General features: G+C 45.8%; 50 protein-coding genes (2 of these 50 cut by a window edge). 16 read left to right on the top strand and 34 right to left on the bottom strand.

Features of this window, described 5'->3' with window-relative positions; genetic code table 11:
- Window positions 1–1,798, top strand: the 3' portion of a protein-coding gene (locus tag MHI52_RS05180; protein ID WP_405158607.1) for an alpha-amylase family glycosyl hydrolase. 359 nt of this gene lie to the left of the window's left edge; only the last 1,798 of its 2,157 coding nucleotides appear in the window; the start codon falls outside the window, past its left edge; the stop codon is at window positions 1,796–1,798.
- A 155-nt stretch (window positions 1,799–1,953) separates the two neighbouring features.
- Here the strand turns inward: MHI52_RS05180 and MHI52_RS05175 are convergent, their stop codons facing one another.
- The 4 genes from MHI52_RS05175 to MHI52_RS05160 all read right to left on the bottom strand — a co-directional run bounded on the left by MHI52_RS05175 (window position 1,954) and on the right by MHI52_RS05160 (window position 7,111).
- Window positions 1,954–3,240, bottom strand: coding sequence for an MFS transporter (locus MHI52_RS05175; protein WP_405158606.1), 1,287 nt, complete (start codon window positions 3,238–3,240; stop codon window positions 1,954–1,956).
- Window positions 3,241–3,388: 148 nt separating this feature from the next.
- Window positions 3,389–4,225 carry a sugar ABC transporter permease gene (locus tag MHI52_RS05170; protein WP_405158605.1) on the bottom strand — a complete coding sequence of 279 codons (837 nt, stop codon included), beginning with the start codon at window positions 4,223–4,225 and terminating at the stop codon, window positions 3,389–3,391.
- Entirely contained in the window at window positions 4,222–5,577 is a 1,356-nt protein-coding gene (locus MHI52_RS05165; RefSeq protein ID WP_047841752.1) for a sugar ABC transporter permease, read from the bottom strand. Before MHI52_RS05165 ends, MHI52_RS05170 begins: the two co-directional genes overlap by 4 nt.
- A 247-nt stretch (window positions 5,578–5,824) precedes the next feature.
- On the bottom strand, window positions 5,825–7,111 hold the full coding sequence (locus tag MHI52_RS05160; protein ID WP_340902327.1) for a maltose ABC transporter substrate-binding protein: 1,287 nt from the start codon (window positions 7,109–7,111) through the stop codon (window positions 5,825–5,827).
- Between the two features lie 446 nt (window positions 7,112–7,557).
- Here MHI52_RS05160 and MHI52_RS05155 point away from each other — a divergent pair, with 446 nt between their 5' ends.
- The gene (locus tag MHI52_RS05155) at window positions 7,558–8,592 is read left to right on the top strand and encodes a LacI family DNA-binding transcriptional regulator (protein WP_405158604.1); all 1,035 of its coding nucleotides are present in this window, start codon (window positions 7,558–7,560) and stop codon (window positions 8,590–8,592) included.
- Between the two features lie 180 nt (window positions 8,593–8,772).
- On the opposite strand, the gene MHI52_RS05150 is transcribed toward MHI52_RS05155, so the two are convergent.
- Window positions 8,773–9,531, bottom strand: coding sequence for an SDR family oxidoreductase (locus tag MHI52_RS05150; RefSeq protein ID WP_036672609.1), 759 nt, complete (start codon window positions 9,529–9,531; stop codon window positions 8,773–8,775).
- Window positions 9,532–9,723: 192 nt separating this feature from the next.
- Between MHI52_RS05150 and MHI52_RS05145 the strand changes: the two genes are divergently transcribed.
- Entirely contained in the window at window positions 9,724–10,317 is a 594-nt protein-coding gene (locus MHI52_RS05145; RefSeq protein WP_076319362.1) for a TetR/AcrR family transcriptional regulator, read from the top strand.
- A 157-nt stretch (window positions 10,318–10,474) separates the two neighbouring features.
- Complete coding sequence (locus MHI52_RS05140; protein WP_405158603.1) at window positions 10,475–11,014, top strand: hypothetical protein; 540 nt, start codon at window positions 10,475–10,477, stop codon at window positions 11,012–11,014.
- 123 nt (window positions 11,015–11,137) lie between these two features.
- On the opposite strand, the gene MHI52_RS05135 is transcribed toward MHI52_RS05140, so the two are convergent.
- The 3 genes from MHI52_RS05135 to MHI52_RS05125 form a co-directional block, all read right to left on the bottom strand.
- Window positions 11,138–12,277, bottom strand: coding sequence for a toxic anion resistance protein (locus tag MHI52_RS05135; protein ID WP_076329765.1), 1,140 nt, complete (start codon window positions 12,275–12,277; stop codon window positions 11,138–11,140).
- A gap of 198 nt (window positions 12,278–12,475) precedes the next feature.
- A complete protein-coding gene (locus MHI52_RS05130) occupies window positions 12,476–14,164 on the bottom strand; it encodes a VWA domain-containing protein (protein ID WP_405158602.1) in 1,689 nt (562 codons plus the stop codon).
- Window positions 14,165–14,176: 12 nt separating this feature from the next.
- The gene (locus tag MHI52_RS05125) at window positions 14,177–14,908 is read right to left on the bottom strand and encodes a hypothetical protein (protein WP_340936908.1); all 732 of its coding nucleotides are present in this window, start codon (window positions 14,906–14,908) and stop codon (window positions 14,177–14,179) included.
- Window positions 14,909–15,289: 381 nt separating this feature from the next.
- Between MHI52_RS05125 and MHI52_RS05120 the strand changes: the two genes are divergently transcribed.
- Together MHI52_RS05120 and MHI52_RS05115 are read left to right on the top strand one after the other, a co-directional pair.
- Window positions 15,290–15,889: an RNA polymerase sigma factor gene (locus MHI52_RS05120; RefSeq protein ID WP_076213273.1), complete on the top strand. Its 600-nt coding sequence runs from the start codon at window positions 15,290–15,292 to the stop codon at window positions 15,887–15,889.
- Window positions 15,840–16,802 carry a DUF4367 domain-containing protein gene (locus tag MHI52_RS05115; protein ID WP_340983400.1) on the top strand — a complete coding sequence of 321 codons (963 nt, stop codon included), beginning with the start codon at window positions 15,840–15,842 and terminating at the stop codon, window positions 16,800–16,802. The genes MHI52_RS05120 and MHI52_RS05115 overlap by 50 nt, the downstream gene beginning before the upstream one ends.
- A 92-nt stretch (window positions 16,803–16,894) precedes the next feature.
- On the opposite strand, the gene MHI52_RS05110 is transcribed toward MHI52_RS05115, so the two are convergent.
- Window positions 16,895–17,479: a Uma2 family endonuclease gene (locus MHI52_RS05110; protein ID WP_405158601.1), complete on the bottom strand. Its 585-nt coding sequence runs from the start codon at window positions 17,477–17,479 to the stop codon at window positions 16,895–16,897.
- 71 nt (window positions 17,480–17,550) lie between these two features.
- On the bottom strand, window positions 17,551–19,884 hold the full coding sequence (locus MHI52_RS05105) for a beta-L-arabinofuranosidase domain-containing protein (RefSeq protein WP_405158600.1): 2,334 nt from the start codon (window positions 19,882–19,884) through the stop codon (window positions 17,551–17,553).
- A 182-nt stretch (window positions 19,885–20,066) separates the two neighbouring features.
- Between MHI52_RS05105 and MHI52_RS05100 the strand changes: the two genes are divergently transcribed.
- Both MHI52_RS05100 and MHI52_RS05095 read left to right on the top strand, forming a co-directional pair.
- Window positions 20,067–20,831: a helix-turn-helix domain-containing protein gene (locus MHI52_RS05100; protein ID WP_405158599.1), complete on the top strand. Its 765-nt coding sequence runs from the start codon at window positions 20,067–20,069 to the stop codon at window positions 20,829–20,831.
- Between the two features lie 129 nt (window positions 20,832–20,960).
- A complete protein-coding gene (locus MHI52_RS05095) occupies window positions 20,961–21,473 on the top strand; it encodes a GNAT family N-acetyltransferase (RefSeq protein ID WP_405158598.1) in 513 nt (170 codons plus the stop codon).
- A 133-nt stretch (window positions 21,474–21,606) separates the two neighbouring features.
- Here the strand turns inward: MHI52_RS05095 and MHI52_RS05090 are convergent, their stop codons facing one another.
- Entirely contained in the window at window positions 21,607–22,650 is a 1,044-nt protein-coding gene (locus MHI52_RS05090; protein WP_405158597.1) for a 2,3-butanediol dehydrogenase, read from the bottom strand.
- Between the two features lie 116 nt (window positions 22,651–22,766).
- On the opposite strand from MHI52_RS05090, the gene MHI52_RS05085 reads away from it, so the two are divergent.
- Window positions 22,767–23,678 (top strand): LysR family transcriptional regulator, encoded by a 912-nt coding sequence (locus MHI52_RS05085; protein WP_340019325.1) that lies wholly within the window; start codon window positions 22,767–22,769, stop codon window positions 23,676–23,678.
- Window positions 23,679–23,792: 114 nt separating this feature from the next.
- Here MHI52_RS05085 and MHI52_RS05080 read toward each other — a convergent pair whose 3' ends face one another.
- From MHI52_RS05080 to MHI52_RS05055, 6 genes are all read right to left on the bottom strand, one after another.
- Window positions 23,793–25,547, bottom strand: coding sequence for a methyl-accepting chemotaxis protein (locus MHI52_RS05080; protein WP_405158596.1), 1,755 nt, complete (start codon window positions 25,545–25,547; stop codon window positions 23,793–23,795).
- A 180-nt stretch (window positions 25,548–25,727) separates the two neighbouring features.
- On the bottom strand, window positions 25,728–26,006 hold the full coding sequence (locus MHI52_RS05075) for a hypothetical protein (protein WP_405158595.1): 279 nt from the start codon (window positions 26,004–26,006) through the stop codon (window positions 25,728–25,730).
- A 32-nt stretch (window positions 26,007–26,038) separates the two neighbouring features.
- Complete coding sequence (locus MHI52_RS05070) at window positions 26,039–27,427, bottom strand: WXG100 family type VII secretion target (protein WP_405158594.1); 1,389 nt, start codon at window positions 27,425–27,427, stop codon at window positions 26,039–26,041.
- A 289-nt stretch (window positions 27,428–27,716) separates the two neighbouring features.
- Entirely contained in the window at window positions 27,717–29,069 is a 1,353-nt protein-coding gene (locus tag MHI52_RS05065; protein ID WP_076253463.1) for an amino acid permease, read from the bottom strand.
- Window positions 29,070–29,206: 137 nt separating this feature from the next.
- The gene (locus MHI52_RS05060) at window positions 29,207–29,488 is read right to left on the bottom strand and encodes a hypothetical protein (protein ID WP_405158593.1); all 282 of its coding nucleotides are present in this window, start codon (window positions 29,486–29,488) and stop codon (window positions 29,207–29,209) included.
- A gap of 165 nt (window positions 29,489–29,653) precedes the next feature.
- Window positions 29,654–30,109 carry a GNAT family N-acetyltransferase gene (locus MHI52_RS05055; protein WP_405158592.1) on the bottom strand — a complete coding sequence of 152 codons (456 nt, stop codon included), beginning with the start codon at window positions 30,107–30,109 and terminating at the stop codon, window positions 29,654–29,656.
- 255 nt (window positions 30,110–30,364) lie between these two features.
- Between MHI52_RS05055 and MHI52_RS05050 the strand changes: the two genes are divergently transcribed.
- Complete coding sequence (locus MHI52_RS05050) at window positions 30,365–30,940, top strand: GNAT family N-acetyltransferase (RefSeq protein WP_405158591.1); 576 nt, start codon at window positions 30,365–30,367, stop codon at window positions 30,938–30,940.
- Entirely contained in the window at window positions 30,937–31,284 is a 348-nt protein-coding gene (locus MHI52_RS05045) for a DUF1801 domain-containing protein (protein ID WP_047841734.1), read from the top strand. Before MHI52_RS05050 ends, MHI52_RS05045 begins: the two co-directional genes overlap by 4 nt.
- Window positions 31,285–31,863: 579 nt before the next feature.
- Here MHI52_RS05045 and MHI52_RS05040 read toward each other — a convergent pair.
- The 8 genes from MHI52_RS05040 to MHI52_RS05005 all read right to left on the bottom strand — a co-directional run bounded on the left by MHI52_RS05040 (window position 31,864) and on the right by MHI52_RS05005 (window position 41,982).
- On the bottom strand, window positions 31,864–33,168 hold the full coding sequence (locus MHI52_RS05040; RefSeq protein WP_405158590.1) for a DUF1963 domain-containing protein: 1,305 nt from the start codon (window positions 33,166–33,168) through the stop codon (window positions 31,864–31,866).
- 121 nt (window positions 33,169–33,289) lie between these two features.
- Window positions 33,290–34,468: an alanyl-tRNA editing protein gene (locus MHI52_RS05035; RefSeq protein WP_253505808.1), complete on the bottom strand. Its 1,179-nt coding sequence runs from the start codon at window positions 34,466–34,468 to the stop codon at window positions 33,290–33,292.
- Window positions 34,469–34,786: 318 nt separating this feature from the next.
- Window positions 34,787–35,539: an ABC transporter ATP-binding protein gene (locus MHI52_RS05030; protein WP_101314621.1), complete on the bottom strand. Its 753-nt coding sequence runs from the start codon at window positions 35,537–35,539 to the stop codon at window positions 34,787–34,789.
- Entirely contained in the window at window positions 35,536–36,600 is a 1,065-nt protein-coding gene (locus MHI52_RS05025; RefSeq protein WP_405158589.1) for an iron chelate uptake ABC transporter family permease subunit, read from the bottom strand. The genes MHI52_RS05030 and MHI52_RS05025 overlap by 4 nt, the downstream gene beginning before the upstream one ends.
- Window positions 36,597–37,607, bottom strand: coding sequence for an ABC transporter permease (locus MHI52_RS05020; RefSeq protein ID WP_372238406.1), 1,011 nt, complete (start codon window positions 37,605–37,607; stop codon window positions 36,597–36,599). Before MHI52_RS05020 ends, MHI52_RS05025 begins: the two co-directional genes overlap by 4 nt.
- Window positions 37,608–37,638: 31 nt before the next feature.
- Window positions 37,639–38,676, bottom strand: a complete 1,038-nt coding sequence (locus MHI52_RS05015) for a siderophore ABC transporter substrate-binding protein (RefSeq protein ID WP_405158588.1) — start codon at window positions 38,674–38,676, stop codon at window positions 37,639–37,641.
- Window positions 38,677–39,070: 394 nt separating this feature from the next.
- Window positions 39,071–40,840, bottom strand: coding sequence for a dihydroxyacetone kinase subunit DhaK (gene dhaK, locus MHI52_RS05010; protein ID WP_405158587.1), 1,770 nt, complete (start codon window positions 40,838–40,840; stop codon window positions 39,071–39,073).
- Complete coding sequence (locus tag MHI52_RS05005) at window positions 40,840–41,982, bottom strand: glycerol dehydrogenase (protein WP_017690500.1); 1,143 nt, start codon at window positions 41,980–41,982, stop codon at window positions 40,840–40,842. The genes dhaK and MHI52_RS05005 overlap by 1 nt, the downstream gene beginning before the upstream one ends.
- 305 nt (window positions 41,983–42,287) lie before the next feature.
- On the opposite strand from MHI52_RS05005, the gene MHI52_RS05000 reads away from it, so the two are divergent.
- Window positions 42,288–43,322 carry a PocR ligand-binding domain-containing protein gene (locus tag MHI52_RS05000; protein ID WP_405158586.1) on the top strand — a complete coding sequence of 345 codons (1,035 nt, stop codon included), beginning with the start codon at window positions 42,288–42,290 and terminating at the stop codon, window positions 43,320–43,322.
- Window positions 43,323–43,427: 105 nt separating this feature from the next.
- Window positions 43,428–44,417, top strand: a complete 990-nt coding sequence (locus MHI52_RS04995; RefSeq protein ID WP_405158585.1) for an aldo/keto reductase family protein — start codon at window positions 43,428–43,430, stop codon at window positions 44,415–44,417.
- Here MHI52_RS04995 and MHI52_RS04990 read toward each other — a convergent pair.
- From MHI52_RS04990 to MHI52_RS04975, 4 genes are all read right to left on the bottom strand, one after another.
- The gene (locus MHI52_RS04990; RefSeq protein ID WP_405159354.1) at window positions 44,414–45,292 is read right to left on the bottom strand and encodes a LysR family transcriptional regulator; all 879 of its coding nucleotides are present in this window, start codon (window positions 45,290–45,292) and stop codon (window positions 44,414–44,416) included. The genes MHI52_RS04995 and MHI52_RS04990 overlap by 4 nt on opposite strands.
- Before the next feature lie 31 nt (window positions 45,293–45,323).
- The gene (locus MHI52_RS04985; protein WP_127550479.1) at window positions 45,324–45,794 is read right to left on the bottom strand and encodes an SMI1/KNR4 family protein; all 471 of its coding nucleotides are present in this window, start codon (window positions 45,792–45,794) and stop codon (window positions 45,324–45,326) included.
- Window positions 45,795–45,907: 113 nt separating this feature from the next.
- Window positions 45,908–47,008, bottom strand: coding sequence for a threonine aldolase family protein (locus MHI52_RS04980; RefSeq protein ID WP_405158584.1), 1,101 nt, complete (start codon window positions 47,006–47,008; stop codon window positions 45,908–45,910).
- A 53-nt stretch (window positions 47,009–47,061) separates the two neighbouring features.
- Window positions 47,062–47,922, bottom strand: a complete 861-nt coding sequence (locus MHI52_RS04975) for a LysR family transcriptional regulator (RefSeq protein ID WP_405158583.1) — start codon at window positions 47,920–47,922, stop codon at window positions 47,062–47,064.
- A gap of 181 nt (window positions 47,923–48,103) precedes the next feature.
- On the opposite strand from MHI52_RS04975, the gene MHI52_RS04970 reads away from it, so the two are divergent.
- The 3 genes from MHI52_RS04970 (at window position 48,104) to MHI52_RS04960 (ending at window position 50,594) form a co-directional block, all read left to right on the top strand.
- Window positions 48,104–49,093 carry a zinc-binding alcohol dehydrogenase family protein gene (locus MHI52_RS04970; RefSeq protein ID WP_405158582.1) on the top strand — a complete coding sequence of 330 codons (990 nt, stop codon included), beginning with the start codon at window positions 48,104–48,106 and terminating at the stop codon, window positions 49,091–49,093.
- A gap of 392 nt (window positions 49,094–49,485) precedes the next feature.
- Window positions 49,486–49,707, top strand: a complete 222-nt coding sequence (locus tag MHI52_RS04965) for a bacteriocin immunity protein (RefSeq protein WP_405158581.1) — start codon at window positions 49,486–49,488, stop codon at window positions 49,705–49,707.
- Between the two features lie 98 nt (window positions 49,708–49,805).
- Window positions 49,806–50,594, top strand: a complete 789-nt coding sequence (locus MHI52_RS04960) for a formate/nitrite transporter family protein (protein ID WP_017690511.1) — start codon at window positions 49,806–49,808, stop codon at window positions 50,592–50,594.
- A 264-nt stretch (window positions 50,595–50,858) separates the two neighbouring features.
- On the opposite strand, the gene MHI52_RS04955 is transcribed toward MHI52_RS04960, so the two are convergent.
- The 5 genes from MHI52_RS04955 to MHI52_RS04935 form a co-directional block, all read right to left on the bottom strand.
- Window positions 50,859–51,845, bottom strand: coding sequence for a WXG100 family type VII secretion target (locus MHI52_RS04955; protein WP_036606168.1), 987 nt, complete (start codon window positions 51,843–51,845; stop codon window positions 50,859–50,861).
- Between the two features lie 46 nt (window positions 51,846–51,891).
- Window positions 51,892–52,356 carry an acetyltransferase gene (locus MHI52_RS04950; protein WP_047841716.1) on the bottom strand — a complete coding sequence of 155 codons (465 nt, stop codon included), beginning with the start codon at window positions 52,354–52,356 and terminating at the stop codon, window positions 51,892–51,894.
- A 153-nt stretch (window positions 52,357–52,509) separates the two neighbouring features.
- Window positions 52,510–54,081 (bottom strand): glycoside hydrolase family 30 protein, encoded by a 1,572-nt coding sequence (locus MHI52_RS04945; protein WP_405158580.1) that lies wholly within the window; start codon window positions 54,079–54,081, stop codon window positions 52,510–52,512.
- 142 nt (window positions 54,082–54,223) lie between these two features.
- The gene (locus MHI52_RS04940; RefSeq protein ID WP_405158579.1) at window positions 54,224–56,935 is read right to left on the bottom strand and encodes a glycoside hydrolase family 3 C-terminal domain-containing protein; all 2,712 of its coding nucleotides are present in this window, start codon (window positions 56,933–56,935) and stop codon (window positions 54,224–54,226) included.
- Window positions 56,936–57,596: 661 nt separating this feature from the next.
- Window positions 57,597–57,671: the final stretch of a DUF4132 domain-containing protein gene (locus tag MHI52_RS04935; RefSeq protein ID WP_405158578.1), read on the bottom strand. 4,896 nt of this gene lie beyond the right edge of the window; only the last 75 of its 4,971 coding nucleotides appear in the window; its start codon lies beyond the right edge, outside the window; its stop codon occupies window positions 57,597–57,599.

The raw sequence follows: 57,671 nt of genomic DNA, 5'->3' as shown, positions 1-57,671 counted from the left end.
GATCAACTACGGCGGCGTGATCAACACGGCGTATCATGGTTACTGGGCACGTGATTTCAAGAAGACCAATCCTTATTTCGGAACGATGGCTGACTTTCAAAATCTGATTACAACCGCTCATGCCAAAGGTATCAAGATCGTCATTGACTTTGCACCGAACCATACGTCTCCTGCCATGGAAACCGATACATCCTTTGCTGAGAATGGCAAGTTGTACGATAACGGTAATCTTGTTGGCGGATACACAAATGATACAAATGGATATTTCCATCACAACGGCGGCTCCGATTTTTCCTCCCTGGAGAATGGTATCTACAAAAACCTCTATGACCTCGCTGACCTGAATCACAATAACAGTACCATTGATCAATATTTCAAAGATGCAATCAAGCTATGGCTCGATATGGGCGTGGATGGCATTCGTGTTGATGCGGTGAAACATATGCCTCTCGGCTGGCAAAAGAGCTGGATGTCTTCCATCTATGCACATAAACCTGTATTCACCTTTGGTGAATGGTTCCTGGGATCCGCTACATCGGATGCGGATAACACGGAATTTGCCAATGAATCCGGGATGAGCCTGCTCGATTTTCGCTTTAATTCTGCCGTGCGTGACGTCTTCCGGGATAACACATCCAACATGTATGCTCTGGATTCGATGATTACAGGCACAGCGGCAGATTACAATCAGGTGAATGACCAGGTCACGTTCATCGACAACCATGATATGGATCGGTTCAAAACAAGTGCCGTGAACAACCGTCGTCTGGAACAGGCGTTGGCCTTTACGCTGACTTCACGCGGCGTACCTGCCATCTATTATGGTACCGAGCAGTATCTGACTGGAAACGGAGACCCTGATAATCGAGCCAAAATGCCTTCCTTCTCCAAAACAACCACTGCTTTCAACGTGATCAGCAAACTGGCCCCTCTGCGCAAATCCAATCCAGCAATCGCCTATGGCTCCACTCAGCAACGCTGGATCAATAATGATGTGTACGTTTATGAACGCAAATTTGGCAAAAGTGTAGCTGTTGTTGCGGTGAACCGTAATCTCTCCACACCAGCAAGCATTGCGAATCTAAGCACTTCACTGCCAACAGGCAACTACACCGATGTATTGGGCGGTGCACTGAACGGTAATAACATCACTTCTACCAATGGCAACGTCTCTTCCTTCACACTGGCAGCCGGAGCAACAGCGGTATGGCAGTATACAACGAGCGAAACTACACCAACGATCGGGCATGTAGGTCCGGTGATGGGCAAACCGGGTAATGTCGTTACCATTAGTGGACGTGGATTTGGCTCCAACAAAGGTACCGTATACTTCGGTACAACAGCCGTTACCGGTGCTGCGATCACATCGTGGGAAGATACACAGATCAAAGTGACAATCCCAGCTGTTGCCGCAGGCAATTATGCTGTGAAAGTAGCTGCGAACGGCGTTAACAGCAATGCGTATAACAACTTTACCATCCTTACGGGTGATCAGGTCACTGTACGATTTGTCATTAACAATGCGTCCACCACACTGGGTCAGAACATCTATCTGACAGGTAACGTGGCAGAACTGGGCAACTGGAGTACGGGCACAACAGCTATTGGTCCTGCTTTCAATCAGGTCATCCACGCCTACCCAACTTGGTACTATGATGTGAGCGTGCCCGCTGGAAAACAACTGGAGTTCAAATTCTTCAAGAAAAATGGAGCGACCATCACGTGGGAAGGTGGTTCCAACCACACGTTCACCACACCAACCAGCGGTACAGCCACAGTCAATGTAAACTGGCAATAAGATAATCCGTCTATAAGCTAACCCGGAGTTACGCTAACGAGCGTATGCTCCGGGTTTTGCTGTACCTAGCGAGGTTGCTTAGATTGCTACTATCCTCTCTCTGTTGAATGTGTACATGTGGGTTCAATTCATATCAATTTGATGTATCATACATGTCATTGATAGGTTCGGATCGACTTCAATGTTGTAGCGGCCAGAATACCTGTCGCCAGCAGTAATATGCCCACGCTTTGCAGCACAGAAGCTGCCCCCCATTGATCTGCCAATACGGAGACAACCGTCAATCCCAGAATAGGCGCTGTACTGGTGATTGTTCCAACTACACCATAGACCCTTCCTTGCAGCTCGTCCGGAACGGCTGTCCTCAGCATAATCTGGGTGAGCATCGTACAGCACGCGAACATCGCACCTCCGCCCACGATTAACGGCAACGCCATGATTGGAGAAGATACATTCGCCAAAAAAATATAAATCGGCCCTAATACAATCAGACCGATAAATACCCATCTCCCTCTTCGCTTCAATCGTTTTCCCGAAGCAATCAACAATGCAGAGCCAATCATATATCCGAGTGGAATACAGGTTTCAATTAATCCAAACTGCACCGGATTAGCCTCCCATACCTTGACCGCCATCACTTGAACCAGCATCATAGCTGACATGAAAAACAAAATCAGCACCGGATTGAGCAATACAATGGATCGGATCAAAGGATTCCGATAGATGTAGCCAAACGAACTACGCCATTCCTGAGCAAACGTGGTCTGCTGACTAACGGATCGCTGTACCTCTGGAAAGCGACCTGCCATCAGTACACAGACTGCGGACAACAGGAAGGTTGCCCCCGTAATTAATATGGCAACGAATCCGCCAAATGCAGCAACAGCAACTCCCGCCGCCGCTAGTCCGCTGATTCGGGCAAGATTATCCACCATATGAATGGTTCCCGTCGCTTGTTGAATATGCTCCCTGCCCACCATACTTGCTACAGAGGCGTGGAATGCAGGGGCCTGAAACAGGCTTGAAAACATGGAGAGTGAGAGCAACAGAAGCACCACCGGAAACGGAGCATGCCAACCGAACAGGCTAATCGCAATCAGCACAGCCATCACACCGCGGAATACATCCGAGGCCAGCATCAGCTTCCTGCGATCCAATCGGTCTGCAACCGTACCCGCCACCGATCCAAACAGAAAACTGACAGCCATATTGCAGATCTGTACAGCTGCCATGCTCTTTGCACTGCCTGTGGTCTGTAACACCCACAGACTGATCGCAATCCCATTGAAGCAATCCCCAAAAACCGAGATGCCATAGCCGTACAATATCCTCCGAAAGGTAACATTACGCCATAGTGTTCGCGGAGCTTTGGTATTATGCAATGCAGCTTGTCCATCTCGGTATCCGATAATCTCGGGCTCACTGGACGGGTTCATGCCCATAAATCACGTTCCTCCCTAATCATGATTCGAGCCCATACAGAACCAGGCACTTCCGCAGCAGTGCCAGTCGACAAAGACATGACATCACGGAAGTGCCTGGTTGGCGTGCCGCAGATATCGCGGCTGACTATGCTGTTATGGCACGGTATTACCCTTTCGAAGCTCCTGCCGTCAGACCCTGAACAAGGAATCGCTGTAGGAAAACGAACAGCAGTGTAATTGGAATGGCAATCAGTACCGCCCCCGCAGCAAACATCGTAAAGTTACTGTCCTGATAACGGTTGACCAGATCCCACATGCCCACCGCAAGCGTCCAGTTCTCCTTTGTCCGCAGCACCAGCCGGGCGAAGATAAAGTCCATCCACGCACCGGTGAAACTGGTCAGCGCCACATAAGTAAGCATCGGCTTGGATAAGGGCAGGATGATGCTGGTGAATACTCGCAGGTGACTCGCACCATCCATGCGCGCCGCTTCGTCTAGGCTGCGCGGGATGGTGTCAAAGAAACCTTTGACGATAAATCCGCCCAGTACCGCTCCTGATGAATAGACCAGGATGAGCGCAGCATGGGTGTCGAGCAATTTAATTTGTAGCAAAATGATATAGATTGCAATCATGCTCATGAAACTCGGGAACATCCCGAGGATCAGCATGGTGGAGAGAATCGTTTTACGTCCACGGAAGCGGAAGCGGGACAATGCATACATCCCAAGTGTCACCATCAACGTGGAGAAGATCATCGTGAAAAAGGCAATTTTCAGCGTATTCATATACCATCTGCCGTACATAAAGGACGGGTTATTGAACAGTTCCCCGTAATGGGTAAGCGTGAATGCTTCTGGCCACAACCGTTCACTGAACAATGCCGCACCAGGTCTCAGAGAAGAGAGAAAGATCCAGAGCACCGGGTAGATGGAGACAACGGCGATGATCAGCAACAGCACATAACTCAGGGCCAAACGCAGCGGATTATTACGTGTATTCATTGAATCATGTCCTCCTCCTTGAATGATTTGGAGCGGCGGAAGTTCCAGATAGAGAATGAAGCGATAATAAGGAAGATGATAATGCCTACCGCTGAAGCCATGTTGAATTTGTTATTGTCGAGTGTGAGCTTGTAGAGCCAGGTTACCAGCAGGTCCGTTGCCCCTGCATACTGGTAGTCTCCCCGCAGTGGATTTCCGTTGGTCAGCAGGAAGATGACATTGAAGTTGTTGAAATTTCCGGCGAACTGCATGATGAGTACCGGAGTTGTGGCAAAAAGAATGAACGGCATCGTAATGATCCTGAATTTCTGAAACGCAGATGCTCCGTCCACTTCGGCAGCCTCGTAGAGATCACGAGGGATGGCCGTCAATACACCAAGAATCAGCACCATACTGACCGGAATACCAATCCACATGTTGACAACAATGACGGTGACTTTGGCCCAGAACGGATCTGTCAGCCAGGGTAATCCCTCCAGCCCAAATGCTCTCATGTACGTATTGATCGGACCAAACTGACCATTGAACAGATTACGCATGAGCAGCAAGGAGATAATCTGCGGGATGGCATAAGGCAGAATGAAGATGGTCCGCCACAGCTTTTTGAAACGTATGCCCCGCTGTTCAATTAACAGTGCTACTAACACGCCGCCAAAATAGGTGGTGACTGTCGCCAGAATGGCCCAGATGACCGTCCAAGTGAGCACACCGTAGAATGTCTGGCTCCAGGATTTCAATTGAATCAGATCACTGAACGTCTTGAAGCCCACCCAGTCCACGAGTTTGGCTGGCGGAATATGATCCGGGGCTGAATAGTTGGTAAACGCGATCGTGATCGTAAACAGGATGGGCATAACGGTGAAGAAAAGAATACCCAGTGCCGGGATGGACAGGAACAGATACGGAAAGTTTTTGTCCATCATGTTTCGGAGCGATGCCGCTGCGCCCAAGGTCTGCTTGCCTTCTTCCCTCGCAAGTCCCGTGACGTACGCATCCCGGATATTCAGGATGTAGATCAGGATAAACACAAAAAACACCAGCAGTACGATAATGCCATCAAGCAGCAAAAAGATCGAATGGTCTCCCCTTTGAAGTACGGTGGACCCATTCACTTTGACAAAACGCTGTGTATTTTCCCCCAGTGTCCATATGCCCCATACAGCCTGTGACAGGCGAGGAAGCAGGTACGCCAGGCCTGCTCCCTCCAGTAACAGTAGACAAATTCCCTTAATCCATTGTCGATTGTACAGCTGTCCAAGACCTTGCAGTATGATGGAACATATGGCCGCTGTCATCCGATGTTGTCTTTCCCTGTTCGGTCCAACGGGCACCGGGACATGCTGCTGTTGCATTCGCTCTCTCCTCCCCGCCTATTGCTAACCTGTATACATTGAACAAAAGTGTGCTTACACTGACCACTCCGATGACAGAACAAGCTTCCGATCGCTGATAAAGGCGAGCCTATGCTTCCGAAGTAGCTTTCTTTCAGAAAGCTTTTAGCTTCACTTCTTCAGCTTTCTTCTGTCCTCTAAGTTTTTGTGTAAATATGAAGTTCAATTATGCAGCTCTTATGCATATCTTCGCACTCGTCGTTCGTCCTTATTGGACGGTGGCAAGGCTTTCCTGGATCTGTTTCACGGCATTGTCCAGCGATGCCTTCACGTCCTTATCGGTATCCCAGATATCCGTAATGGCCGACGTGATCGGTCCCCATACGCTGTCCATGGCAGGAAGCGAAGGCATTGGGGTCGAGTTGTTGAACTGTTCCAGGAACGCCTTATTGATCGGGTCTTCCTGCAACTTCGGATCAGCAGCTACGTTTTTGTTCGCAGGAAGTGTACCGTTCAGGTCAAAGTTCTCCATCTGAGCTTCTTCATTGGAAAGGAACGCTGCCAAGAGCTTCGACGCATTCGGGTATTGCGTAAATGCATTCACATAATAGGCTTTAACACCTGAGAAGGAGGTCATCGGTTTGCCGTCAATTGCCGGAAGCGGAGCAACGCCAAAATCAATACCTGCATTGCGATAATCGGCAATGGTCCATGGACCGTTAATGTCCATAGCCAGCTTGCCGCTGGAGAATAATCCTTTTTTGATATCATAGTTCACGTCACCCATCTTGAGCGGTAGCACTTCCGACTTCAGCGTCTGTAAGAACTGTCCACCCTTCTGCGCACCTTCGTTATTCAGACCGAGATCCGCGCTATCCATCCCGTTGTCTCCAAAAATATAACCGCCCTGTGAAGCCAGGAATGCATAGTTATAGTAAAATTGCTGCAATTCCCACATCAGCGCATACTGATTGGACTTCACATTATTGAACGTCTTGGCGAAACTGATAATCTCATCAAAGTTTTTCGGAGCTTCTGGATAGAGTGCCTTGTTATAGAAAAGGGCGTAGGTCTCCACGCTGTACGGATAGCCGTACAGGATATCCTTGAACGTCACTGCCTTCAGTGCGTTGTCGCTGGTGTTCTCTGCGGTCTCTGCTTCGAATATGTCATTGGGCAGAATAAGTCCCGCCTCTGAAGCGCTACCAATCTTATCATGTGGGAAAACAACGACATCTGCCGCCAGACCCGCTGGGCCATCAGTCGTCAGCTTGGTTACCTGATCGGTTGGAGGTAATTCCTCCATTTTGACCGTTACCCCATATTTTTCTTCGAATTTTTTGACCCTTTGCTCAATAAAGCTGCTTTGATTTTTATCCTCCCAGATCACCAGAGTTGCCCCTTCTTCCGGTTGAAGGTTCTCGGATGTCAGCTCTACAACTTCCTCCGGATTCTCACCTGCCGTAGTTGGAGATGGACTTCCGCCTCCAGCCCCGCACGCAGCCAGTGTAAAAGCCATCATGACGGACAATGTTGCCCCTTGCCATTTTCTCATGTAAAATGTCCCCTTCCCTCTGCTTGGTCCAACGAAGTTCGCGCTTTTCACCCTTTTGTCTGCGTAAGTTGTCAGGTTTTGCATCCCATCTTCACTTTTGTACAAACGTTTGCTCAAATAGAAGACAAGATGACCTCTATGTTCAATATGTAGGGGGAAACAAGTCAATAAGTATGTAAAATCAATGATGTAAGCGCTACAATAACAATCACATCATACAATACCGAACTTTATTTGCACAAACGTTTGCACAAGCCATATTTGTTCAATTTTATCCATTTTCTTTCTTCTACCTGCAGTAAATTCCTGTTTCCTTGTTCTGACTCTTTCTTCCTTTATTTTACTTCGCGCGAATCCCATATTCGGCAGTTAGCAATTGATTTCTCCTATCCTTTCGATTACCATAGGAGAATATTTATACGATTGTTCAGAAGGGATTTTTTCACATGATTACGATCAAGGATATTGCCAAATTGGCGGGTGTTTCCCCTTCTACAGTGTCACGGGTGATTTCCAACCATCCCAGAATCAGCACCGAGACGTCTCTCAAAGTGAAGCAAATTATGAAAGAATTGAACTACCATCCCAATATCATGGCGAAGAGCCTCGTGTCCAAAACAACACATACCCTGGGGATTATGCTTCCGCGTCCTGCAGAAGAATTATTTCAGAATTACTTTTTCGGGGAACTGCTGCGAGGTATTATTACACATGCCACCCGTATGAATTATGAATTGCTGCTAACAACCGAAACATCATCAGACAATGAATTGCATGCGATATCCCGCCTTGTGCATGGCCGAAGGGTGGATGGTATTTTGCTGCTTGGGTCCAAACGAGATGATCCCATCATTTCATTTTTGGAAGCGGAAAAGTTTCCTTTTGTGTTAATAGGTCGCAGTGAAGCTCATCCAAATGCCCCCATGGTGGATAACGATAATGTGCAGACCGCTTATGATGCGACTCATCATCTGATCGCCCAAGGGCATACACGAATTGGATTTGTCAGCGGGCCACCGGACATTACGTTATCGCATGATCGTATGTTAGGATACCAAAAAGCGCTTGCCCAAGCCGGGCTGGATGCGGATAGTGATTGGATTGTGGAAGGTGAATTTCTGCAGGAAAGTGGATTCAGAGCGATGTCGCTGTTCATGTCCTTGCCGGACAGACCCACAGCAATTGTTGTCATCGATGACAACGTGGCCTTTGGGGTATTGAGAGCTCTTGCCGAGCTTCATTATCTGGTGCCTGAAGATATCAGTGTGGTCAGTTTTAACAATATTGCATTATCGGAACTGGCTTCTCCACCCTTAAGCTCTATCGACATCGGGACTTATCAGCTTGGTTATACAGCCGTTCAGGTATTGTTAAAAATTCTTAGTGGGGAACCACAGCTTCATAATCCGGTCATTATCCCCCATCGTCTGATCGTGCGTGAATCCTCACTCTTTTCCAAACCAAGGCCACCCTCAGATTGATTCATTTCGGGTATCCGTGTAGTAATGCAAACGTTTGTCCTACATGGAATATGATGCTGTTATCCACCGTACGTAGTTGCATAGGTGCATAGGTGCAAAAAAAGAAGCCGCATATACTCTTGCGGCTTCCTTAATTCACACACTATTTCCGTACTCCATGCTTGGCTGCACTTCAATGGATTAATAAGAGCTCCAGCCTGCATCAGCTGTAACGACAGTTCCGTTCACGAAGCTGGACTCGTCAGATCCAAGGAACAAAGCCACTTTGGCAATCTCTTCGCTTGTCCCGATGCGTGGGTTGATTGCCATCCCAAGCTGTTGCCGACCTGCACCGAAATGACTAATACCTGTCATGGATGTGCTGATATTGGTTGCCACAGCGCCTGGAGCGATCGCGTTACAGCGAATGCCTTGCTCAGCATACATGTACCCTGTATTTTTGGTGAAGCCCACGACCGCATGTTTGGACGCCGTATAAGCTGCTCCCGCACGTCCACCGTGCAATCCACCTGCCGAAGCAATGTTCACGATGACACCTTTTTGTTTTTCCAGGAAAATCGGCAATACTTTACGTGTTGTCCGCATCACACTGGTTGTGTTCACAGCAAACAATCTCTCCCACTTCTCATCCGTTATATCAGCTGCAGGCTCCATGCCATCCATAATTCCCGCATTGTTAATTAGAATATCTACTGTACCGTATGTGCTCACCGTCGTATCGATCAGATTTTGCACATCTTCTTCTTTGGCTACATTGGCCAGAACGACAATCGCTTCTCCACCCTGGGCTTTAATATCATTGACTACCGCTTGTGCAGATTCTTCGTTAATATCCGATACGACGACTTTCGCGCCTTCTTGAGCATACAACGTGGCAATTGCTTTCCCCATACCTGAACCAGCACCTGTAACAACTGCAACTTTATCTTGAAGTTTCATTCCATGTATCCTCCTTTGTGTATTCGTTTACAATAAGTTAACAAACAAATGTTCATTAACTCCTATCCTTAGTATAATAAGTCATAGCGTTTCACTTCAATCAGTAAAAGCTTGTCCAGTTGTACGTTAAACAACACTTATAAGCCCGAATGTACTTTAATTAATAAAGTGAACTCGCGAGGAGGAAAATAGATGTCTGAAACCCTAAATTCAATGGACCGAAGAATCAAGAAATCAAAAGCTGCACTGAAGGATGCACTCATCCATTTGATGCAAAAACATCCCTTTAAAGAAATATCGATTACGGATATTGTGCAGCGAGCCGATCTGAATCGGGGAACTTTCTATAGGCATTATCAGTACAAAGAAGACCTGTTCAACGAAATTATCGATGATGTGATTCAGGATCTGGTAACTTCTTTCCGCAAACCTTATCAGGATGAGGAAAAGTTCGAAGTCAATCTGATGCCCTCTTCGGCTATCACTATATTTGAGCATGTACACCAGCACGCACAATTCTACACACTGGTTGTGAAATCTGAGGCCTCCTCCAACTTCCAGCGTATGATCTGTGATGTCCTTCGGGATCTGGCCTTACAGGATCTGAACCATATCTTCCCTCCGCACATCAACCATGAAATATTGGCAAGTTACCAATCTCATGCGATATTTGGCATGATCATGGAGTGGATCAGACAGGATTTCAAGCACAGCCCCGCCTACATGGCCGAGGAGTTGTTCAAGATCATCCATTACAAGCCGGATAATGTCGTGTTAAAAAACTGAGATTTTTTGAATCGTTTTACTTCCCTAGAGTAGGTTGATTGAGAGGAATTTTAAGAAAGCTTTACCACTAAAATTATGTAAATGTATTCCTGTAATTTCTGGTAATAATATGTTAGGTTATCCAATGGAATATAACAAAAGGAGGATGACATTACATTTGAAGAAGTCGTGGATTATATCATTGATTACCAGTTTTGTTTTGCTTGGCGGAGTGCTTCTCTCTCCAGCCGCTTCTGCTGATACAGCCAAAGTAGCAACCTCTACATATTCAGATTCAGATCAGAGTTATGCAGAATTTAAAGAGTACACTAATCAGTTATTTGCTCTTGAAACTTATGAGGCCAAAGCCTTCACAGCTTTGGAAAGCATCGACACCCAGGTAACTTCAACCAATCGCAAGTCCATGTATCTTAAACTTACGAATACGGTGATCCCCAATTATACGAAATTGGTATCCAAGGCAAAACAAATCAAGCCTACCAACCCGCAGATCAAGAAAATTCACGCCACATTTGTTAAGGCAAGTTACACTCAGCTCGAAGGGTACCTGTTGTACCAAAAGGCAGTATCCAAGAACAAAGTGAATTACACGTTACTAAAACAGGGTAATGCCAAAGTAAACACCGCTAGTGTTCTAATGGATCAATGCGAACAACAGTTATACGCCTATGCAAGAAGCTTGGGGTATGACAGTTAGTACCTATCTTCATAGAAACCCAAAAAGCGACCGTTCCTCATGTTTAATGAGGAACGGTCGCTTTTTCTAATTATAGAAATATAAGATAACAATATAATGCGTATTTATTTCTCTCTTTTCTGATCACAGCCCCAGCTTCTGCCCTTTCTCCAACCGCTGAATCTGTTGCTCGCCGGTATCCGCAAGTTCACGGAACTGGTTAATCGTCTCACGCATTCTTGGCAGAGCTTCCTGCTTATAAAGACTAATCGAATCGAGCGCCGACAGCACATCGGTGAACGCCTGTTTCATCGTATCCACGGAGATGCTGGCTTCATACGCCTGCTTCTGAATGGCAATCCCCTGATCCTTGAGCATCTTGGATGTTCCGGCGATCAGATCATTGGTTGTCTGGTTCAGCAACTCAATTTTCTGCAATACAATCTTCTGATTATACAAAGCACTTGCTACTGTAACGGCAATTTTCAATGCCGAGATCGTTACATTCTTCGCACGGTCTACTCCTCGGATCAGTTCCTTGTTGTTGCGAATCACCACTTCAATCGCCATGATACCCTGCTGGTTCACGACCAACATCTGCTGCAGATCCATCACCCGCTGACGGAGTGGGAACAACACTTCTTCCGTAATAAACCGGACTTTTTCAGGGTCTTCATTCCGAACCTTGGCAGCTTCGATCTGCGCATCGATGGACTCATCCATAAGCACGCCAAGCTGAATCTCCTTTTGCAGTCGTTTGGTGAGTTCCCGCAGGTTCTGCTGTTCAATCTCCAGGGTTGTATTATCGTTACGCAGGGTAGATCTGCCTTTATCCAAAGAGGTTACGATGTCAGCGATGACTGCGTCAGCCTTCTGGTATTTCAGGAAATAGGCGCGAAGCGGATTGAACAATTTCCCAAGGAAACCGTTCTTGGCAAAGTCAACCACGCTTGGGTCGAGATCCTTCAGTTGCATATGCAGCTCGGTCAAACCTTTGGCGACCTGACCGCCCTCGTCTCCCGTCTTGGACAGATGTCCAACGGAGACTTGAAGCAAGGCGTTTTTCTCAGAAGAGGATCTCATCGTATTCATGCCAAAGCCGTCAATGGATTGCAGAATTTCTTTACGCTTCTCCAGGGATTCGAGATCCAGTGTCATGATCATCTCTACGTTGGCATTTGCCACTTGTTGAAGCTCCGCGACCTCGGCGGGCACGGGTTTCACCTCTTCCTCAATCACCTTCTGAATTTCCTTCTGGCTCGGTATTTCCATTGAAAATGACATCTACAGTTCCCCCTTTAAATACGTGCTGTAAAATGATTGATATTCCACGCGAGTGACTCCGATTGCAGTACCATCCTCCGATCGCTGTTATCCCCAGATTTCTTCATTTTCCTCATTAATCGGTTGAAATCTGGTGATAAAGGCGACCGCTACGCTTCTTCAGATCGGTTCTGCACTCTACGTCTTCGTGTTATAAATTTACATCTGTACGTTAAACAGGTTTCCAATCTTGTACACGACATCGTCAGTATCGGCATTGATGCTTGCGGCTTCGTTAATGCTGGAGATGCTCTCCAAAGCCTTGATGTCCGCGTTGTACCCAATCGTATAGATTGGCACTTTGTACGTCTCGACCAGATCACGAATATCCTTCAGGGTATGACCTTCGTTGGTCTCGCCATCACTCAGGACAAAGATCAACGGCTTCACGTTTGGATTAGCGGCCATATAATCTTCCAGCATCTTCATCGCCACCACGATCCCGTCAAAGGTCGCCGTACCACCGCCAGCTTGCAGACTATCAACTGTACCGACAAACATGGACTGCTGGTTCGTATCATACTTGGCAATTGGCAGATTCACGGTTACCCCGCTAGAATAAGAAACCAGGCCAATACTATTCTCAGTGCCCAGGTACTTCTGACCTTTGCGTAGGGACTCCTTCAGGCGGTTAAGCGGTTCGCCGTCCATGCTTCCGGATACGTCTGTCACAAACACGGCAGCAATAGGTTTACTGCCATTCTTCTTCTCTTTCCATACTTTCTGTGCAGACAACAACGTGCCGCCATCCACAGTAGCCAGTTCGGATTTGTAATCCTGTAACCCGTTGAAACCGAACTCCTCCGCCGATTGTTGGTACTTTGCTTGGGTTACGAATTCCGCGAATTTCTGGATGATTTCCTGTTTATTCTGCGGCAATTGTCCCAATGCATACAGCGGGCTATCATGTCTCACACCAAACGGTGTAAAGACGTATCCACTCTTCAGATCGGCGGTATTCACATACGTCTGGTATTCGAGTACAAAAGCATCCAGTCTGCCGGACTTGGCAGCTTCCCGCATTTGAATCGTTGTCGAGGCCGTAAACGGTACATTCGTCTGGAATTTTTCGAACCCTTCAATAGCCTTCTCGCCAAGCGGGTTGGCGCTGTCATACGTATTCAGTGCAGTCACCAGGAAATTCAGTCCTGTGGAGCTGGCAAATGGATCGGTATATCCCATCGCGAGTTCATTGTTGGCAATGGCTTCTGTTACGGTCTTCACATTAACGGAGCCGTACGTATCAACCAGTGCATCATATTTGGCTTTGGAGATGACAATACCCGGAACATTCCCAACCAGTCGCTCGGACATCATCTCGGTCTTCACCCCACTGGCCTCAACCATTTCGCCCCACAGTTCGTTAGAAGGTGTGAATGCATCAGGCATATACTTACCAGACTTGATATAATCCGTAGCCGTTCCGGAGGCGATGTTGCGGATTTTGACCGATACCTGTTTGCCACCAACGGTAATATTGGCTTTGTTGAATTCCTCACCCACCTCGGTTAACCAGCCGTCTACCCCGCTGCCCGACTTCTCCGTGGAAGAGAATATTTCGACATAATCATTCGTTGTATTCTCTACAGCAATCGGAAATTTCGAGATATCCGGCAGTGATTCTGCCACATCGACCGGGTCGAGATCAATCTGTCCTTTGACCGGTTCCGCCGTTGCCGGCGCAATGTCCGAGTACAACTTACCAAGTGCTTTACCTGCATTCTCAGTACTCACCTGTGTGGTTGACTTGCCAAAGTTCGATGTTAGTGTAATTCCTGCATAGACCAGACCGAATACAAGTACCAGCATCACAATCGATATGAAAAAAAACTTTCCCTTCTTGGCCATACGAGCAACCCCTCACTGTCTGTATAATTTGGTGTGCTTGATTAACTGATCAATCTCCTGCATACAAGGCATCTGTTCAATATCTCCGGCTTCAAAGCTGTCGAGACGTGAAATCTCCAGTAACAACTGATCGAGCTTGAGCAAAATTTCCTCATTGGTGTGGAGCGAATTCTTCACATAAGACAGATAATCGTTGTATACCTTGGTTTTTTCCTGAAAAAGTTTCTGGGGAAGTGTGGAGGATTTGGACTTCATCATGTTGGCATAGTCAGCTTCATCAAATACATTCAACCGGTTCAGCACACTGCGGATGTTCAGGTACAACAGCTTCTCCACTTCCAGTGTGACCGAAGCAAATTTCTTGTAGCTCAGTTCCCCGGGATCAAACCGTTGATGAAGCACGTTCAGGAGGGTTTCTTTTTTCTTTTTCATTCGACTAAGTTGGGACAGCCCCAGCGTAATATCTTCTTCGAGAACTTTAATGCGTCTATAAAAAGATAGTGCTTCCACATAATCTTCATGTGTTTCAATATGCTTCACGGGCAGGACTACCGGTTGTCTGAACAGCAAGGTGTAACTTCCATATAAGAGTGCCATTGCACTGCCAAACAGAAGGGTAACGGATAGCGCAGTTGTGAATGCACCCTCCTCGAAATTCAGCCCGATAAAGCCAGGTGAGAATGCGAGAACATTCACAGCCACAATACCGAGGATTAATCCCAACAATTTTATGTACTTGATCATGTTCAATCATCCGACCTCCTTTCATGTTATATATTGGTGCTTCATGTCGTAATTTTCCTGTTCAACTTATTCTTATTGTACATGATGTTAACGCTCTCAGGTGGATATGATTGGATATTTGGATACTCATAATATACGTGGTTTGGGCTTATCCCATTTCATATTTTCAGGGACAACGTGGAACCGATTTTGTAACCTCTGGAAATTGATCCTTTTATGTGGAACCATCGGTGGGAGAAAAAGAAAAGTTATCCGGTAATACGTGAAAATTTGGCGGGCGTGTCATTTTTTATACAGCTGTATCTATCTATTTATACTCAACTGTCACATTCGCTGATAGGTGATACGTAGTAAGGAGTGTAAGGGGGTGAAACTAAACCAATGGATTATTCATACATACATCAGATCGTTGTTGAGGTGCTAAAAGGGCGGACAGAGAAATTCGAAATCATTGTGCAACGATATGAAAAACCGATCTTTCGCTACTGTTATCACATGCTGGGACACCGCACAGAGGCTGAGGACAGTGGGCAAGAGGTATTTCTCAAAGCCTATCGCTCACTTGACAAGTTTAAACCCGACCTGTCCCTGGAAGCCTGGCTATACAAAATCGCCTATAACCAGTGCATTGATGTCATACGCAAACGAAAGCTAACAAGATACCTTCCCCTCTTCTACCGCAAAGATCAGGAGAATGCACATGTGGATCTGGCAATTGAAGCGAACTATTTCGATGAATATGTGCTGAAGGCGATGTCGAGATTATCCGCTGAGGAACGCAATCTGTTGATTCTAAGATGTGTGGAGGATAAAAGCTATGAGGAGATTAGTCAGATTCTTCAGCGGAACAGTCCAAGTCTGCGGAAAAAATATGAGCGTACCGCAGCCAAATTCCGTACCTATTACGCACTGGCGAAAGGAGATGATCCCCGTGAAAACGGAGTACAACAACGATCAGGATCTGAGAGAACTTTTTCATAACACACCGAATTTCAAGACGGATCTGACGAGTAGCGTGATGCACAGGCTACAATCTGAATCCAAACCAAAGGAGAGGTTCTACGTGAAATATAAAGTGAGTTTATTGGTGCTGGCTGGCATGCTGCTGACGGTATCGTCTGGTTTTGCAGCAGTGAAGTATCATTCATTAAAGAACAGTCATGGAGAGGTCGTCTATCAGGAAAAATCAATATCAGAGGCTCCTGCTATAGCCAATTATTCAGATAAAGAACGCAAGCGGATCAGCATAGCAAATCAGGCTTATGATAAGTTGGATAAAGGAACCGCCATGCTCATTTATGTCGCATCACACAACCCTGACCATCAATTGGATATGCGTTTTACCCCTTTTATTTTCCAAAATGCAGCAGACCTGCGTAAAAAGGTTAACAACTCAGATATTAAGCTATTGGATAAAATCGAAGGGGATTACACGTTTGAATGGGCCGAAGCCTTCATGTCACCGATCACGGATGTGAAACCCCTGACCTCGGAAGAAGAGGCCGATATTGCAGAGAAACTACGCCAGAAAGCCCTGGCGTCCAATACGGACTATGCAATGATGCCGATTGAATTCGCTGACGATTTCCGCCATATCCGCAGCTTTTACAAGCAGGGGGATAAAAAAATAGCGGTGACGACTGTAAATTACGGTGTAGGACATGGAACAGCTACCTCCTACTGGGACGATCAACTTGATCTGATCAAAGAAAAGTTTACCGTGAAGGGCACTGAAATGATCTTTACAAAGGACTCTGATGGCTCTCCTTCAGGAATAAACTGGGTGGACCAGGATGCAAAAACAGGTCAGACCTATGGATATACCGTCTCCGTGTGGGAGGGCCATGTCACGGAACAAGAGCTGCTTAACCTGGTGAAGATGTATCTTAATTAATGTTCAACTTCGTTAACGGTGATGTTTCCTCCAAAAGCATATCACAACAAAAGCTTGCCCCTCATCAATCGAGGGACAAGCTTTTGATCTGTTTATATATTAATGTCGTGCGAGCTTAGCCTGAACAAATGCTGAAGCGGAACCTCCAGTTCAGGATACAACACGGATTGGATCGTTTCTTGCTCTGTGTACAGATGACGGTTCTGGTAACTGCCTTCTTCCAATGTATATACATGGACGGTCTGATTGCCAGGGTCAACAATCCAGTATTCATTCACACCGTATTTCTGATACAGATTAAACTTTTCGTTAAAATCCTTCAGCGCAGTCGAAGGAGACAGCACTTCTATGATGAGAGACGGCGCACCCTGACATCCATTTTTGGATATTTGGTCTTTGGAACAAACCACCGACAGATCCGGTTGTACCACATGGTCAGGTACGTCATATTGTTCATTTTCGCTGAAATACACATCAAAGGGGGCAACAAAAACGAAACATTTACGATTCTGAAAAAAAATACGCAAGGAGAAGTGCAGCTCACCCACAATAAACTGGTGTAATGAGGTGGGTGCTGGGGACATATTAAATGCTTTGCCGTTAATTAATTCCCATGCACCCTCCCACGTTAACCAATCCTGAAAACTATAGATGCCTTTATTATCCGGTTTGGCCACACTTCCAACCTCCTATTTCACCTAATCAGTATGTTTCCTTTATTATACCATTGTGTTTGCCCATTTTCATATCATGCCTCAGTTTGTGAAAAGACGGATTTCGGTTTGCTTCGCGTTGTGCGCACATCCACCACTTTCCCGGCACAGCCGTTGTCACCCAGCGCCTGAAATGCAACCCGCACGCTGTCTTTGCCTGACGTAACCGACTCAGGGATGTCATAGGTAACGTAGAATACTTCGCCAATCTTGTTCATATGAATCCGCTGTTCACCCACCACAGTTCCATCTACAGCGATACTAAATTTTCTCTCATACGGCGTACCCTCCCGTTCAAATGAAGACCAATCCCCGCCCCAGTATGCCACGCATAGAACATTCGGTGCAGAACCATCCACCGCCAGCTGGTAGCTGAAGTAAGCCCTGCTGACACCATAGGCCTCCCGCCACATGATCAGCTTGTTGCGGCTGTCTGTATAGGAACCATTGTGATGTTCGGCACGGCAATTGCTATCCAGATGATGTCCAATCTCATCCTGCTGGCCGTCAGGCTGTACTCTGTCGATGGTGATATCATTTAACTGCTTCTCCAGTGCATCTCCCGCATCGTTAAGCGGCCAATAGACCGTATAGAACTCATGATGCACATCATAGAACGGAATGAGCTTCACGGCTTCGCCTGTGGAAGTAACATCTTTGCTAAGTTCAAATGTTAACGTGTCTGCATCTACAACCTTGATCCACTCTCGTACATCCTCTTGCTCCGTCCAGATCACAGGTACAGGTGCAGTCTTGGGATTCAGCGCTGTTTCGTCTACGATCGTATCCTCGGGAAGGCCCTCGTTTCCTAGTGCACCAGCGAGTACTATTGGGCCGTACAGGAATGCCACTTTGTGGGAATCATCCCGGGCAGTGTACTGGCGGAGTGACATCGGCAGTGTGATGGTGATGACATCGCCCGTTGTCCATGTGCGCTCGATGGAAAGATAGCCGGGTTCCATCTGTGTATACGGATGTTCCGTATCCCCGTTAACTGTTGCCGTCATTGGCTCTTGCAGCCATGAGGGCACACGTAATCTTAGATGAGCCGAGGCGTTGCCTCCGGTGATCGTCAGGGTTACCTTTTCCGAATAAGGAAAGTCGGTTTCAAGCTTCAGGGATAATCCCTGTGACGCCCAATCCAGTTGGGAAGCGATATACAGGTTGACGTACAGGTCCTGTTCATCCTCAAAATAGATGGCCTCGGCATATTTGCCCGGATTCTCCATGCCTGATCCTGTGCAGCACCACCAAGCGGTATCGTGAGTACCATAGATTTTGTAGTGGCCTTGCAGCGTTGATGCAAAATACGTTTTGTTCCCCGTATCCGGGTCCTGCGTGCCGAGGATGTGATTATAGATGGCGTTTTCATAATAGTCCATGTAGGCGCTATCGGGATTCCAGGCAAAGAGTTGTTTCGTCAGATGCATCATGTTGTGGGTACAGCAGCTCTCTCCTGTCTTGATCCCGAGACTCTCCATGCCCTTCGCTTCGTAGTGCTCCGAAATACTCGTCGCACCAAATACATAGGAACGATGATGAATGGTCGTATCCCAGAAAAATTCTGCCGCTGTCCGGTAACTCTCGCGGGAGTGATCCTGGTTGTAGATCTCGGCTGCACCGATCACTTTAGGAATCTGAGTATTGGCGTGTTTGCCTTGAAGATCGTCCTGTTTGTGCTCCAAGGGTCTCAGGATCAATTGATGGGTGAACTTGTTAGCGATCTCAAGATATAAGGCTTTGCCTGTGATTCCATACAAGTGTGCAAATACTTCATTCATGCCCCCGTGTTCACTTTGAAGCATCGTCTGCATCTGTTCTTCTGTCATCGGAAGCAAACCTTCGACCGCCCAGTCTGCAAATCGAGTAACTACATCAAGTGCCTGTCCGTTGCCAGTGAGTTTATGGGCATCAATCAGGCCGCGATAGATTTTGTGCACACTGTACCAGGGAACCCAGTATTCACCGATATTGAATCCACCGATATTCTCTGCTCGAAAAGCCATGTGGAAAGGTTCTTCGGACAAACCACCGATATATCCGCTCCCCGTGGTCTGTTGGATTCTCGCCAGTTCGGTAACCGCATAATCCAGTCTTTCTTTTAACGTGATATTCCCGATTGCCTGATACGTCACAGCCAGGGCAGACAGATAATGTCCGAGGGAATGTCCGCTGATGGTACGTGCCTCCCAACCCGCGTAGCGCTCTTTTCGGGCAGGTAAACCATGAGCTTCGAAGCATGGAGCCAGGAATCGATCAATATCCAGCGATAACAGGTAACGCTCCCCCACCTCTTGTGATGTTTGGAACACACCATTTAACAGATCTACATGTTCCGGTCCCAGAAATCCTTTTTTCGTATCAATCATGACACTCACTCCTTCTCGGGATGTAATAGATATCCATTCATTCTTAAGGGGTAAAATCCGTGTTCTGTTCCATATGACTAATACTCATCAATCTACTGTAGAGCTTGAATATCCCCATAATATCAAATAAAATACAATTACATCAGACTCATAATCCAAGAAAAGGTGGATAAATCCGTCCTATGCAAAAGCCACTGGAACATTACCTGTGCGGCAAGTTCATATCCGAAGGCAACTGGAGCCACATGAGACGCAGCATGCCTGTGCATGAGATCATTTTGATGCTGGAAGGTGAGATGTACATCGCGGAAGAAGAGGAACAATATGTAGTTCGTGCCAACGATCTGTTGTTTCTGCGCGCCGGTCGCACCCATTACGGCTACCAGATTAGCGACACACCCGTCAGCTTTTACTGGGTTCACTATGATGCCATTTCGGCAGAATTCAACCAGTTTAGAACACATGCCACCATTCAGGTGCCTTCCATGGCCAATCAGTTATTCAAGCAGTTGCTGCATGTGTCATCCTTCTCACCAGAAGAAGCCGACGCTGCTTTGTTACTGTTGTTCAGAGAACTGGAGCGGAATATAGAGGTGGATTATCGCCCGCACAATGCAATTGTGGACCATATCTGCAAGTGGGTGGATATTCATCTGCATACGAACATCACGGTGAGTCAGATTGCAGAAAATTTTAATTTTAACAAAGACTATATCTCCAAAATGGTGAAACGTGAGAAAGGTACCGGACTCAAAACCTATATCCTCACAGAACGAATTCGCCGGGCGAAGCAGTTGCTGCTGAACACCAATGCCAGTGTAAAAGAAATCGCCGGACAGTGCGGCTTCTCCGACTACAAGCTGTTCCTGCGCATGTTCAAGCAATACGAAGGCAATACGCCAACCGAATATCGCAATCATCTGTATTCCACACAGCTCAATCGCTGATGTGCTTTGATCTATAGAAATGACTGAGTTAACTATAGAAAATTTGAATGAATCGAATCGATTCCGTTATGGTAAAATGCAAGAAAACTCTATTTCATACTTAACCCATAAGAGAAGAGGAATTAAAAGATGACAACGGCTGCCGTTACGATTCATCCTGCCACAGAAACAGACCATCCAGAGATAGTAGATATCCTTGTTGCAAGTTACGCCGAGTATCGGGAGACATTTGAACAAAATGAACGTTGGGAGGCTTACCTAAAAGACATTAGAGAGTCTGTGGTTAATCCGTACCTGACACAATTATGGATCGCCAAGATTGATGATCAGATCGTTGGTACAGTTCAATTATTCGAAACAGCACGCAAGGCTTATCCAAACTTTGAATTGCCGATCGATTATCCGTTTATTCGGCTGTTGGGTGTTGATCCAAAATGGAGAGGTCACGGGATTGCCAGAGTATTGCTCCAGCAATGCGTAGATTCTGCCAAAGAGATGGGCAAAAATACGGTGTACTTATATACGGGCGGTCAGATGGTTAATGCCATCCGTTTATATGAGCGTTTTGGATTTACAGAGGATAAGGAATTCAGCTCCGAGAGTGACGGAGGCAAGGCGATCTGTTACCGTTTTGATTCCTAGTGGAGGTTAACAGCAACACGGGATCAGGGAGCAGAGAATGAAATGTAAAACAGACCGATCATCTTCATGACGGTCTGTTTTACATTTATAAATGATCAATCAACATTTGAAATGACACTTCGCTACTGATTTTTTAACCGCCAATCTCCACCAAAATCTTCGCATGGCTCTTGTCGCTCATTAACAGCTCAAGCCCTTCCTGCACGATATCGTCCAGTTTGATTTTCTTGGTGATAACCTGTTTCACATCGAGCGACCCTTCAGCAATTAATGAAATCACTTCAGGGAAAATGTGGCGATATGCCAGCGTTGCCGTTAGATTCGCTTCTTTGACCAGAAGATCGAAGAAGTTCACTTGAAGCGGATTTGGAATCGCTGCGATGACAACAACTTCTCCACCTTTTTTGACAACCGCAATGGCACTATCCATCGTTGGTTGCACACCTGCTGCTTCATAAGCTACATCAATGCCGCCCGATTGTTGCAAGATCACCTCTGTTGCATTGACTTTGGCACTGTTCACCGGAACCGCTCCCAGTTTGACTGCCAGGTCCAGACGTTCCTCAAATACATCGACTGCATAGATTTCAGAGGCTCCTGCTGCTTTGGCAGACAGAATGGTCAATAATCCAATTGGACCTGCTCCATATACGGCTACTTTGTTCCCCACTTTCAGCTTGCTGTGACGAACCGCGTGAAAGGCTACGGCTGTAGGCTCTACAAGCGCACCTTCTTCGAAAGATACGTTATCCGGTATGGGATGAACCATGTATGCCTCAACAACAACATACTCCGCAAAACCACCATCACCATTCAGTCCAACGAATCCAAATTGAGTACACTGGTTGTAACGTCCCTGAATACAGTACTCACATTTTCCGCAATGGTACAACGGCTCTACCACAACTCTATCCCCTACACTAATACCGCTTACATTACTCCCCAATTCACTTACGGTTCCTGCAAATTCATGACCCAGTGTCAATGGTGCTTTCTGTCCTGAGAGCGGATGATTCTCGCCTTCTTGAATACCCACACCATGATGATAGGCATGCAAGTCACTGCCGCAGATCCCTGCATATTCCACTTTGATTTTGACCTGACCCGCTTGAGCAACCGGAACCTCCCGCTCTTCCACACGCACGTCTTTATGGGCATACCATACTGCTGCTTTCATGAAGTTCATCCCCTTTGTATGATTGTCTATATATTATATCGCTGTTCATGTATTATTCATATTTATAGATACTAATGTTAACATTAGTTGTATTAATGCTAAACGGAGATGAAATCATGAATCTGGAACAGCTCGAATATGTCGTTGAAATTGCGAAAACGCAGTCATTCTCAGCCGCCTCGGAACATCTACATGTCACACAATCGGCGATCAGCCAATCGGTTCATCGTCTGGAGAAAGAATTGGGTATCATCCTGTTCGAACGCTCGCGGCAGGGAACTCATCCTACTCCCGAAGGCAAACAATTCATTGCCAAGGCACTGGACATTTTGCAGCGGATTGATGAATTAAAATCCCTGAACGCCGAAGCCTCCTCTCTTAGCGGAGAGCTTCATGTGGCTACTTTTCCAAGTGTCATGCCCTATCTTGTCCAGTCTGCTGCGGATATGAAGCGTGAGCACCCGCAACTTAACATCTCCATTGAAGAGAAAGGGTCCATGGAAATTATCGAGGATATTCGCAACAACAAAACCCATCTTGGCTTTATCGCGATCTACGCCAAACAATTGCGGGAATTCGATGGACTTCACTTCAGTCCCATGTACTCGGGCAAGCTGGTAGTTGGTACTCATCACCTGTCTGAACTTGCCAAGCACAGCCGTGTTACACCGGATCAATTAAAAGAACACAAGCTGGCACTGTATCGAGATGGTTTCATCGAAGACTTCATCAAGGAATTCACCTATGATCATGGACCTCTGTCCATTCTGTTTAAAACAAATAATTCAGAAGCCATCAACATGGTGTTAAGAAACGATATTGCCGCCACGATTGGTCACGACTTTTCCTTTCACCAAAATCCCTTATGGAAAGAAGGTCTGGTGAAGATGGTAGAGATCGCTGGAATCGATCAACCCAAAATGCAGATTGGCTTCGTACAGACGGAGTCCAAGGAGTCCGCCGTAGCTGCAGAGCGATTCGCCCAACGCTTCAGACAGGCGATAGAGCTGGATCATTTAAAAGTTTAAATTTAAAAAAGTGCTCCACCCTTTGAAGGAAGTTTGGGATGAACACCAACTTCTCCAAAAGTGGAACACTTTTCTGACTATCTCTTGCGTTACTATTACTACACCTTACTCAAACTATACTTTAACTTTACGTACAGCTTCACTCATCTCGTTCGTCTGCTGCTCCAGCATTGTGGAGGTCTGTGCCACCCTGTTGAACATGGCCGACTGTTCACGCATTAAGTGATAGATTTCATCTGAATGATCCGACACCCCGGCTGAGATCTGCGAGATCGTATTGACGGAGGCAGCGGCCTCTTCCGAACCTGCCGAGATTTCCTCTGCCGCAGCGGAGACTTCCTGAATGCGACTGGTTACCAGTTGGAACGCGTCAACTACATGAGCGAAAGCTTGCTCCGCTTCTGCGGTAATTGTAACCCCTTGTCCAATCTCGGTTGCAGTAACCCCCATCTGTGAGCCAATCTGCTGTGATTCTTGTTGAATACGAAGCAGCAAGTCGGAGATCCGTTCCATGGATGTGCTTGAGGCCTCAGCAAGCTTCCGAACTTCATCCGCCACAACCGTAAAACCTTTGCCGTGTTCTCCTGCATGTGCTGCCTCTATGGATGCATTAAGCGCAAGTAACTTCGTCTGACTCGCAAAGTCACGAACCGTGTGCAGGGCACCACCAATTTCCTGGGAGTAGTTGTTCAGCACCTGAACCATCGCTACAACTTCACTTGAGACATTTGAGATGCTCTCCATCTGTGTTTTCATCAGTGTCATGCTCTGTTTACCGGACTCCGCCGTAGAAAGCGCACTTGATGCCGCATCCGATACAACCATCGAGGATTCGGATATATCCGTTATGCCTTTTGCGATCTCTTCCATCGCATGCGCGCTATCGCTTGCACCCTGCTTCTGCGTATGTGCACCCTGCCTAATCTGTTCGACAGATTGATCAACCGTCTTGCCCATCTCAAGCATCTCTTCGGTACTGCGATTAAATTCCTTCGTTGATTCCGATAAAATATCTGTGGTTACTGCTACGCCTTCAACCATGTTACTCACAATCTTATTCAAGTTACCAGACATATGTATCATCGCTTGATATGTTGTTCCAATCTCATCTTGGCTGCGCAAACGATACGACGTCAAAATTTGGTTCGCTTCTGCAAGCTCACCCTGTGCCATTTTTTCCACACTCGCCTTCAGCGGTTGAAGTGGCCGCAGTCCTCTTACGATAAACCACGTGACAACAGCAATGCCTATAAGTGTAATTAGTAGCAACAAGGCATAGAAAGGGATACTCGATTTCATAATATCCGATTCTATACTTCCGATCACCGATACCGCCGTATCGATACCAATTACACCTCTTACAGCGCCATTACTATCCAGCATGGGAGCGTAAGAGGAAATATAGTCGCCGTACTCCTCATTGTTAATGATCGAAGAACTGGCTGTTTGCCCCTGCAACAGCTTCTGAACAGCCTCCTGAGGGACATCCGTAACTTCATTAATCGGTGAGGCTTTATCTGTATCCTTCATACCGTCCACCATAATAAGTGGCGTACCTTTGTCATCTATTTTGACGAAATACACATACATTGCACCAATGCTTACGCGAAAGTCATCCAGTTCATCACGAATCTTCAAGAATTCGTCATTCTCCTTGGGGTCCTTGGCAAACTCGGCATAAGATGCTGTATCCAGCTGATTCACATAACTCTGAGCAATCTGGATGTTGTAACTCGAAATGGCCTCCTGCGCAGCTAGTTTCATATTGGCCACCTGTAACAGCATGCTTCCAACGGCTATAATCGTAATGACCAGTGTGACTACTGCAACAATGCGCACAACCAAACGTTTTCTAAAAAAACCAATCATCCGCTCCTCTTCCTCTCCCGTGAACCCAAGCCTTTTTGACTAGGCGCTACCCAAAAAACGCATGCTTGAAGCACTATGTATGGGAAAATAGTAAACGAATATGTCGAATTAGGCAAGAAAATATTGGGTTTACATAAAAACGCTATCATGGCTGTGGTAGCTTTGTTCATTGGAACAGTATTAGGAGTTTTGTGTATACACTATTGAGTTAATAGGTATCTCGGATTGGCTTATTGATTTACCAACACATATACCAATGCTTTTTTTATTCATTAACGAACTTGAGATTTGTATTGAAACCACTTCTATTGAAAATTCTTTATTGTCGGGTGTTCGTACAAAAATATAATTATTGATTCGCTTTTTAATTTGATCATGGCTCAGATTATCAAGATCAGGATTGATTCCCACTAAAATAGTGCCATATTCTGACGATTCAAAAATATCTCCAACATTCATTAATTTATACATATTTACAATCCCTTCTCCTTCTATCTATGTTGAATATAAAGTTCGTTTTTTACATCCTTTACACGGAGATCTGCATTTTTCAATCTCGTAATCGCATCTCTGAGTAGTGTCATTCTCTCTATAGAAGTTAACTCTGGGGCAAATCTCGCTGCTCTTATACTGGCTTGTGCTTCGTCCAACGCAAAATTTCGCGCATACGTTGCATCATCAAGATTATATAGTTCAAAAGCTTTTCCGCTTTTAAACGCTTCATAATGTCCAATAATCTCATGAGCTATAGTAGCTCTACCCGAAACACGTGTATTCGCACTTAATGTGCCTATTCCAAGAGACTCTGCTGGTAAAACATCTGTATTGATATACAGTCTGTCATACATCATACCGGTATTCCAATGTTCTCGAAATACTATATTCTCTTCCGGAAAACCTAATCTTACAGAGTAACTAACCAATTCAGTTTTCTGAGCATCTGTTAGTTCTATTTCATTTCTTAAACCATCTGATGAAATTTGTCGATAATCCCCTGTCCCCGCCTCTTTTTCCTTCTCCAGATACTCGGAAAACTTAGAGGATTCTCTCGCCTTTTTACTCTCAGCAATGTTATCCAGAACTCGAAGGCGTTGATCTTTATGTCCATTAAAACTACCTGTTAACTGCCCTGTACCAGGCGGACGATTGAATGAATTAATCTTCGCGCCGCCTCCCGACGAAGTCAGAAGATTATGCGGCTTGATCATCGTGGAGGCATAACCCCCTCCAACCATTAGACCTCCCAACCCAATCATATTTGCCCAGTGTTCACTGGACCAGGCATTGGTCGGAAAGGTGGCTTCCCGTATCGTCCCATGGATACCAAATGTGAGCCAGTTGGCAGCATCATTCGGGGAGTTGAATGCTTTATCCGCCCTGTCTACATACCCCTGAACAAGACCACTTGGAATACCAAATGTCCAATAATCCAGAAAACCACCTACACTATCATAACGCTTTTGATATCGATCATCCGCAGATTGCATAAAGGCTTGTCCCAATTCGACTAAACTATCAGCAGACTTCTGAAAAGCATTACGGGTGTCGGTTGCTGGTGCCCTGCATTCACCTGGCGGTGGTGGTACGCAACTCACATCATAGGATTGTACAGCTTGCTGATCAGCAAGTCTGAATTTCTCCGCATGCCCTTCAAGCTCTTTGGCAATGGATAAAGATAGTGAGACAAAGTCATCCATCACCCGCTGCGCAACCATAAAATCAACATAAAACCTTTCCTTCGTACTACCATCCCACTGTCTTTCGATTTCGAATAAATGTTGTTTCAAGATGTTATTCATCTGAAAAACCTGATTCTGAGCTGTTGTAAATTGTTTCGAGACAGATATCAACTGTTCAGGAGTTACTTTTATCGTTGTCATGTGAGACCTCGTTCTAAATATATTTCGTTGTTATACGAACATTTGTTGTTTAGAATGCTATAAGATTCATATGTACAGATGGGCTTTTATTATAAAGTGAACACAGATCTTTTCGTAGAGACTGTCGATTTATTTATCTAGTTCGTATTACCCCTAATTTGTCCCAGATATAACAAAAACAGATCTTCCAGTTCCGAAATAAAACCATTACCTTACTGAATACAAAAAACACCCCGGCGCAAGCGCCGAGATGTCATGTTGTTCTACATTTGTATACTACCCATTCATACTAAACTGTTTGTTTATTCGTCCTTCTGAATCGAATCAGGGACCAGATAATCAGCAACGCAAGCACGGCAAGACAGATACTAATGCTGAACCGATTACCTTCATCAAACACAAACATCACCGCAATTACACTAAGACATAGTACAACAACTCCGGTTATATAAGGGAATCCCCAAACTTTGAAGGTCGGTTGAACCGGATATCTCTTCCGCAGTTTCAACTGTGATGAGGCAATACAGATCCACACAAGGATTACGACAAACCCCGGAACTGCGAGCAATACGCGGAACAGTTGATCCTGCGCGAACAGGCCAAGCAAGGAACCTCCGAGCAAAACCACTGAGCACACCAGAAGTGTGTTAACAGGGCTACCATTGCGATTCGTCTGTGACAATGCCTTCGGAGCTTCCCCACCCACTGCCATGGAGTGCATCATCCGGGATGCACCATAGATCCCTGAATTCGCAGCAGACAGAACGGCAGTCACCAAAATAAAGTTCATTATGTGTGCTGCTCCCGGTAGTCCCGTGGATGCAAGCACCTGTACAAATGGACTGCTCTCCGGCCCGATCTCATTCCATGGGATAAGACCACAGATGATGAGAATCGGCAAGGTGAAGAACAGAATAATTCTGAGCATGAAATTGCCCACGATTTTGGGCATAACCTTTTCTGCATTTTCCGTCTCGGTCAGGGTCAGACCAATCAGCTCCGATCCCCCATAGGAGAACATGACCACAAGCAGTGCCGAGAAGATCGATGACCATCCGTTCGGGAAGAATCCGCCTGCTTGCGTATAATTTTGCAGATATGGCGTGTTATCACTTGGGATAATGCCAAAGATCAATCCTGCACCCAGGAAGATAAAAATAATGATCATGGCAATTTTGATCCCGGCCAGCCAAAACTCAAATTCCCCAAACACACCTACACTTAACAGATTAACCAGTATAATGAACGCTGCACAAGCCAGACTCAGCATCCACAGCGGTACTTCACTGAACCAATACTGCAAAAAACTCCCGGCGGCAATCACCTCAATGACACACACCGATAACCATAGAAAGCAGTACATCCATCCCATAACAAAGGATACTCTGCTACCAAATGCCTCCTGCACGAAGTCTTTCATATTTTTGTTCTTGTACACCGTAGCCATCTCCGCCATCGCGGCCATAACAACCAGCAGCAATAATCCGGCAAAAATGTATGTGACAATAACGCCCGGACCCGCGAGTCCAATCGTCTCTGCACTGCCTTTGAAAATTCCCGTTCCAATGACACCACCCATAGCCATAAAACTGATGTGTCTTGGTTTAAGCTTCTTTTGTAGTGTTCCTTCTGTCTGAGCCAATTCAAGTCCTCCTGATGTAAAAAACGTCTGTAATGCTGTCTTGTTTCATAGACATAATGTCCAGTATACCCTATTGTCCATCAATCAGCCCAGAAGTTCCTTATGGCCAATTCATCCCAAACATATATGGACATAACCTATGTTTTATACCCCACAATGGCACGAAGCAATCTATGTACAATCCAGGTTAGCAAAATGTACCCTGCCCCATAGATGAACCAAGCGCCTATGTTACTACCCCATGTTGAAAGATCACTCGCGATATACAACAAAGGCAGCATAAAAGATATAACCAGAGCTACCCAGAGTCTAAACCAATTGGCAAAATAACTGCATACTCCAAGCACCACAGCAATGATGGGACATAACACCAAGACAGCAAACAGCGGATTCATATCATCGAACCACCAGTAAACCATGCACGACTCCCTCCACATTCTTCGTCACAAGGCCACGTTGTTTTAATGCTGTATTATTTAGTTTATTTTACTCTTGTTCCATCTCTTAAAATGTACGATATGTTGCAAAATAAAAAAACCAGCATCCTGTAAAAAACAGAATTCTGGTTTCTCATGCGATTCCACTTAGATTGTTTTTGTCATAAACGTGCTGTTCGGGTCCAATATATAATCTGCGAATGGTTCGCAATATTCAAATCCGAAGTCTTCGTACAACTTCCGTGCCGGGATAAACGAATCCATTGAACCCGTCTCCAGACTGATTCGCTTATAACCACGGTCTGTGGCAACCTCCATAATATGCGCCAAAATTTTTCTCGCTACGCCTTTTCTCAGATGAGCCGAAGCGGTACGCATCGACTTCAACTCTGCATGCTCTGGATCAAGTTCTTTGATAGCCCCGCAGCCGAGCAAGTCGTCCCCTTCCCAAGCACACCAGAAAGTAATTTCGGGCTCCTTGAGTCCGTCCAGATTCAACGCATGAATACTTTCTGGAGGCGAATCTGCTGCCATCCCTTGCAAGTGCTCCGCAATTAAAGCCTTAACTTGGACTCCACTCAAATCATCCACTTTGATCTCCATAACGTACCACTCCCGCCGACATTTTTATTGGTTTTATCACTGAATGTATATCAATCATTTCATCTTACTACCGTGTTAGGTTTTATGACAAGATGTTACTTATATCCACTGAAATACGCTATTGTGATTCACCTATAATTTCCAGTATGATGAGGCTATCATATGCCAAAGGGGCGAGGTCTATTGCGAAATATACATAGAGTTAAACGTGGAACTAAGGTGAAGCAAGCTTAACTTAATTTAAAGGAGAACCCTATGACACTCACTACGGATAACCTGTTTTATAGCAAACGATTAAAGATGACGCCACCACGCTCTGAAGACGTGCAGACCATGTTGCAATGGAACGAAGACCCGGAGTACCTTCGGAATGTGGATACTGACCTGGCCATTCCCTATTCGGAGAAACAGTTGGAGGATGAGGGCGAAACGAAGAACAAGGAAGTTTACTTCAGACTTCGCACGCATGAAGAGGATACGCTGATTGGTTTTGTCGTCATTCATGGCATTGAATGGAACAACCGCTGCGGACAGCTTGCCATTGGCATCGGACTTGCCAAACATTGCAACAAGGGATATGGCACGGAAGCGTTGAATCTTATTTTACGATATGCGTTCCATGAGATGAATCTGGACCGAGTTGGTCTCGATGTCATCGCCTACAATGCCAAAGCAATCCGTTCCTATGAAAAGGTTGGTTTTCAGTTGGAAGGTCGGGCACGCTCAGCTGTATATCGTGATGGTAAGCGTTATGACCGCTTGATGATGGGAATCCTAAGACCAGAATGGGAAACACACAATCAGATCCATACGGAGGGTGAACAAGTATGACCAAGAATGCAGAAGTTACTGCGTTTATTGAACAGATTCAGATCCCCTGGCAAGTAGAAATCGCTGAACAATTGCGCCAGTTAGTGCATGATACCATCCCTGACGTACAAGAACGCGTACAATACAAGAAACCTCATTTTTTGAAAAACGGAAAGTACGCTGCGGTCATCTCGCCTTCCAAACAAGCCATGTCTTTCACCATCTTCAATGCAACTGGACTCGATCTCCCCGATGGGATATTTGAAGGCCCGGAAGAACGAAAAACGATCAAACTCAAGGAAAAAGATACGCCGGACTATGAATGGTTGGCTGATTTGTTAAAGCAGGCATCTGCGGAATTGTAGACGGGTCTAGTAAAGAGGCACATACGCCGAAGTAGTAACTTAGGTAGTAATGTGTGAGTGGTAATGTGCGGTTGGAGTATATGGGGTGAGTTTGGGTTTGGGCCAAGCGCTAACGAATCGGACATACCTTATATCGCAGTTTTAAAAACATATGAAATTCTAACGAATCTCAGCATTCTTATTACAGAAACCCCTTCGATTTTCTTCGAAAAACCATGACAATTGGAGAAATAGAGTGGCTATGATTCGTTAGAATTCTATACTGCTGCAAATTCACCCAATAAGACGTGCTAGGTTCGTTAGACTGTGTGAGTACGACAAGCGGCCTCTGCACGTAGAAAAAACAACCCATTCTCACTCTGGCGGCTAAATAAATAGCATAAACGACTGGCTGTAGCAAAAATATCTCACATCCATCCTGCGCAGGGCAAAGGGGCATCCCATGAAGTTCCAAGAACTTCGGGATGCCCCTTGGTTATAGTCTGTCTACTACTGTCATTCCAACCTTAAAAGCGGTGTAATATCATAATAAGATGACTGCTTATAATTGCTTATAATGTTTTATACTAGCTTCCACCATCAAGATTGCTGGTACGATACGGCGGTCATCTGACATGGCTCACATATGAACATGTAATACATACCCTCACCATATTTCTCAACCTCGCCCCAGTCCAGTTGTGCGACAGCCTTCATTCTCGTGGAACAGCGTGGACATGTTGGGTACTCCGCATCTTGAACCCATCCCGGATGGCCGCCGACCTGAGATAACGATGGCTCCATCGCCCACTCACTGGCATGGAATGCATGACGCGATGCATTCGCAATCCGAAACTGCTGGCCAACATCCGGTGCAAGTTTACCATAGTCGTCCAGGTCAATCTCGTCCATTCCCATAGGCATGACATTATGTGAACTCCATAACGGTTCCCCTGCCGCGTCCATCTCCATGTAAACCACACCGTAACTGCTGCATATCACGCAAGTCCGTATCTGAAGTTGCTGAGCATGCCAAGAAACGTCATTCAATGCTGGATGCTTAACATCCAGACTAATTAAGGTGGTTAACGCATTGCCACACCATGGACAGCAATTGGTGCTAGGGTTCAGCATCGATAGTGAACTTCCGGTTAACTCCACGTTAGGTCCTTCATTCTCTTTTACTTTATAGAGTGAATAACTTGGGGTGATGAATAATTCCCTGCGCTGCCCGTCTTTTGTAAGCTCCCAACCAGCTTCAGTGGTGTAATGCTCAGGTGCCACGTATAATTCGTTCGCCCAAGATGGAGGAGATTGTCTCCACTGCCGGAACTGCCGCACGACAACATCATCTCCGATATGGGCCAGCATGAGCAATATGTGGTTCCGATTCTCATCATCGGTATTCACCTGCTGTAAGAGATGATCACGAACCTCACCCGAGGCACTTTTATACAAAATGGCAGGATAATAGATCTCTTGTTCCAGCACCTCAGGAATTTCGGCAGTCAACGATATATCATGGTAGCAGACCAGATATACCAGAATGTCTTTGCCCGTATCTTCATCACCTGTACAAATCCGTTGCATCGCGTAATCCTTCATCTGATCTTGTTGCTCTACAGACAAAGATAGATATACCTGTTCCTCGGATTGTTCATAGGGCGTATAACGAATTAGTGGATCGCGAACCTGAGGTTTGTGCATGATTTTCAAAATTTCGACTGGGTCTGTAATACCTGCATACAAGTTCACGTCACGTCGATTCGCTTCAATGTATCTCTGACGCTCCTCGCGTTCCATCTCCTGCTTGCAAGGCATACAATAACCACCCGTTTTCAACGCTGTTGCTGGTAAAATGGTATTTGCACACCCTTCCCGTATACACGGAATTCGTTCTGTCATCCCTCCACCCCCTCTACTATCTGCTCGCTTCATCATGCCATGACAAACACGCCACAACGTGACGTGCTTGTCCCTTACTCCATATTTAAATACCTGCGTGTACCATAAAGGAAAATACGAATCAGTGATGTCCCAACTGGTCCTTGGTAAATTCGTAAAAGGCAAGTGCATCTTCACTGCTGGCAAAACCTGCCTGAGCCATCTTTTCACTACCTCCACCTTTGCCTTGATAGGCTCCAAGATTACCTTTGAAGAAAGGTCCACAAGCCCATTCAGGCGGCTGTCCGTTCTGTGCAAGAACCACTTTGGCCTCTGAGATGCTGGCGAACAGAACAAGACCCTCATGGTCTGCCGTCAGCTTGGTAGCCAGGCTCTGCATATCCTTGAGTGATTTGTTTTCAAAGACCTGAGCAATCACCAGCCCTTGCCGAGCGGCCAGAAGTTCCTCCGCATAATAGGCATCATTGGTTGTTTTCACTGCATTCAGCTCGGTTTGTAGCTGTTTTTGCTCCAGTTCCATTTTCTCAATACGCTCCAATAATTCGTCCTTGCTGGTCTTTAATTTAACCATGATGCTATTGAGCACGTTTTGTGTAGCTGTGAATTCATTCAGCGCCCTTGTTCCACATTTGAAATATATGCGGGTACCGCCCTTCACTTTTTCGGTTTTCAACAGTTTGATGATCCCAATCTCACCTGTCGCCGACACATGCGTTCCACCGCAGGCGTTATACTCCACACCCTCGATCTCGACGATGCGAATGTCTTCCGTTACCGTAGGTTGCTTCACCAATGGTAACTGTGCAGCCTCTTCTGCTGTAACCCAAGACGTGTTGATGCGAGCGTTACGATAGATCTGACGATTCACTTCTTGTTCAATGGCGGTTAATTGATTCGCTCCCAGTTCAGCCGTAGCCACATCAATCGTGTCATACTCCGTACCGAGATGGAAACTGAGGGTCATCGCTTCAGTCAGCTTTAGAGTGATTGCCGATAACAAATGCTGACCCGTATGCTGCTGCATATGATCGAATCTGCGCTCCCAGTCAATCTCACAATGTACCTCAGTCTCTTCAGGGGTGCGTTCCAGCTTATGCCATACTTCGTCATCTTCAATGTTCACATCCAGAACAGCGATGCCACCAATTTGTCCCAGATCACAAGGTTGTCCGCCCCCATGCGGGTAAAAAGCAGTCTCCGCAAGCGTGACATATACACCGTCTTCCTTGTCTACTCTGTCTGTAATCGTTGTATGCCACTCTCTTGTATAAGCAGAGTCATAATAGATTTTTTGCGTCATTGAATCATCCCGATCCCTTCTCGTTCAAATGGGTTTTCATAATCTCCAGATTACACTATCTGGAACCCTCAAGCCAATTTATGGCATAGAGTATCCCCTTTTTCTATCCAAAAGATTACTCTGTGAGCGAAAATAGCAATTTATCGAGAAAGGAACGTTTGCAGGAAGATGCTTCTGGTAAAGGCTTATCATTCTATGATGTTTTTAAGATAAACTTTCAAACTGTCTTGTTCGACTTTAATAAAAAAAAGCAGAGTGAATAATCACTCTACTTTCTGAAAACCATTTTAACAAACAACTTTTCATTAAATCTTGTAGCTAATAGATCGCTATCGGCCCGTAAGGACCATCAATAATTTCAATTTTCGTTTCAAAAATATCTGTTAAAATTTCGGGGTCCATCACTTCATCTACGGTTCCAAAAGCGGCGATTTGACCATCTTTCATGGCACATATTCGATCCGAATATTTGGCGGCAAAATTGATATCATGCATAACCGTCAGAATGGTTCTCCCGAATTCATTAGCGGCATATCTCAAATGCTCCATCATCCGAACAGAACGCGCAACATCCAGATTGTTCAAAGGCTCGTCCAAAAGTACATATTCCGTCTCCTGACACAACACCATAGCTACATAGGCTCTTTGCCTTTGACCACCAGAAAGCTCATCTAGATATCTATTTTCCAGAGCAGTTAAGTCTAGAAAATCAATATATTTAGAAATAATAGCTTCATCCTCATCCGTTAATCTTCCCTTAGAATAAGGAAAACGTCCGAATCCGGCAAGTTGTCTAACGGTAAGCCTTGTGACAAAATGATTTTCTTGTCGTAAAACCGTTATAATCTTGGCCAGATCCCTTGATTTGGATGTGGAAACATCCATATTGGCAACCTTGATCTGACCTTCGTCCAAATCCAAAAGTCTTCCGATCATCAGAAGTGTCGTCGATTTCCCCGCACCGTTGGGTCCAATTAAAGAAGTAAGACCGGCTTTGGGTATATGAATATTCAAAGGGCCTATCTCTACCTCGGCTGCATAGGTTTTTTTGACATTATTGATCTGTATCATAAAGAACCCTTCCTTAAAATCACAATTAAAAATGTTAGTCCGCCAACCAATTCTATAATAATGGAAACAACACCTTGGGCATTGAAAACATGATTCATAACAAAGTATGAACCGGTTAAGATCACAAACCCTATCGCCAGTGCCATTGGGAAAACATATCTGTGATCATAGGTTTGCGCGGCCTGATAACTCAAAATCGCAACTAAAAATCCATAGAATGTAAGTGGTCCAACCAAAGCCGTCGAAATGGCCATCAATATGGAAACCAGGACCAGCGTATAAATCACACTACTTTGATGTTTAGTTCCCAAGGAAGTCGAGACATCCTTACCCAGCGATAACACATTTAACCTCTTTGCATTAGCAAGTAGCAGGATCGCTGCAATGATGACGATAGGAATCGCAATCGGGAAATAGGCAGAATCCGCATTATTCACGGAAGCAAACATTCTTGCCTGCAAAATATCAAACTCGGACGGTGCAAGAAGTCTTCTCATAAATGAAGATACGGATCTCAGCCCGGTCCCAATGATAATACCGACTAGAAGCAGAAGTTGTAAATTTCCGTATTTTCCGGAAAGCAGCCATCCATAAAGGATTAAACACATGATGACCATTGCAGCAACTTGGTATAAAAAGGAATCAACGCCACTAAAATTCACAAATACCGTAGCACCAAGGAAAAATATAGTACTCGTATGAATGGTTGAATAAATAGCATCAAAACCTAAAAGAGACGGAGTTATAATTCTGTTATTCGTAATCGATTGAAAAGCAACCGTGGATAAACTTTGGCAAATTGCAGCGATCAGCATTGAAACCAGAGCAACTACCCTTCTTGTAACAACAGGTATGAAAGAAGGCGAAGACACTGGGACCGGATTATTATAAATCAGCAGCCCAACTGATGCAAAAACGCCCAGAACAATTAATGTTATCAGCAAAATCCAATAGCGCTTTTCTTCTTTCTTGGTACGGAAGGCTCTAGCTGATCTTTTTTTAGGACGACGGCTAGAATCGATTTCGATATTTAGTGGATTTCTACTTGCTAAGTCGCTCATCTTACCCTCCTTGTTGACCGCCTTTGTCTTAACAAAATGACAATAAATACGACGGCTCCCACTGTTCCAAGGATCATCGAGACAGGTATTTCAAAAGGCATGATGATGACACGAGACAGGATATCACACACAATGATGCTGCCCATCCCTAATAAGCACACCCATGGCAAATTGCTCCTGAGATCGTCACCCCTAAACATGGAAACGATATTGGGGACAATTAACCCCAGAAAAGGCAAGTTCCCAATGACAGCTGCAACGATTCCAACGGCCAGTGAAATAAGCGCAGTACCCAAAAGAATGATCCTGTCATAATTTACGCCAAGACTAGTAGCGACATCTTCCCCTAGTCCGGCTAGTGTCAGCCGATCAGCAAAAACAAATATAAGAATAGTCACCAATACAATAAGCCATAAATATTCATACCTGCCAATTTGCACAGATGAGAAGGAGCCTGCAAACCAGCTTTCGATATTTTGAGTCATTTGGAACACAAGCCCCACGAAAGTTGAAAATGCAGAAATGACAGCTCCAAGCATCATTCCAATAATCGGGACAACTAAGGACGAACGGAGCTTAACTTTCTTTAGAAACATAAAAAAAATCATCGTTCCTATAAAAGAAAAAATGATTGCACCAGTCATTCTTAGCGTTAAGCTCGGAGCAGGAAAGACCAGATAAATAAACATGATCCCCAGTCCTGACCATTCCATTGTTCCGGTTGTGGTAGGTTCCACCAAGCGATTCTGTGTAATAAGCTGCATGACCAGTCCTGCCATTGCCATGGCGGCACCGGTAAGCATTAATGCAACAGTTCTTGGGACACGAGTAATGAAGAACATCTCCATTCCATCCGCTTGTCCTCGTATGTCATAGACTCCAATAAGCAGTGATGTAATGCCTAAAATAATAGTGGCTATAATCGCAATGATAAAAGGTATGGTCCATAGCTTTTTCGGATTATGACGCTGGGGTTGAGAATTCTCAACCCCAGCTAATTTTGGTATTAAATTTTTCTGCACTGCAGCATACTCCTTTTTACTGTTTAGCTAAAGCTTTCGTAAGGTTGTTAATCAACTCCAAGAAAGTTTCGATGGATTCATTGGTGTACGTATCGTTTGGAGCATAAACGATTTGTTTTTGAGTAATAGCAGTGGTGTTTTGCAGAGCGGGTGAATTATCAATAACGTCTTGAGCCGGAACGGCAACTTCTTCAGCAGATACAGCTGCATCCCGATCCAGTACGAAAATCCAATCCGGATTACTTTGGGCAATCGCTTCAACAGAAATATCATCACCTTGATGATCAGAAGATGATTTGTCCACTTCTAGTGCCGGAACCCAGCCAAAAATGTCATACAATGGTCCCCACACACGTCCAGTAAGAGGAGCCGAGAAACCGATGTTTCCACCAGAAACAACAACACTCATAATTTTATCTTCACCGTTATAAGCGGCCTTAGCTTCTTCAATAGCTTTATCAAAATCAGCAATCAGTTGGGCAGCTTCTTCTTGCTTCTCGAAAACTTTTCCCAAATTGGTTGTTGCATCTTTAAGTCCATTAACAAAGTTTTCTCCAGGTGATGCTGTTTCTTCAAGCTCAATATTAAGGTCAATCACTGCTGCATCAGGTACTAATTTTTTGATGTCTTCATAGTAGCTAGCAAACCGTTGACCAACAATGACAAGGTCAGGCTGTATTGATGCCAATAGTTCAAGGTTTGGTTCGCGGTGATTCCCAATATTTTGTACCGATTCATCAGCCACATATGGTGAATCCGCAGGCATTACATCCTTCGGCGCTGCTGCCAATTTGACGCCCCAAGTGGACAGAGTCTCAAATGTTCTGTTATCCAGAGCAACGACCTTCGTTGGATTTACAGGCACAGTTACCGTTCCATGAGCATCCGTAATTTCAACTGTTGTAGCTGTAGATGTATTTGCAGCATCGGAAGTTGTAGCCTCTGTATTCGCAGTATCCGTCGTAGCAGGTTCATTACTTGAACAAGCTGCCAACACCAAAGTTAAAGCTGCAACCATGATAAACATTAATTTTGAATAAATAGACTTTCTCATTTAATTTATATCCCCCTAGATTTAGAAAATTTGGATTCCAACGCAGCGTACTGTGTTGGATAAACTCAGTATCATATACCTCCTCAGACGTAAATTTTAGAGAAAAACTTAACCCCTTTTCACTGTAGTGCTGAGTAACAAAACAACAAATGATAGTGATTATCAATATCAATAGGTTATATTATAACAAGTTAGAAGGCATTTTCAACAACCTAATTGTTTTAATTCATGGCGAAATTATGAACCAAATATTCCATTGTATGTATTTATATGCATAAAAATCGACATTTCAATACAAAAAAAGAAGCATCACTGTGTGATACTTCTTTTGCGGTAAGAACACTTTATATTTTTATATTTCTCATCGAAATGATCTGATTTTTCACCAACATTCTTATTTCATCGACTCAGATAATTCTGTGAAAATAACACCCAGCGCATACGCACCAGCATCCGGGTAGCCCAGACTACGATCGCCGACGGCACCTGCACGTCCCATACGTGCCACGATGTCTTCCGTTTTCTTCGCACCTTCAACGGCTGCTGCTGCACCTTTGGCAAATGCTGTTTTGAAGTCATCGCCAGACTCCGCACTTTGAGTCCAGGAATCGGCACACGGAACGAGTGCATCAATCAAGGTTTTATCACCTACAACGGCACCACGTCCGAAGGAACGTTCTCCTGTAGACTGAATCCCTTGCACCGCTGCATGGATCATCTCGGCGAATTCAGCAACGTTTAATTGCTGTTTATCCCCTACTGCTTTGCCAGCCGCACGGAATGCCGAACCCCAGATTGGGCCGGATGCGCCGCCACAATATTCCATGATGACCAAGGAACATGCATCGAGGAATGATCCGATGTCTTTTTTATCTTCGTTAATGATGTGATTCCATTCGCGTTTCAACTGGCGGAAGCCTTTTGCCACACTCATACCAAAATCGCCATCACCGGCATGGGAATCCAATTCACAGAATGGTACTTCATTCTTGATGATGATCTCACCCATTTTATCGATCAGATAGACGACATTGTCCAGTGAAAATTGATTGCCTTTGATGACCGCAGCTGATGCATCCGTCTCCACTTCGTAAGATACAGGAGCGTCTTCACCCACAACAGCTTCCAGCGCTTCGGAATACGCCACTTGTGCTGCTGGAGGGCCGGATACTTTAAATGCAGGTGTATCACTTTCCTTGAACAACAGCGTTTTTAGTTCATCATCCAGTTTCAGGATCGTAACCGACGCACCCGCCATATCGATACTTGTCATGTAGTTGCCTACAAACGTAGTAGCGACCTTCAGACCTGCATGTCCAGCAAGCTCACGCTGAACGGAATTGTTGAGCAGATACAGTTCTTGCAGTGGCGTTGCACCAAAACCATTCACGAGCACCGCAATCTCAGCGGATGCATCCTTATCCAGCTTCATGTCTGCGAGCAATGCTTCGACCATACGTCCTGCCAATTCATCAGCCGATACGATTTTCTCCCGGCGAATCCCTGGCTCACCATGAATCCCTACGCCGAATTCCATCTCATCTTCAGCAATTTCGAATGTAGGCGTGCCTTTGGCGGGCACCGTACAGGATGTGAATCCAAAACCAATACTGCGCACGTTCTGAGCTGCTTTCTCAGCAACGGATTTCACATCTGCAAGACTGCGGCCTTCTTCGGCTGCTGCTCCGGCAATCTTGTGAACCAGTACAGTTCCGGCAACACCGCGACGTCCAACGGTATACAAACTGTCTTGTACAGCGATGTCATCCTCAACACGCACATACTGTACGTTGATGCCATCTTCTTCAGCCAGATGTGCTGCATTTTTGAAGTTCATCATGTCGCCGCTGTAGTTCTTGATGATCAGGAGTGTACCCTTGTTGCTGGCTGTTGCCTTGATCGCTTGATATACCTGGATTTGGGAAGGAGATGCGAATACATCTCCACATACAGCTGCATCCAGCATGCCTTTACCCACATAACCAGCGTGAGCCGGTTCATGTCCACTGCCGCCGCCACTGATCAGACTGACTTTATCCGCCTGGATCTCTCTGCGTTTGATGACTTTATATTTTTTCAGAAATTCAAGCTCCGGGTGGGCAAGCGCAATCCCGTTGCACATTTCCATAACAACATGTTCGGCCTGGTTAATAATTTTCTTCATTATTTTACCTCCCGGCGAGCTGCTTTGTACTCACGGCCCATGCGATCAGCCGCTGCAATGGCAGCAGCCACTTCAGGAACGGTGATTGGGAATGGCATCGCGTGAATGGATTCTTCCGGAATACAAGCGATCTCTGCCACTTTCAACAACTCTTCCTGACTAATCGTATCTACACCGATATCCGCCAAGCTGATCGGCAGTCCCACTTCGAGACAGAAGTCCATGACTTCATGGAGCTCTTCGGTTGGTGCATTTTCAAGGACGAGTTGTGCGATTGTACCAAACGATACTTTTTCACCGTGGAAGAAATGATGTGTGCCTTCCAGAACAGTCAAACCGTTGTGGATTGCATGTGCTGCGGCCAGACCGCCACTTTCGAATCCAAGACCAGACAACAGAATGTTGGTCTCAACGATATTTTCCAGCGCCTGAGTCACGACGTTGCTGTCACTGGCTACTTTTGCTTTTGCACCGTCAGTCAGCAACATTTCATAACACAGTTTTGCCAGTGCAAGCGCCGCATTGGTACCCACAGCAGATGGTGTATATCCTTCGCGGGAACCCATTGGCAGACTTGCGTTTACACGGGAATAAGATTTCGCTGTTGCTCTTGCTTCGAAGTATGTAGAGAGCGCATCTCCCATACCGGATACGAGGAAACGTGTTGGTGCATTAGCAATTACCGTTGTATCAACGAGTACCACACTTGGGCTTTGTTTGAAGTAAGCATAGTCATCAAAAGAACCATCCGGTGTGTACAATACAGCGGAGTGACTTGTCGGTGCGTCTGTTGCCGCAATCGTTGGGCAGATGATCAGTGCTTCGCCTTCAGCTACACATTTAGCCGCATCAATGGCTTTACCACCACCAAGACCGATGGTAGAGTCACATCCTTTTTCCTTCGCGATCGCTTGCAGACGAGCAACTTCCTCACGGGAACATTCCCCTTTAAAACCGCTTTCAACAAACGTAATATTAAATTTCTCGGCTGTTGCATCCAGCTTAGCTTTGACACGCTGTACATCATCGGGATGTGCAATCAGCAAAGCAGATTCTCCGAAGGATTTAACAAAGTACCCCAGGTTCAACAACTCGTCTTCGCCTTGTACATATTTAGTTGGGCTGATAAATGCTTTTCTCATAATATTATATGCCTCCTAAGGATATGAAATAGTGTAGTGATTACATCAAATTTTAATTTCTTACAATTGACCTTAATATAACGCATGAGCAACAGGTTTGCAGTGGACTTTGATAACAAATTATTATAATTTACAATCGTATTTTTTTGCTTTTTGGCACAATCATGGTATCTTATTGTCATGAGATGGTTGAATTTTGACCTCCCATTATACATTACCCGTCATCATTACATCTTAATATGTACAACTTGCTAACTTTTAACGGCCTAAATTATGAATCTGGTTAGCCTATGGAGGTTGCACCAATGATCAAAGAATATCTGCATATCAATAAAATTCTGGACCTTAATAAATGGAAGCGTCTACAAGATTCTCTCGCAACAGTAACCAAACTGGCGATCCTCACCGTTGATTATAAAGGCATTCCCGTAACCAGTCACAGTAGCTGTCAGGCTTTCTGCCAGAATGTCCGTAAAGACCCCGAGTTGCTCCCTTACTGTCAAAAATGTGATTCACGCGGTGGTCTGGAAGCGGTCCGGTTGAATGAACCTTATGTGTATTTATGCCATTTCAATATTATTGATATCGCGATTCCAATCACGATTGATGGCAAATATATCGGTGCCGTCATGGCAGGACAAGTGAAACTCGCCGATCCGGAAAAGGGTAGCGACTTGGAGCAAATTGTCACGTCCAAAAACGTACCCATGCATGCAGCCAAGCTGGAGGAATTAAAGGATGATTACGCCCAGCTACCTGTGATGACCTATGAAGAGATTGTGAAAATCTCTAACATGTTATCCCTGCTCTGCAACTACATTGTGGAAGAAGCGCTAAACAAAAATCTGTTAGTTGAAATGTTCGAAAAAGCTTCAGGCAGTCAGGAGACTCTAAACCTCTCCACCATTCTGCCGGGTTATTCCATTCGTAATATCGAGTCGATCAAAAAAGAGATGACCAATGCGATAGCGGATGCTTATCTGAAGAACAGCCCAAGTGACACGGAAAGCTCCAGCCCGGTGCTTCAGCCTGCTTTTGAATACATTCACAGTCACAAGAGTGAACAAGTTTCACTCAAACAAATGGCCGATCTATGCCACCTGAGTCCGAGTTATTTCAGCAGACTATTTGCCAAGGAAACGGGTGAGAACTTTACTACCTACCTGGCTAAACTCAAAATTAAGTGGGCCAAACAATTGCTGGAGGTCACCGACATGCCTGTCTCACAGATCAGTGATGAGCTGGGATTTAATGAATCGGGATATTTTATCAAAATATTCAAAAAGTTCGAGGAAATTACGCCTGCTCTCTATCGCAAATACCTCCAGGAGAAGATATAGATTCACTGATACTTTTTTCGTATCAAAGATGAGGTTAAAAGATATTTCACCTATTAATCTGCCATTGTTACAATGGAGTCCAGATGACTTAGGGAGGCGACATGAATGGAATATCGCAAATTAGGAAACAGTGGATTAACCGTCAGTGAGATTTCACTCGGCAACTGGATTACGCATGGAGCGCAAGTCGAGGATGGAATAGCAGAAGCTTGTGTGCGAACCGCATTGGATGCAGGTATTACCACATTTGATACCGCAGATGTGTACTCCAATACCAAGGCAGAGTCCGTACTGGGACAGGCTCTTAAGGATATACGAAGAGAAAGTATTGAACTATGCACCAAAGTCTGTCACCCAACCGGCACAGGTCATAATGACCGCGGACTTTCACGTAAACACATCATGGAAGCCTGCAATGGTTCATTGCGGCGGCTACAGACGGATTATATCGATGTCTATTACGCTCACCGTTATGACTACAATACTCCGCTGGAAGAGACTTTTCTGGCATTCTCCGATCTGATGCGTCAGGGCAAAGTTCATTACATTGGCGTAAGTGAATGGAACGCAGATCAGATTGCAAGAGGAGCCGCTTTGGCGCGGGAACTTCATGTCCCCTTCATTGCAAGTCAGCCCCAATATTCGATGTTGTGGCGTGTGATTGAGCAAGAAGTGGTACCTGCAAGCGACCAAGCAGGACTTGGACAGATTACATGGTCTCCTCTGGCTCAGGGTATACTATCAGGCAAATATGCGCCTAACGAAGCATTGCCCACCGGATCACGTGCAACTGCTGAGGCAGGAGCACCCTTTTTCAATAAACTGGCTGGTCAGTGGCTACGTGAAGATGTTCTTACCGCTGTGCAACAGCTTGTTCCACTCGCTAAAGAGATTGGTCTAACTCTCCCCCAACTCGCTGTGGCGTGGGTTCTACAACATTCGTATGTCAGTTCCGTTATTATCGGTGCATCCCGGCCGGAGCAGGTACTTGAAAATGTAAAAGCTTCTGGTGTGAAACTGGACTCTGCGATCATGTCTCGTATTGATGAAATACTGAATCCGTGGATTGAGCGTGATCCAGCCAAGACGGGTTAAACACATTCATCAACAATGCCCATAAAGCGGGACACTACTTCCTGATTCATATCCGTCCGCCATGCCGTATACAACGGTACGGAGGGCGGATTTTCTTGTAATGGGAGAAAGACTACACCCTTACGCTGGAACACATCCACCGAGGACGGAACAATGGAAATGCCCATGCCAGCCGCAACGAGATTCACAATCGTATACATTTGGATCGCTTCCTGCGTAATTCGAGGATCTACGCCATGCTCCCTGCAATAATCCAGAACGAGACGATGGAACGGAGAACCCAGATGCCGTGGGAATAAAATAAAATCTTCGTCCGCCAGTTCTCGAATTGAAACTTGAGTCTGAGAAGCCATCGGGTGATGATCTGGCAATACGGCAATCAACGTTTCCATCTGGCAGGGGCGGAACGAAACATGACGAGTATCTTCCTCATATCGCAAAAATCCAATATGGATCTGTCCGTCTTCCAGTGCCTGCAATTGTTGGGATGAAGTCATCTCACGCAGCGTCAATTCAATCTGAGGATACGCAGCGCGAAATTTCCTAAGAACATCCACCATAATGCTCCCCGAAGCCGAATCCACAAAGGCTATGGTTATATGCCCGATGATGCCCTGATCTGCTTTTTGCGTAAGCTGAATGGATCGTTCGAGCTGGGCCATAATTAGCCTGGCCTGTTCCAGAAATACCGCACCTGCCGGGGTGAGACGAACCATTTTTCTGGTGCGCTCCAACAACTTCACGCCAAGCTCATCCTCTAAATTCTGAATCTGCTGGCTCAGCGGTGGTTGCGTCATATTTAATTTTTCCGCTGCACGGTGAAAATGAAGTTCTTCTGCCACCGTGATAAAGTATCTTAACTTCCGAATATCCATAAGCCGATTGCGCATCCTTCCGTCTACCTTGTTAATTCATCTGTTCCTGAACCCAGATTGCCGACTCAGCCAGCATCGTCATCAATTCATTAAAGTCCACAGCAATCTCCCGCAGAGGAGTTTCCCCTGCATCGTGGATCAACATCAGCACCTTGCCTGAATTTTGATCCAGTATAGCCATACTTCCTTCACCAAATCCACCAATCGGGAAAGGCTGGAGGTCAGCTGGCAGCTCGTATTCTTTCTCATATTCACGGTATACTTCCAAAAAATCCGGATAAGCCCAGCTCAGTTCTTTCACCGAATACAAGGCAGGGTCGCCGAAGTTACATGCACCGAACTCAAGTAAAAGTGCGCGATACGCTGCGGGCAGTTTTACATTATGCTTTTGCTCAAAATCCTCAATGCTCTGTTGTTTCTCAGGAGTACACCCATCTCCCATTGTTGTATCGTAGGCCTTCACCAAAAGATCACGAATCGGTTCCAATTCTATCGACGTCACTTGAACTCCCCCTTAAGGTACTTTTCTCCACTGATCAGCCGTTGTGAATTCAATAGTTCTCCTTGAAGCGCAACACCTTACCCAAAAAAGAGTCGAACATTAAAATTAACTTTTTATCTCACCTGTTTACGCAACTCTTCATCCAGCCATTCCAGTGCTGCACGCAGCTTGTCCTGAGGAACTTTCTCATAACGATCACCCGTAGACAATTCAAAGGCACAGCTGTTCCCACTTGTTTTGTTCAGATATGAAGTCAATCCTATGCCATACTGTTGAGCCATTTGCACAAGAATTGGTTCAACTTCGGCAGCAGCGAGCGCAAAGTGCACATGAAACATATTGGATACCGGTACCTCGGGTAAGGTATGTATCCCGTGACACGCATTCAGTAGGGAGGCGAGTTCTTGAGCCTGCTCGTAATACAACTCCATTTTGCCAATCCGTTCATTGTAATAATACTGAGAACTCAGAATATACGGATACAGGCCGATCAGATCTCCACCGTGCCGACGTTTCCATACTTTCGATTCTTGCATCACATCCGGATCACCCGCCAATATAGCCCCCGCAATACCTCCAATGCCTTTATAAAAGGATACATACACCGTATCAAACAAACTGCAAATCTCCGCAGGTGTTTTCTGATAATAGGGAGTAATCTCAAACAGGCGTGCCCCGTCCAGATGCAGCTTAATCCCGCGTTCACGGCAATAGGCCGAGATCGCTTCCAGTTCTTCATACGCAGGTAATTGCCCACCAATCTCGCGTTGCGGAAGTTCCAACAGCAGACAGGCAATGTCCTGATCAAGCGCTTGTACATCTTCCAAACGAATCAAACGATCCTTGTCCGCAAGTAAAATTGATTCAATCTGATGCAACTCTTTCAGTCCGTCTTCCTCATGGATTTCAAGATGACACAGAGGGTGGTAAGCTACTCGCTTTACTCCTTTGCGATCACACCAGATCCGTAATGCAATCTGCTGCGCCATCGTTCCACTTGGGAAAAACACCGCCGATTCCTTGCCGAGAACGTCAGCCATCTGTTGCTGAAATTCTTCAATAAGGGGGCCGTTGCCGTAGTGGTCACTGAACACCTCTCCATCGATCTGGTCCAGTACGTTCTGAAGTACCTTCACTTGGCGACTGCCATGACCAGCTACAATAAAGTCTGCCTCATTAAATGCATCAGCCAACGTTAACTGAGTTTCTTTCAAGATCACTCACTCCTTTATAGTGCATGTTCATAAACGGACTTTTGAACAACCTCTTATAGGTCTGGTTCTGTAATAATCTCAACCAAAGCGCTGAGTGCACTAGATATATGTTCACCACGGGAATACACAAATCCTACTTCCAACCGACAATAGGAATCAGGCAAAGACATCACCGCGATCTCACCTCTTAATTCTGCTTTGGTAACCGAAGAACGTGGCAGCAATGATACGCCGAGCCCGGCAGATACACCATTCAGAATCGTGTCCAGTGTTCCATATTCCATGATGTTAAGCGTGTGGATACCCTGATCGTTCAAAAAGGATTCCGCCTGAGTGCGATGAGTGCATCCGATCTCAAAAAACAACATCGGCCTGGACAATAACGTGCACATCTCATGTACTCCAGGTTCAGCGATCAACACCAATTCCTCGTCATACATCTTCATATAATTCAGCTCAGGATGATCAATTGGGCCATATATTAAGGCTCCATGCAATTCATGTTGGATGACCTTCTGGTTCAGTTCATGGGTCCCACCCGTGACAAGCGAATGTTTTACTTCCGGGTAACATGAAGTATATTCAGCCAAGAGCGGCGTCAGAAAAGTAGAAGCTGCTGTCTCTATGGCACCTAGACGAAGCATGCCAGCTGGTGGGTTACCCACTTGCGTGGCCTGCTCTGCTTCATATAATAATTCCAATATTCTATCCGCATACCCAAGCAGGTTCTCGCCTGCTGGTGTAAGCGACATCCCCCGATTGGAACGATGAAATAGCGGTACTTGCAGTTGGGTCTCCAACTGTTTAATCCGTGCTGTTACATTGGACTGCACATAATTAAGTGAGAGCGCAGCTTTACTGATACTACCTTCGCGGGCAACCGCCTGAAATATTTTCAAATCACCTGCATCCATACCCTGATCACCTGCTCGTCGTTATATCAGCATTCTGCATCATCCGATTCATGCAAAGTGCTTATCTATTATTTTTAATGATACTGACAATCATTTTTGTTCATTTTACGTGAATCTGCTCCGTCTGTACAATGAGGCTCAGTAGTGGAATCTAGCTACACAGACAGGAGGAATATTGAACATGAAAGCTATTGTCCATTCGGCCCAGAGCGGCCTTGCAGGTCTTCAATATACAGAGTCAATCTCTCGGGCACCAGAAGCCGGGGAAGTGCAGATTCAATTAAAATCCGCTGGTATCAATCATCGGGATCTATTCATCATGGCAGGACGCGGCCCTCAGGACATCCCACTCGTTCCCGGTTCCGATGGAGCAGGTATTATCGTAGCGATTGGCGAAAGCGTAAGAGGGTTCGCGATAGGAGATGAAGTCATTATCCATCCTACACTCGGTTGGGAACATGCATCTGAAGTGCCGACCGTACCCGATATTGTTGGTGGCCCTACGGATGGAACACTCGCGCAATATATAACGTTGCCTGCTGAAAATGCCCTGCCTAAGCCAGCCCACCTATCCTGGGAGGAAGCAGGTGTGCTGTCCCTTTCAGCGCTGACGGCCTATCGCGCCTTATTCACTCGCGGTGTATTGAAGAAAGGTGAACATGTGCTCATTCCCGGTATTGGCGGTGGTGTTGCAACCTATGCCCTGCTCATGGCAGTAGCGGCTGGTGCCACGGTGACCGTCACCTCCAGAAGTGAAGCCAAAAGAAATGAGGCACTGCGCTTGGGTGCTACCCATGCATTGGATAGTCATGCCGATTGGAGTACGCAGAACGATCTGGAACCTGTGGACATCATCTTGGATAGCATCGGACAAGCCATGTTCCCAAAATATTTTGATATAATCAGACCAGGTGGACGTATCGTGATGTATGGTGCAAGCTCGGGGGATGATCTGACTGTACCCATTCGTTCTATCTTCTTCCCGCAGATCAGTCTGATCGGCACCTCTATGGGCAGCCGTGAGGAGTTTATCCAGATGCTACAATGGGTGGAGCAACATGACATACATCCTGTAATTGATGGCGTATATCCATTGCAAGACGTAGTAAAAGCATTCGAACGTATGGAAAAAGGCGAGCAGTTTGGTAATCTGGCTATCCTTATGGAGTGATATCTATTTTGAGATGGGCCTTCATGAATTGTTGAAAATTGATTTAGATAATGGGGTGAATCCATCTGACCCGTCTCGCTAAACGTATACTAATTGTTCTTATTACTATTATCATTGTGGCCCAAATTCCTATGTTAAAAGAAACCTTAGCCCGAGGAGTTACTACGTTATATGTGAAGATAAAGTATCCCGAACATTCCTTTCAATTCCAAGACTTCAACTACGAGTCTCATTTCGGGAACTATATCATTTCATATACTGATCAAGACGAACAAGGTATTAGTCTGATGCTTGAGCCCAAATTTTTTCCGGTGCTCATTATATATGATCCATTGAATCAGCCCATGAAAGACTAGTTTGTTCACGCTATGAATCATTCAGGAGGTATCGATATGGACAATCCATTACATTTGGTCGAATTGGTTCGCAAACTGATGGACTCTGAAGGAACGGAAGCCGAGTTGGATGACATGTTGACGGAGCTACAACAGCAGGTTCCACATGCGGGGATCAGTAATCTCATTTTCTGGGATGATCGAGACCTGACGCCTGAACAGATTGTGGAAGAAGCCTTGGCTTCCCGTCCGATCCTGCTTCCGCTCCACTGCAATTGAAACAAGGAAGTAATAATCAATAAACCAAGTTTACCCTCCCCAATTTCCATAATTTCGTTATAATGGTAAGCAAGACACCATGCTATTGGAGGAGAATTATGGAAACGGAAGCTTTACGCAACGTGGAACAACTAGCTCTGAAGAAACACAAGATTTACAAACAAAGTTTAATCAGGTACCTTGCACGCTCCATGCTGGCCAGTATGTTTATCGGATTCGGCGTCATCGTGGCGTTTAAGACAGGTAACTTCTTTTATATGGAGCAGTCCCCGTTCACCTATCCGATGGCGGCAATTACGTTTGGGGCGGCCATCATTCTGATCGCCTATGGCGGGGGTGACCTGTTCACGGGCAATACGTTTTATTACACGTATGCGGCGCTGCGCAAGAAACTGCGCTGGTTCGAAGTGATCAAGCTGTGGATTGCGAGTTATAGCGGTAACCTGATGGGCGCAGCTGTGTTTGCCCTGTTAATCTACCTGACCGGATTGTTCGACTCGTCTCAGGTGAATGGTTTTCTGTTAAGCGTGGTAGAACACAAAATGGAAGTTCCAACCATGCAGCTCTTTTTCCGGGGAATTCTGTGTAACTGGCTTGTGTGTATGGCGTTCTTTGTTCCAATGTTTATGAAGGAGAATGGAGCCAAAATGTTTGCCATGATGCTCTTTGTGTTCTGCTTCTTCATCTCGGGATACGAGCACAGTATCGCCAATATGTGTACGTTCGCGATTGCACTTGTGCTGAATCACCCGGGGACGATCTCATTTGAAGGTGTGCTTCACAACCTGGTTCCCGTGACCTTGGGTAATCTGGTGGGTGGTGTGCTGCTGATGGGCTTTATGTATTATGCGGTGAACAAACCGTTTCTGGATGAAGAGACACATTAATCTCTGGCAAAAAAAGACATCCTTCCGGCCCGGTCCTTCGACCGTGGCTAATCGGTAAGAAGAATCCAAAACACCCCGGCAACCTTCCCATCTCAGGGAGAAGGTTGCCGGGGTGTTTCTCTACGGGCAGGCTCACGGATAAGCCGCCTGCCCTCCACACGCATAGCCATGTGATACACAACCACATGGCTCCATGCGGTGGGTCGGCAAGCAGGCCGCAATCAGGTAGCCCTGTGTTGCCCGCTTGCCAACCCCCTCCGTGGCTTAGAAGTACTCCCGCCACGGAGTATATTCAATATCGTTGTCGCCGCGCGTGACCACGATCATATTCTCGATTTTACCCGTGTCCTTATTGGTACGGTAGATCATCGTACGTGTCTCGCCTTCTTCCGGCACAGAGAACAGGAACTTGTCCGCAACGAACGAAGAACCAAGTCCAGTGGCATGTTCTGTAAAGGCAGAGCCCGTCTTGCTTGTGAGCAGCAGACCAATCCCGTAGGCTGTAGCCGTTTGTGCTGCTTTGCCAAAGAGATGCTCGCCTTGACTGGTCGTGTGCGTTTGCTCCGAATACCTATATTTTTCCGTATCCTTGCTATAGTCCACCACATTGCCCTGTTTATCCAGACTGATGGTGGTCGTTTCGCCCTTGTCGCTTTTCACCTGATACGTACCTACGATGGAATCCTCGGTTATTTTTACCGTCTTGCCAGTATTGGGGTCAGTCTGATAGATTACATCTTCGTACTGAAGCCGAATGATGTTCATACTGGCCTGAATCTGCTGCGCCAGTTCTTCGTCACCCATCTCTTTGGCTTTCTTCAGCATTTCCTCATAGTTCTGGTATTTCTCGGCATCCTTCTCATCCCATTCATCCATGTTCTTTGGTGGACCTGGCGTTTTGTCCAGATCATCGCCTTTATTTTTGCCCATGGTTGATAGCGCCCGCGCTGCGGTCAGCGCCGTCATGATTGCCTGGCTCACCGCCTCTTCATCTGTCGTGCGGAAACGCTCGGCAATCTTCTTAAGCTCCGACTGAATGGACAGAACCAGTTCCAGAACAGATTTCATCGTGCCTTGAGCCGTTGAATAATCGTTATAAAAACGCTCACGCTCCATGCCATCCCAGTTGCTGCGCATGACACTCATCTTACCGTCCAATGTGGACATGAATCCCGATAATTGCTGATGTGCCTGAGCGAACTGCCCACTGACCGTCTCCAGTTGTTCCGGTGTCACCTTGATCTGTGTCATCCTGCACACTCCTCATCCTGGTCATTTATAACTCATGGTCTATCCATTACGACAATCTCTCGGCCTCTTCCTGTCTGATCTCCAGATGCAACAGCGGAAACGGATTACCGGAACTATCCAATTCGGAACGACCTGTCTGTACAAATCCCATCTTTTCATAGAATCGGGCTGCTCCAGTATTCTGCTCATTAACATCTACCTTGAGGTGACGGCCTTTGATTTTGAAGGCATGGTCTATTAGCAGACGTCCCAGACCCTGCCCGTGTTGGCTCGGATCTACAAACAGCATCTCGATAAAGTTATCATCCACACCAATAAAACCCACGGGTTGTTGCTTCGTATTGAGCACTTCCCAAACCTCGACTTGTCTTTGTTGCAACACATCACTCACCACTTTTTTGTAGAACTGAATGTGATGCTCTTCCAAAAACGTATGGGTTGCCCGAACAGCACTCTCCCAGATCTCGACCAACTTGTCATGATCCTGTTCCCGATATGCAGCGACTAACATGTCCGACGTATGCTCCTTCTCTATTAAAAGTAAATGGTTATGTAAAGCCCGATCCTAGGATCGGACTTGTTTAATACATCAAATTTGAAATAACTCTACGTTTATTTTACCATGTCCATCATTCAATCTGTACCCATAATTTCCAAGCTTGAGTCAACGTTCTACCTCCGTTTTTGGCTTCCAACGGAAGGTTGCTGCCGATTGGGAAGGCAGTATATATCGAAACGAATCTCCATCTATGACTACATCAAAGGAAATTTCCGCCTCACCCGTGTTAGCTGCAACGAGCACCATCGTTCCATCCGGATTGCGGAAGGTTACGTTCTCGATCTTGCCCTGTTCTTGCGTGGAATCAACTCTTACAGCTCCTGGACGTACATAACGGCTGATGTGGCCTAACACATAATACTCGACATTTCTAGTGATTTCATCACTGTCCGGGTCAATCGTCACAACCCCACGACAGTTCTCACAGCCACCGTTCGTGGGTCCACCTTGCGGATCAAGTGCGATGTTCCAGAGCAGCACATTTTTTGCCCAGTTGCGAGGTGCACCAATGATGAGATTGGACATCTGCCAGCTCAGATTCTCGCCAAAATCAGAACTCCACTCCCCACCACTACATTCGGTAAAATAAATATTCTTGTCTGGGAAGCGCTCATGCACTTCCGACATGGCAGATGGATCACCTGCATAACAGTGGAAAGCAGATCCATCGATATAAGCAGCAGCCTGCTCATCACCAAGCACCGTAGCGGTATATTCAACCGCCTGATCCCAGTTATGATCATACGCGATGATTCGCGTGTCCAGTCCCGCATCCTGTAGCGCCGGGCCGAGATAATCCTGAATGAACATCGCTTGTTCTTCAGCTCCCATACTCATACTCGGATATTTGTCCGAGGTGAACTCCGGTTCATTTTGCAACGTGATCCCATAGATGGGAATGCCCTTTGTCTGATACGCTTTGATATATTTCACAAAATATCTCGCGTACGCTTCATACACTTGGGGATCGTTGTAATCCAGATACCAACCGTTAGTGGTCTTCTCCCCATACTTCATCCAGGCCGGGGCCGTCCACGGTGTGCCCAGTACGTTAAGATCCGGTTTTAAATTAGCTACACGCTCCAGCATGTTCACAACTTCCTGATCCTTTTCGATCGAAAAGGATTCCATGTCATAGTCCTTGCCAGACTCGATATCATCATAGGTATAACTCGAAGCTACACCTGATCCATCTACCGAATAATCGGAGGCACCAATCGTATGACGCACCATATCCATGTTCAGCCCTTCTGTTGTAAACAGTTCCTTCAGCAGTTGCTCTTGTTGTTCCTCTGAGAGCTCGTTGATCAGATGCGCAGATGAACCCGTCATCGCTGCGCCAAATCCATCCATGGTCTGATATATCTTTTCCGAGTCAATCTGTATGGTGAACGCCGACGAAGAAATGTCTGACTCCTGCGTTGAAGAAACTGAAGATCTTGGGTCTGCATCATGGTGATCGGTAATTGGAATGGGCTTCTGTGGTGTAAGCAGATTTTGCTGATCTCCCGTGGTTAACCAGACCTCGGCCGTTCTCTGTTTGTCCACAACCGGTGGCGGAGCGGGTTGTTCACTTCGGTTGAAGATAAGCCAGATTCCTATACCGACAAAACAAACAGCAGCGATCAACAGGATCATCCATCGTTTGGGATATTCTCGCCAACCTATGTTTATCATGCTTCACTCTCCTTCCATTGTGGAAAAAGCCGCGGCCACTAGGCCACGACTCATTTTCCTAATCTATATGAAGTAGAACAAACTGCATTTAACGAAATAACTTCACTGGGAGAACAACCTTCCAATCTCCCTTATTGAACTTTTATTTACCGGACTTGCTTCCGATATTCACACTGCCTGTCAGACGGATATCATCCGATGCACTGCCAACATACACTTGGACTTTACCCTTAGGCATTACCCATTCATGGGATGTTTCATCCCAGTAGGACAATGCGCTGCGATCCAGTTGAATGTTGACCCGCTGCTGCTTGCCTGCCTTCAGATCTATCTTCGCCCAACCAGCAAGCTGCTTCTCTGGCGTTTCAACTTTAGTTGGCAGATTGCCAACATAGACCTGTACAACTTCTGCACCGGCAACTTTACCGGTATTGCGCAGATTCAGGGATACTTCTACAGTTTCCTTATAGCCTTTACCTGTGTTTTTCACATGCAGATTACGATAATTAAAATCGGTATACGACAGTCCGTGTCCAAAAGCAAACGCCGGTGTCATGCCTTCTTTGTCATATCCTTTATACCCTACAAAAATACCCTCGGAATAGTTGCCCACCCCGTTAATACCCGGGAATTGTTCCGCAGTGGATACCGGGGTCTGGGAATCATCTGATGGGAACGTCACCGGCAACTTACCGGATGGATTCACATCACCAAACAGCACACGTGCCACTGCATTACCTTGTTCCTGACCTGCATACCAAGCCTGAACGATGGATGGCACTTCTTTTTGCCAGGAATCCATTTCAACAGCGCGACCACTCATTTGCACCACAATCGTTTTTGGATTGGCTGCTGCTACCTTGCGGATCAGCTGCTCCTGGTTATTCGGCAGCTCCAGGTCGGAACGGTCAACGTAACCTTCACTGTCATACGTGCGAGTTACCACGACGGCAACATCGGATTTTTTCGCCAGCTCAACTGCTTTTTGCATTTTGATATCCACAGCGTCGTCTGGAGCTTCCCAGCCAAAACGAACCTGTGCACCCATATCATGATTAGTCTGTACCGGGAAATCCGTACGATACTCAATTCGAATATTGTGGGACTCACCTTCTTTGAATGTGATTTCTTTCTTCGTTGTACTCAATGTTTCACCTTGATTGTCTACGAGTAACTTATCATCCACATACAGTTTCGCAGAACCTAGACTGGTCAGGGACAGTTTATATTCACCCGTTTGAGGTGCTGTGATCGCCCCTGTCCAACGAGCAGACATTTTGGCATTGAATTTCGTAGGTGTCACTGGAAGCTTGGAAGATTGTGCGTTAAAACCTTCATAGTTGTAGAATCCAAGATTCATGTTGACCTGATGATCTGTTCGGACCAAAGAAGGATTACCCTCCATATCTTTATTCGTCCAGTATTCAGCACGCAGACCGTATTCCGCACGATCTGTACCATAGTCTCTTTCACTTTCCTGAGCATCCGCTGGTGATAAAAGAGTAGAAGGTACGGCGGATGGCCCATTAAATGCATCTCCTGCGGAGATAGGATCGGTTCCGGCAGCATATTTTACATCCACACCGTTACCAGCACGGTTACGAATGCCTTGAAGCGGACTTACAGTATACGTCGGATTAACCAGACTGCTACCTCCACCAGCAGCAGATGCGTTATCTGCATCCGGACCGATGACAGCGATGGATTTCACGTTTTTCTTGGACAACGGCAGCACATTATCATTGTTTTGCAAAAGAACCATGCTCTCTTCTGCAATTTCACGTGCCTGTTTGCCGTCTTTCTTAGCATTGATTTGTGTATTCGTTACAGGGTTATCAAACAGCCCTTTACCGAACATTTGAAGCAAAATGCGTCTAACCTTCTCATCAATGGTTTGCTCGCTGACTTCGCCATTGTTCACGGCTTCCAGCAATTTGTCTCCCCATTTGCCGTAAGGCTCTCCCGGTGTCTCCAGATCCAGACCCGCATTGGCGGATTTGGCTGTGCTGAAATTTGCACCGTAGTCACTCATGACAAACCCTTCGAAGCCAAACTGATCCCGAAGGACATTGGTCAGCATCTCCTTGTTCTCACAAGCATATGTACCGTTCACCTGGTTAAATGAACACATTGCCGAACCAAGATCCGCTTTTTCAACCATCGCCTGGAACGGACGTGCATAGACTTCTTGAATCGCACGTTCGCTGGCTGTTGCATTGGTCGTGAAACGTTCAGTCTCCTGGTTGTTCAGGATATAGTGCTTCGCAGTAGCGATAACCGGATTACTTTGAATCCCGTTCACATACGCTGCACCCATGCCGGAAGCCAATAGCGGATCTTCCCCGAGAGATTCGAAGTTCCGGGAACCCCATGGTGTACGTGCAATATCCAGTCCAGGGCCGAGCACTACATTATGTGTTGTATCATGTGCTTCCTGACCGATCAGATCGCCATATTTCTTGGCCAGATTGGTATCCCAGGAAGCCGCAAGCGCGATGGGTGCAGGCAATGCCGTGGACTTTTTGTCCTGCACATCCGGGTTAGCCACACGTACTCCTGCGGGTCCATCTGCCATCTGTAATGCTGGAATGCCGAGGCGCTCCAATCCATCATTATAGAAACCATAATAGTTATTGACTTTACCAGTTACGAATCCAACTTTCTCCTCCAGCGTCATCTCCTTGAGCAACAGCTCGGTGCGTTCTTCCGCTGATAGAGATGTGTTCATCCAAGGCCGATTGGCCCCAGAATCCGCCTCCGCGGCGAAGGCGTGCAGCGGCATAGCCGCAACCGCCACGATGATTAATAACATAAACCATCGTTTGAGGAAAATCAGATTGAGTCTTCTGTTCATGTTGTAAGTTCTCCTTCTCTCTTGATCATTTTTCTTGTGCACATATTGAATACATGTATACAAGGGAATGCAAACTGGCTTGATCCCAGTCTTTCAAGCATTCAGGTCGTCCTGCACATGGCTTCTGAAACTGCAGCCTGCAAGCCAGTCAGCAGATTTCGCTTCCTAACGATAGCCGACATGATACCGAATTACATCCCCTTAAATTTGGTAAATGACCAATTAGAAAGAGCCTAGTTCTTTGGAATCACCATGTTAACAATTCAGATAACAAAACAAGAAAACGAATTATTTACATTTCCGTAACTACTTTCGAACAAATTCTTTACTTTTAAAAACAGTCGGTTCGACCCACTCCCGATCAACCAATTAATGCAATTAATTATCAGATTAAGGAATATGTCGACACACTCTGGGTCCTAAGTCTATTTGAAAACGGAACCAATCCGGTCCATTGAAATATCCAAAAATATAAAAGCAGCTGAGGTCCCTTTTAACAGGTTCTTCAGCTGCCTTTATGTTGAAATTGCTCCATATTGTTCACTCCGTCCATGATTCTTGTTCTACACTCGTTATATTGAGATTTGAAGTTACTTTGAAAATCGGAGTAACAAATAAAAAAACCGCCCCACTGGGCGGTTCAATTCTAGTTCGTTCACTTCTAATTCTGTAACTGTGCAAGAATCTGCGGGTCCTTGATCTTTTTATCTTCGGCGAGCAACATCACCTTGGACAG

This window comes from Paenibacillus sp. FSL H8-0283 (genome assembly GCF_045040675.1).
GTDB lineage: Bacteria > Bacillota > Bacilli > Paenibacillales > Paenibacillaceae > Paenibacillus > Paenibacillus amylolyticus.
The sequence above is the reverse complement of the archived record's forward strand: the minus strand, read 5'-3'. Positions and strand labels throughout refer to the sequence as shown.

What these genes read in the sequence shown, in the direction of transcription:
- dhaK (WP_405158587.1), bottom strand. Translation starts at nt 40,840, where the DNA reads ATGAAGAAAATTATTAACCAGGCCGAACATGTTGTTATGGAAATGTGC.
- MHI52_RS05030 (WP_101314621.1), bottom strand. Translation starts at nt 35,539, where the DNA reads ATGATACAGATCAATAATGTCAAAAAAACCTATGCAGCCGAGGTAGAG.
- MHI52_RS05025 (WP_405158589.1), bottom strand. Translation starts at nt 36,600, where the DNA reads ATGAGCGACTTAGCAAGTAGAAATCCACTAAATATCGAAATCGATTCT.
- MHI52_RS04960 (WP_017690511.1), top strand. Translation starts at nt 49,806, where the DNA reads ATGGAAACGGAAGCTTTACGCAACGTGGAACAACTAGCTCTGAAGAAA.
- MHI52_RS04970 (WP_405158582.1), top strand. Translation starts at nt 48,104, where the DNA reads ATGAAAGCTATTGTCCATTCGGCCCAGAGCGGCCTTGCAGGTCTTCAA.
- MHI52_RS05000 (WP_405158586.1), top strand. Translation starts at nt 42,288, where the DNA reads ATGATCAAAGAATATCTGCATATCAATAAAATTCTGGACCTTAATAAA.
- MHI52_RS04965 (WP_405158581.1), top strand. Translation starts at nt 49,486, where the DNA reads ATGGACAATCCATTACATTTGGTCGAATTGGTTCGCAAACTGATGGAC.
- MHI52_RS05175 (WP_405158606.1), bottom strand. Translation starts at nt 3,240, where the DNA reads ATGGGCATGAACCCGTCCAGTGAGCCCGAGATTATCGGATACCGAGAT.
- MHI52_RS05160 (WP_340902327.1), bottom strand. Translation starts at nt 7,111, where the DNA reads ATGAGAAAATGGCAAGGGGCAACATTGTCCGTCATGATGGCTTTTACA.
- MHI52_RS05005 (WP_017690500.1), bottom strand. Translation starts at nt 41,982, where the DNA reads ATGAGAAAAGCATTTATCAGCCCAACTAAATATGTACAAGGCGAAGAC.
- MHI52_RS05035 (WP_253505808.1), bottom strand. Translation starts at nt 34,468, where the DNA reads ATGACGCAAAAAATCTATTATGACTCTGCTTATACAAGAGAGTGGCAT.
- MHI52_RS05145 (WP_076319362.1), top strand. Translation starts at nt 9,724, where the DNA reads ATGTCTGAAACCCTAAATTCAATGGACCGAAGAATCAAGAAATCAAAA.
- MHI52_RS04995 (WP_405158585.1), top strand. Translation starts at nt 43,428, where the DNA reads ATGGAATATCGCAAATTAGGAAACAGTGGATTAACCGTCAGTGAGATT.
- MHI52_RS05085 (WP_340019325.1), top strand. Translation starts at nt 22,767, where the DNA reads ATGAATCTGGAACAGCTCGAATATGTCGTTGAAATTGCGAAAACGCAG.
- MHI52_RS04975 (WP_405158583.1), bottom strand. Translation starts at nt 47,922, where the DNA reads ATGGATGCAGGTGATTTGAAAATATTTCAGGCGGTTGCCCGCGAAGGT.
- MHI52_RS05150 (WP_036672609.1), bottom strand. Translation starts at nt 9,531, where the DNA reads ATGAAACTTCAAGATAAAGTTGCAGTTGTTACAGGTGCTGGTTCAGGT.
- MHI52_RS05055 (WP_405158592.1), bottom strand. Translation starts at nt 30,109, where the DNA reads ATGGAGATCAAAGTGGATGATTTGAGTGGAGTCCAAGTTAAGGCTTTA.
- MHI52_RS05100 (WP_405158599.1), top strand. Translation starts at nt 20,067, where the DNA reads ATGCAAAAGCCACTGGAACATTACCTGTGCGGCAAGTTCATATCCGAA.
- MHI52_RS05090 (WP_405158597.1), bottom strand. Translation starts at nt 22,650, where the DNA reads ATGAAAGCAGCAGTATGGTATGCCCATAAAGACGTGCGTGTGGAAGAG.
- MHI52_RS05045 (WP_047841734.1), top strand. Translation starts at nt 30,937, where the DNA reads ATGACCAAGAATGCAGAAGTTACTGCGTTTATTGAACAGATTCAGATC.
- MHI52_RS04955 (WP_036606168.1), bottom strand. Translation starts at nt 51,845, where the DNA reads ATGACACAGATCAAGGTGACACCGGAACAACTGGAGACGGTCAGTGGG.
- MHI52_RS05015 (WP_405158588.1), bottom strand. Translation starts at nt 38,676, where the DNA reads ATGAGAAAGTCTATTTATTCAAAATTAATGTTTATCATGGTTGCAGCT.
- MHI52_RS05120 (WP_076213273.1), top strand. Translation starts at nt 15,290, where the DNA reads ATGGATTATTCATACATACATCAGATCGTTGTTGAGGTGCTAAAAGGG.
- MHI52_RS05105 (WP_405158600.1), bottom strand. Translation starts at nt 19,884, where the DNA reads ATGATTGATACGAAAAAAGGATTTCTGGGACCGGAACATGTAGATCTG.
- MHI52_RS05170 (WP_405158605.1), bottom strand. Translation starts at nt 4,225, where the DNA reads ATGAATACACGTAATAATCCGCTGCGTTTGGCCCTGAGTTATGTGCTG.
- MHI52_RS05155 (WP_405158604.1), top strand. Translation starts at nt 7,558, where the DNA reads ATGATTACGATCAAGGATATTGCCAAATTGGCGGGTGTTTCCCCTTCT.
- MHI52_RS05075 (WP_405158595.1), bottom strand. Translation starts at nt 26,006, where the DNA reads ATGAATGTTGGAGATATTTTTGAATCGTCAGAATATGGCACTATTTTA.
- MHI52_RS05165 (WP_047841752.1), bottom strand. Translation starts at nt 5,577, where the DNA reads ATGCAACAGCAGCATGTCCCGGTGCCCGTTGGACCGAACAGGGAAAGA.
- MHI52_RS05080 (WP_405158596.1), bottom strand. Translation starts at nt 25,547, where the DNA reads ATGATTGGTTTTTTTAGAAAACGTTTGGTTGTGCGCATTGTTGCAGTA.
- MHI52_RS04940 (WP_405158579.1), bottom strand. Translation starts at nt 56,935, where the DNA reads ATGAACAGAAGACTCAATCTGATTTTCCTCAAACGATGGTTTATGTTA.
- MHI52_RS04945 (WP_405158580.1), bottom strand. Translation starts at nt 54,081, where the DNA reads ATGATAAACATAGGTTGGCGAGAATATCCCAAACGATGGATGATCCTG.
- MHI52_RS05095 (WP_405158598.1), top strand. Translation starts at nt 20,961, where the DNA reads ATGACAACGGCTGCCGTTACGATTCATCCTGCCACAGAAACAGACCAT.
- MHI52_RS05125 (WP_340936908.1), bottom strand. Translation starts at nt 14,908, where the DNA reads ATGATCAAGTACATAAAATTGTTGGGATTAATCCTCGGTATTGTGGCT.
- MHI52_RS05060 (WP_405158593.1), bottom strand. Translation starts at nt 29,488, where the DNA reads ATGGTTTACTGGTGGTTCGATGATATGAATCCGCTGTTTGCTGTCTTG.
- MHI52_RS05070 (WP_405158594.1), bottom strand. Translation starts at nt 27,427, where the DNA reads ATGACAACGATAAAAGTAACTCCTGAACAGTTGATATCTGTCTCGAAA.
- MHI52_RS04990 (WP_405159354.1), bottom strand. Translation starts at nt 45,292, where the DNA reads ATGGATATTCGGAAGTTAAGATACTTTATCACGGTGGCAGAAGAACTT.
- MHI52_RS05135 (WP_076329765.1), bottom strand. Translation starts at nt 12,277, where the DNA reads ATGTCATTTTCAATGGAAATACCGAGCCAGAAGGAAATTCAGAAGGTG.
- MHI52_RS05050 (WP_405158591.1), top strand. Translation starts at nt 30,365, where the DNA reads ATGACACTCACTACGGATAACCTGTTTTATAGCAAACGATTAAAGATG.
- MHI52_RS04950 (WP_047841716.1), bottom strand. Translation starts at nt 52,356, where the DNA reads ATGTTAGTCGCTGCATATCGGGAACAGGATCATGACAAGTTGGTCGAG.
- MHI52_RS05130 (WP_405158602.1), bottom strand. Translation starts at nt 14,164, where the DNA reads ATGGCCAAGAAGGGAAAGTTTTTTTTCATATCGATTGTGATGCTGGTA.
- MHI52_RS05040 (WP_405158590.1), bottom strand. Translation starts at nt 33,168, where the DNA reads ATGACAGAACGAATTCCGTGTATACGGGAAGGGTGTGCAAATACCATT.